We start from the raw sequence: 57,671 nt of genomic DNA, 5'->3' as shown, positions 1-57,671 counted from the left end.
TATTTTAATACTTTAGTTTTAAGCGCGATTCTCTCATTTAGAACGTCATTCACTTAAAACTAAACATGCTGCTCTATCGTTTTAGTCAGTTTGCGATCGTGGCATGTAGAGTTTTTAACTTGGCTTAGAATGGCGGCATTACAGGATTTTAGTATTATGGATATTCAAGAATTAAAAACATTGCTGGAAAATGAGTATACGTTCCAGGAATTACACGTGAAAGGTGAAGGCAGCCACTACGACGTTATTGCTGTCGCCGAGATGTTTGTCGGTATGAGCCGTGTAAAAAAACAACAAGCTATTTATGCGCCATTAAAAGAGCAAATTGCATCAAATAGTATTCATGCGTTAACCATCAAGGCATACACACCTGAAGAATGGATTCGCGAACGTAAATTTATATTACCTTCTTAGGCTGGATTAGAATGGATAAGTTTTTAATTAAAGGTCCTTGTCAGTTAAATGGCGATGTGACTATTTCGGGTGCTAAGAACGCGGCACTACCGATTCTATTTGCAACGTTACTAAGTGATGAAACTATCATTCTTAAGAATGTGCCAGAATTAAGAGATATTAAAACCACGTTACAGTTGTTACGTGAACTGGGTGCGCAAGCAGAGCGTAATGCAGAGGGTGATGTTGTTATCACTGCTGGTACGGTTAACTGTCAAAAAGCCCCATATGAATTAGTTAAAACCATGCGAGCATCAATTTTAGCGCTTGGTCCTTTAACGGCTAAATTCTCGACTGCAGATGTTTCTTTACCGGGTGGCTGTGCAATTGGCGCTCGCCCAGTGAATCTACACATTCATGGTTTAGAAATGATGCAAGCAAACATTAACGTTGAAGAAGGCTATATTAAAGCTCGCGTTGATGGCCGTTTAAAAGGCGCGCGTATCTTAATGGATATGGTTAGCGTAACGGGTACTGAAAACCTATTAATGGCAGCGGTCCTTGCTGAAGGTATCACGACTATTGAGAATGCAGCGAGAGAACCTGAAGTGGTTGATTTAGCTAATTTCTTAAATACGTTAGGTGCTAAAATCACTGGTATTGGTTCTGATGTCTTAACGATTGAAGGCGTTGAAGCCTTGCACGGTGGTACTTATGCAGTACAACCTGATCGTATTGAAACGGGTACTTTCCTTGTTGCTGCTGCAGTAACGGGTGGCAAGATCACATGTCATAAAACAGACCCTTCGTTACTGGATGCTGTATTGCTTAAGCTTGAAGAAGCCGGCGCTGCAATCACGACTGGCGATGATTGGATCACACTTGATATGCAAGGCCGCGAATTAAAAGCAGTAAATATCAAGACTGTACCTTACCCTGGTTTCCCAACGGATATGCAAGCGCAGTTCACGGTATTAAATACAGTGGCGAAAGGCACATCAACGATCATTGAAACGATTTTTGAAAACCGTTTCATGCACGTGCCTGAATTAGCGCGTATGGGTGCTGACATTGAGCTGGAAGGTAATACAGCAATTTGCCGTGATACTGATAGTTTGACTGGCGCACAAGTGATGGCAACGGACTTACGCGCATCTGCAAGTCTCGTTATCGCTGGTTTCCTTGCGACAGGCGAGACAACGGTTGAGCGTATTTATCACATCGATCGTGGCTATGAATTTATTGAAGATAAACTGCAAGGCTTAGGCGGTAACATTACCCGTATTGAAGGCTAATAGTTGTCGTATGAGTAAGTATTAATAACGTGTAATTAGTTATTATATATAAAAAGGCGCATTGATATGCGCCTTTTTTGTTGCTGTATTTTATAGTTAGTTCTCGTAATAAAAAAGCATACTCTAGTATGCCCCTGACCTTACAATTGAGGCCTTACGGTTGCGGTTGTAGTGCCTGCAGCTCACCTAGGGTCACCGAGATATCGAACTGCTTACCGTCACGTATAACGGTTAAGTTAATTTTTGCACCTGGACGCTGCTCAGCAACCGAATCCATTAACCAAATAACATTATCGATCTCGGTATCATTAAACTTGATCACCACATCGCCAGAGATAAGACCGGCTTTTTCAGCGGGTGAATCTGGTGCTGTATTCTGCACTACTATGCCCTGATTAGCTTTTAATCCGAGTAATTTAGCCATCACTGTATTGATCGATGTCCCTTCGATACCTAAGTAACCACGTATGACACGACCATTTGCAATCAAGGCATCCATAATTTTAACTGCCAGCGGGTAGGGTATTGCAAAGCTAATGCCCATGGTTTCAACATTTTCTGCAACCTGAAATGAAGCTGTGTTAATACCCACTAATTCACCTAAGCTATTCACTAGTGCGCCGCCTGAGTTACCTTCATTAATTGCAGCGTCAGTTTGTAAAAAATTTTGATGGCCTGTGGTACTCATGCCAATACGGCCTCTGGCACTGATAATCCCTTGAGTAATGGTTTGACCTAAATTATACGGGTTACCAATAGCAAGTACGACGTCACCAATGTTGGTTTGCTCGTGTTTACTTTGTGGGATGCTAGGTAAATTTTTGGCATCTATATTGAGTACCGCGAGATCGGTATAGCGGTCAAAACCGATTAACTCGGCAGTAAAGAAACGACCATCTTGCAGCGCGACAATGATCTGGTCGGCATCCGCGATAACGTGATAATTTGTCAGTAAGTAGCCTTTTTTATTCATGATCACACCAGACCCGAGACTTTGCGGGCGCAAGGTGGCTTTACTGTTAATCGTTGATTTTTGGTAGGTACGTGTATAGATATTAACAACAGATGGCGCAGCACGTTTTACCGCAGCAGAAAAACTCATTTGTTCATTAAGGCCTAATGAAAAGGGCTGGCTGAGTGCTAAACCTTGTTTGTTCTGTAATTGTGGCAACGCTAACAACAGTACCGCGGCGACCGCAATACCGAGGAGGATACTTTTTGAAACATATGACCACAAATTTTGCACTGAAATATCCCCACGTTACTCATTAAAAATAGCAACGTAGAGAATAGCATCTCTTTCTAAGATAATGTGAGAAAAAATATGCAAAGTGATGTAAGTCCTAGCGTAATACCAGGAATAAGTGTTGCTCACCACGTTGAATGTTAAGTGCCAGAGTGGTTTTATCTTTGCTCAGTAACTTACGTAATTGGGCTAGATTTTTAACTTGGTCTTTATTCACACCTATAATAATGTCGCCTTGTTTGAGTCCTGATGCTGCCGCGATTGAGCGTGCTTGTACGTCAGAAATCATCACGCCTTTATTTTTTTCAGTGCTAACCAAGGTTGCGCCTTCCAGACTCGGGTGTAAATTGCTGGCATTAGCAAGTTGGCTATCGGCTGGTTTGAGCGTTGCGTTAACGATAATTTGTTTACCGTCTCTGACAATGCCGAGAGTGATTTTTTTATTTGGCCCCAAAGTACCAATGCGTGCTCTGAGCTCACTGAAGCTACGAATTTGATTATTATTAACGCTGACAATAATATCACCAGCGACTAATCCAGCTTCCGCTGCGGCAGAATCTGGGGTGACTTGGTTAATGAAAGCGCCGTATTGCACATCAATATCAAATGCCTTGGCAAGATCAGCTGTCAACTCTTGTCCAGCTACGCCTAATAAACCACGACGTACTTCACCATGCTCAATAATTTGTTGCACTAGGTTGTTGGCCATATTGGCAGGGATCGCAAAACCAATCCCCACGTTACCGCCATTAGGGCCTAATATTGCGGTATTAATACCGATTAATTCACCTCGTAAGTCAACTAACGCGCCGCCAGAGTTACCACTATTAATCGCGGCATCGGTTTGAATGAAGTTTTCGAGGTTTTCTAATTGTAAACCAGTTCTGCCTAACGCACTGACAATACCGGATGTAACCGTTTGGCCTAAACCAAATGGATTACCAATTGCGATAGTGAAATCACCAACGCGTAACTTGTCTGAATCCGCGAATTTAATCGCCACTAAATTTTTAGCTTTAATTTGTAGTAAGGCAATATCACTGCCTTTATCAGCCCCGATAAGCTTGGCTTCATACTCATGGCCATCTTTGAGCATGACCTGGATCTTATCGGCATCAGCAATGACATGATTATTGGTAAGAATATAGCCTTTTTTAGCATCGATAATTACGCCAGAACCGAGCCCTTGAAATGGCTGTGCTTGTTGCTGAGAACCTGGACCATTAGGTCCAAAAAAATAGCGGAATGCTTCTGGGATCTGTTGTTGGGATACTTTAGTTCCCGAGACTGATATGTTGACGACAGCAGGTGTTACTTGCTCCAATATTGGCGCAAGACTTGGTAGTGGCTGACCTGCAACAGCGAACGGATGTGCAGCTGTTGCAGATAGACTTGTTAACCCCATTGCAGCGCTTAACGTCAAAGCAATAAGAGTTTTACACTGTAACTTCGATACCATAACAATTTAAGCCTTTTTAAATTATAAGTATAAACAGTTAGGTATAGGTCAAAGGTAAAAGTTCAAGTTATTTGTTTAGTAAGCCTGAACTGGTGCTTGAGTAATCTTTTGGTTGACCTTCAATAGGCTCTGCTGGATCAAGTACTTCTTTGGCCTGAAAAGGGATATCTTTGACGGCAACATTATCTAATAAATGCTTGGCGTTACTCGCCAAATGCTGCTGCATTTCTACGTAGCTATCTGATAATTTCATTAATAATGCTTCAGTGCTGTTGAAGTGCTCATTAACATCATGCTTGTATTGTTCGATCTCAGCTTCTTTGGCTAATAACTTACCCTTAAATTTCCCTGTTTGATCTTTTGTGTTGCTTACTTTCGCGATAGCAAAACCGATAACAATACCGATAACCAGACTAATTAGTATTTCAAGATAGGGCATATACACCTCGTTAAATGGAAATTTGAATTCTACTCAGTTAATTTTTATTCTACTAAGTCCAAGTATGGGACGCTTATTTCGATACTTTAATATAACGGCCTTAGTTTTAAAATAGTGTATTTCAAAAGAATACAACATGGTAGCATTGATTATTATTAATGCGTTGTGAACAAAGCGTTAAAAACAGTAAAGGATTAGCAATTAAAATGACCCCAATAGAGAAATATCGACAGGATTTAAAGCGCCCTGATTTTATGTTCGATGCAGCGCAAGAAAATGCAGTAATGGCATTACAGCGCCTGTTTGATGAATTGTTAGCGGTGCCTGAAGCACCTGTTAAACGTAGTTTTCTGAGTAAATTAAAAGCGTTCACTGCAAAGCCTGAGGCGATAGCGAGTAATCCAGTGAGAGGCATTTACTTTTGGGGGGGCGTAGGAAGAGGTAAGACCTATTTAGTGGATACTTTCTACGATTGTCTGCCATTTGAAAATAAAACCCGCATTCATTTTCACCGCTTTATGCATCGAGTGCATCAAGAGCTAAAAGGTTTAACGCAACAAAAAGATCCACTAAAAATTATAGCTAAGAAATTAGCCAGTGAAACACGCGTTATCTGCTTTGATGAGTTCTTTGTGTCGGATATCACCGATGCGATGATTTTAGGCACCTTATTTGAAGAGCTATTTGCACATCAGGTTATTCTTGTCGCGACATCGAATATTATTCCTGATGAGCTTTATCGTAATGGCTTGCAACGCGCGCGTTTTTTACCTGCTATTCATTTAATTAATCAAAACTGCGATATTATTAATGTCGACAGTGGGGTTGATTATCGCTTACGTACATTGGAGCAAGCTGAGATCTATCATTTCCCGCTAGACAATGCTGCGCAACAGAATTTAGACCAATACTTCCAACAGTTATCTTGTGAACCACGTAGCTATCATCAGCCTATCGATATTGAAAATCGTCAAATTACCACGCTAGCAGAAGCTGATAGTGTGTTGATGATTGATTTTGCTGAATTATGTGGAGGTCCTCGTAGCCAAGTTGATTATATGGAAATATCGCGTATCTACCACACGGTGCTGCTGGCGAATGTAAAGCAGATGGGGCCGTTAACAGGCGATATCGCGCGCCGTTTTATTGCCATGGTTGATGAGTTTTATGAACGTAACGTGACTTTAATTATGTCTGCTGAGCTAGAAATGTCAGCACTCTACACCACTGGCTTATTAGAGTTCGAGTTTCGCCGCTGTTTATCACGCTTACAAGAAATGCAATCCCATGAATATTTGGGCCGTGAGCATCTACCTTAAAGTGTATTTACAGGTAAATACTGCGCTATTTAGCACCAAGTAGGTAGTTTTTGTGCGCATTATTTAAATAAATACACTAATTAACGTATTTATTTATTGAGTTACTGTCAGTATATAGGCTATTGTTTCGGCGGACATGAACCGACAAGGTGACGTATATAGTGTTATTACGTCATTAAGTTCATGCAAAGGCTTGCTTCTAAATACGAGAAGTAAGTGATTATTAGAGCGTTAAATAGGCTTTTAGGTTAATGAATTACTCACCATATCAAGTGTTCGACAGGGAATATTGGGCTGAATTACGTGAGTCAGTACCACTGACCTTATCGGCACTCGAATTAAAGCAGTTACAAGGTATTAATGAACGCGTTTCGATTGAAGAAGTGTGTGACATTTACCTGCCATTATCACGTTTGCTTAATTTATATGTTACTAATCGTATTCAACGTCGCTTTGTGCGCGATCAGTTCTTAGGGCGTAAAGTCGGTAAGGTGCCTTATATTATCAGCCTTGCTGGTAGTGTCGCGGTCGGTAAAAGCACCACGGCTAGGATCTTACAAGCGTTATTGCAATGCTGGAGCGAGCACCCAAAGGTAGCCTTGATTACGACCGATGGTTTCCTCTACCCAAATGCACATCTAAAAGAACATGATTTGATGAAGCGTAAAGGCTTTCCGGAAAGTTATGATATTAACGCATTGGTTAAGTTTGTTGCTGATATAAAATCTGGTAATGCCCGTGTTACCGCACCTGTCTATTCTCATTTCTCTTATGATATCGAGCCGGATAAAGAAGTTGTTGTTGAGCAACCCGACATCGTTATCCTCGAAGGGTTAAATGTACTGCAGTCTGGACTCGAATATCCAAATGATCCGCATCGTGTGTTTGTATCTGATTTTGTCGACTTTTCTATTTATGTCGATGCAGACACTGAAAACTTAGAAAATTGGTACGTACAACGATTTTTACAATTACGTGAAAGTGCTTTTACTGATTCGAGCTCGTACTTCCACCATTATGCTAAATTAGATGAACAGGAAGCAAAAGACGTAGCATTGAACATTTGGCGTACAATTAACGGTAAAAATTTAGTAGAAAATATCTTACCCACACGAGAACGTGCTAACCTCATTCTAACTAAAGACCTAAATCATCAAGTTCATCAAGTTAAATTGCGGAAATAAGAGATATTCCAGCCGTTTTTTTGATACAATACTGATGTTTTTTGAGATAAATCTATATTTTTTTAAAATATAGGTGAAATTTCGCTCATTTCTCTTTATAATACGCGCTGCCCACGAACAAGGTGCTGTGGTGGTTCCTTGTCCTAATGACGCCATGTACTTATTCGAAGGGATGAGCAAGGTATATAGTTCATATATAGATAACTATATGTGATAGTTTAAACAAATTTTATTGGGTTCAATATAAATGAAAACTTTTGTTGCTACACCAAGCACGATCAAACGTGAATGGTTCGTTGTTGACGCTGAAGGTAAAACTTTAGGCCGTCTTGCGACTGAAATCGCTACTCGCTTACGCGGAAAGCATAAGCCTGAGTACACTCCTCACGCTGATACAGGTGATTACATCATCGTTGTAAACTGTGAAAAAATCGTTGTAACTGGTAACAAAGCGAAAGGTAAAATTTACTACTCGCATACAGGTTACATTGGCGGCATTAAATCAATTAGCTTCGAAAAGCTTATTGAAAAAGCTCCAGAGCGTGTTATCCAGTCTGCGGTTAAAGGTATGTTGCCAAAAGGTCCTCTAGGCCGTGCAATGTTCCGTAAGATGAAAGTATACGCAGGTCCAGAGCACAACAATGCTGCTCAACAACCACAAGTTCTAGACATCTAATTTACGGAATTTAAGCAAATGGCAGAAAATCAATACTACGGCACTGGTCGTCGTAAAAGTTCAACAGCTCGTGTATTCATGAAAGCTGGTACTGGTCAATTAACAATCAATAAACGTTCTTTAGAAGTTTATTTTGGTCGTGATACGGCTCGTATGGTTGTTCGTCAAGCACTAGAATTAGTTGAACTACAAGACAAATTCGACCTAAACATCACTGTTTCTGGTGGTGGTACTACTGGTCAAGCTGGCGCAATCCGTCACGGTATCACTCGCGCACTAATGGAATATGACGAAACTTTACGTCCTACTCTACGTGCAGCTGGTTTTGTTACTCGTGATGCTCGTCAAGTTGAACGTAAGAAAGTTGGTCTTAGAAAAGCACGTAAACGTCCACAGTTCTCAAAACGTTAATTCGTTTTTTGTGGTGCGCTTTATTGCGACGAAAGCCTGGCATATGCCAGGCTTTTTTTTGCCTTTTTTTTGTGTTTTATTTAATTGACACAGTTACAGCTTTGTTAAATAAGATGTTGTTTCTTGCAGGTATGACTGTTGCTAACCTAGAAACAGAGCGTCTTGCTCTATTTACTGGGTCATAAGCGACAGATATTGACTTAATCACTGAAAATCCATGATTAATGTCTCATTGTCCTTGTAAAAATGTAACCAATTAATTAAAATTCAACGGCATTTATGTAACTTTTTTAGCTAATAAAAAGTTATCTTTTTTGAAATGGTATTCACTGCAAGATAATAAAAATAATTTGCGCTGAGTCCGAATGGGAGAATAATTGGATGAGCAATGCGCCTGTTGATTCTGGTCGTCGTCGCTTTTTAACTGCTGCTACTTGTGTAGTGGGTGGTGTTGGAGCTGTCGGCGCAGCCGTACCTTTTATCAAATCTTGGAACCCGAGTGCTAAAGCTAAAGCAGCTGGCGCTCCGGTTGAAGTTGATATTAGTAAAATTGAACCTGGTCAGTTAATTCGAGTTGAATGGCGAGGTAAACCTGTATGGGTTGTATCACGTACAGAAAGCGTACTAAACGAACTTGAACAGCATGATGGTTCGTTACGCGATCCAGCATCAGAACAAGAACAACAACCAAGTTACGCACAAAACAAATACCGCTCGATTAAATCGGACTTATTTGTAGCTGTTGGTATTTGTACTCACTTAGGGTGCTCACCAACTTACCTGCCTGACAGCTTTGGCGAACAAGTCGAAGGTGTTTCTTCTGGTTTCTTCTGCCCATGTCATGGTTCTAAATTTGATATGGCTGGTCGTGTATTCCAAGGTGTACCTGCACCGTTGAATCTTGTTGTACCGCCACATTATTATGTGGATGCGACTACTATTCTAATTGGCGTAGATAAGGGAGCTGCCTAATGTCATTAGTCAAATGGATTGATGAACGTATCCCAATGACGGATACGTGGAATAAACATGCTGGCCAATATCCAGCGCCGAAGAACTTTAACTTCTGGTACTATTTTGGCATTCTAGCAACGATTGTCTTTGTTAACCAAATCCTAACGGGTATTTGGCTAACAATGAACTACAACCCATCGGGTGAAGGTGCATTTGCATCAATCGAATACATCATGCGTGATGTTGAATTTGGTTGGTTGCTGCGTTATATGCATTCAACAGGTGCGTCAGCATTTTTTGTTGTGGTTTATCTGCACATGTTCCGTGGTCTTATGTATGGTTCATACCAGAAACCACGTGAGTTATTGTGGATCTTTGGTTGCTTAATCTTCTTAGCGCTAATGGCTGAAGCTTTCATGGGTTACTTACTACCATGGGGTCAAATGTCATTCTGGGGTGCACAGGTTATTATTTCATTATTTGGTGCAATTCCAGTAATTGGTGATGACTTAACACTTTGGATCCGTGGTGATTACGTTATCTCTGGTGCAACACTAAACCGTTTCTTTGCATTGCATGTAATTGCTGTGCCATTAGTACTTGTGGTACTGGTATTCTTACATATCGTGGCATTGCATCACGTTGGTTCGAATAACCCTGACGGCATTGAAATCAAAGAAAATAAAGATGAAAATGGTTGGCCGAAAGATGGTATTCCATTCCACCCTTACTACACAGTGCATGATACTGTTGCTGTTGTTGTGATGATGATCTTATGTAGTATTGTGATCTTCTTCATGCCTGAAGGTGGTGGTTACTTCTTGGAAGCGCCAAACTTTGAAGCGGCGAATCCACTGAAAACGCCTGATCATATTGCCCCTGTTTGGTACTTTACACCATTCTACGCAATCCTACGTGCGGTACCTGATAAACTAGGTGGCGTGATCATGATGGGTCTTGCGATTGTAATGTTATTCTTAGTGCCTTGGTTAGATCGCGGTAAAGTGAAATCAATTCGCTACCGTAGTGTTTGGCACAAACTAAACTTAACGCAATTTGTTATTTGTTTCATAATCTTAGGTGTATTAGGCACATTGGCGCCAACACCCGGTCGTACAATCTTGTCGCAAATTACAACGTTAGGTTACTTTGGCTACTTCGCTCTACTGTGGTTATACAGTAAGAACGAAACCACTAAACCATTACCAAAAAGGGTGACAATGTAATGAAAAAATTATTTATCGCGTTACTTACCCTCGTGCCGATGGCTGCATTTGCAGCTGGCGGTGGCGCTCACTTAGATGACGCGAACTATGATTTAAGAGATAAAGCATCACTGCAAAATGGTGCTAAAATCTTCATGAATTATTGTTCTACTTGTCACTCGACACAATATCAGCGTTATTCACGTGTTGCTGACGATCTGGGTATCGATCGTGCTGTAATGTCTGAAAACTTGGTATTTACTGGCGTTAAAGTTGGTTCATTAATGAAAACGGCGATGCCAGCTGAAAGTGGTGCTAAATGGTTCGGTGCTCCACCACCTGACCTAACACTTGAAGCCCGTCTTCGTGGTGCAGATTGGGTTTATACTTATCTGCGTTCTTTCTATATCGACGAAACACGCCCATTTGGCGTGAATAATGTGGTGTTCCCAAGTGTAGGTATGCCGCATGTACTTGAAGAATTGCAAGGTACAGCACGTCTTTTAGAAATAAAACATAACGAAGAAGAGCTAGATTTGCCGGAAGGTGCTAGAATTGTTAAAGAAACCGCAGTTGTTGATGCCAATGGTGTTGCAACAGGTGAAATTCTGACTAGCTACCTAAGCCCCGATGGAAACGGTGAGTTATCAGCAGAAGAGTTTGATGAAGCTATGTTAGACTTAGTGAACTTCTTAGTTTACTCAGCAGAGCCAAATCAACTTGAACGTCAAGAAATGGGCTACTGGGTTATTGGATTTTTACTTATCTTACTTGTATTTTGTTGGTTCTTGAACCGTGAATACTGGCGTGATATCCACTAATCACTAAGATGTTGCCGCATTACTTGTAAAAGTTGCTGGTAAAAGAATTACGTACCGCCAATGCTAGTTTAGGCTACCATTGGCGTTTGTGTTTACAATTTATTGGAGGTGGCATGGCATTAGCTGCAAATAAACGTTCAGTTATGGTGTTGTATTCGGAGCCGACTGATCTATATAGTCATCAAGTTCGAATCGTTCTAGCTGAAAAAGGCGTAAGTGTTGATATTCATCAGGTTGACCGTAACAATCTACCTGAAGATTTAATCGATTTAAATCCTTACCAAACAGTACCGACATTAATCGATCGTGAATTAACATTATATAACTCACGTATCATTATGGAATATCTGGATGAGCGTTTCCCGCATCCACCATTGATGCCGGTTTACCCTGTGTCTCGTGGTAGCAGCCGTCTAATGATGCACCGTATCGAAAATGATTGGTATTCATTAGTAACTAAGATCATGAAAGGCTCTGTTGAAGAAGCTGCTGTAGCGCGTAAGCAACTACAAGAAGCATTAATGAGTATTAGCCCTATTTTTGCTGAATACCCATACTTCATGAGTGAAGAATTCAGCTTAGTAGATTGCTACATGGCACCGCTATTATGGCGTTTACCTGAATTAGGTATTGATCTTCCAGGCCAAGCTGCAAGTGAGTTAAAGAACTATATGCTACGAGTATTCGATCGTGAATCATTCCAAGCATCTTTAACTGAACAAGAACGCGAAATGAGAATGTTAATGTAATTTATGGATAAAATGACCCCAATTCGTCCCTACTTATTACGTAGTCACTATGAGTGGTTACTTGATAATGACTTAACACCGCATATTGTTGTTGATGCGCATATTGCTGGTGTTTACGTACCACAACAATTTGTCCAAGACGGCCAGATCGTATTGAACATTGCACCAAGTGCTGTGGTTGCTTTTGAGCTAAACAATACTGCATTGAGCTTTAATGCTCGCTTCGGTGGCGTACCGTTTGATGTTTATGTGCCAATCGCGGCGATTACAGCTATTTACGCACGTGAGAACGGCGCTGGTAGCATGTTTGAACCAGAACAAGCTTATATAGATCAAGCTGAGCAAGAGAGCGCTGAAGCGGCTGTTGAGCCTAGTGAAGAAAAAAGTACACCTGCGTTAGTTAGTGCGCCTGCGGTAAGCTCTGAAAACAAGAGTGAAGCAACAGAGCGTCCAAAGCCGGCGAAGGGTAAACCCGCTTTACGGGTCATTAAGTAACATAATACTTAATTAGCAAAGATATGCAGTACTTGGATGTGTCGACGGACATAATTCAGTACTGCATTTTTTTTACTCTGTTTTTAATTCTTTTTTATTTGAACTGTTATTTTTATGACGACTACTGATTTATTAATATAGATGTTACTTAACGATATTCGAATACTTTAATGACTTTATCAACCCCAACCACATAACGTGCCGCTTCAGCTAGCCTATCGCCTTCATCCTGAGTTACTTGGCCAATTAAAAACACTTCCGCATTCTCGGTAATGACTTTTACCCTCAACGGCTCAATATCTTTTAAATTGATGATACTGGTTTTTACTTTGGTGGTTAACCATGAGTCTTTACTTGCACGCTCAAATGAAATTGGTGGCCCTAAGCGGATCTGGTTATATACTTGCTCTACTGACGCTGTTTTAGCGGCAATCTCCACGATTGCAGTGCGCTGTTCTGCCGTTCTTACCTGACCAGATAATAAGACTTTGCTGCTATTCGTGAGAATATGTAGGTTATTGTTGAGTAATAGTTGTTTGTCACTCTCGTTAAGTCCTGCTGTGATATCGAGGGTAATCGTTTCATCATCAATTAATTGACTAAAACCGCCACTGTTACTACAGCCTTGGACAGCTGTAAGACTAAATAGCATGGCGCTAATCGTCAGGCAGCGTTTCAATTTATTGTTCAGTATCATGCCTACTCCTCGTGGCCTTGTTGTGGGAATAATGTCTGATCGATAAGGTCACACAGGCAATTAATGATCAGTGCGTGTACTTCTTGTATTCTTGGCTCTCGGCGCGATGGTACGCGTATCTCGGCATCATGCGGGCCTAATAACCCCGATATCTCACCACCGTCTTTACCTGTTAACGCGACGATAGTCATATTGCGTGTGAGTGCGGCTTCGATTGCAGTGATTACATTACGGCTGTGACCACCTGCAGAGATCACGACTAAGATATCACCATCATTACCTAATGCTCTAACCTGCTTTGAGTAAACCATGTCGAAACTGGTATCAGTGCCGATGGCTGTCATCAAGGTACAGTCAGGTGTCAGTGCTAGCGCTGGTAGACTTGGGCGTTCAGTTTCGTAACGATTTAGCAGCGATGCAGAGAAGTTTTGTGCCAAGCTTGCTGAGGCGCCATTACCACAAATTAAAATCTTGTTACCGTTTAATAAACACTGTGCCATCATCATGGCTGAATTTTGGATGTATTCAGGTAGTGCCTCGGCTGCGGCGATCTTGGTTTGAATACTTTCAGTAAAATTTTCTTTAATTAGCTCTAACATGGGTATCTACTCTAAAAAGCATTGGTTATCCATTGAATATTATCACTGGAACCTTCAATGGCAATCACATCGAAACGGCAAGGGGTATAGTTTTCATTTATTCCGTTGCGCACCATATAATATTGCGCTGTATAACGCAATTTTCGTTGTTTGGCGACCGGAATGGCAGAAATAGCACCGCCGTAACGGGTATATTGACGGTATTTTACCTCGACAAATACCAAGGTGGGTAATGCCGTCGAGGATTTTATGTCACAGCTTGCACCGTGTTGGCAAATGAGGTCTATCTCACCTTGCCGACAAGCGAAATTACGCGCCAAGATAATTAAACCTTGGCGCTGTAAAAAATCGGCGGCTATGCCTTCAAAATATTCTCCGCGTTTACGGGGCTGATTTTGTTTCAGGATCCGTTTCCTCAAGTTTTATCTTGCCTGAGCGGTATTTAGCCCAGCTAAACTCACGCTCAATAATGCCATCATCATTGATATAGAGAATACCCGTCTGACCCGCTAAACGTAAATTAGGGAAATTACGTAGTTGTAGCAGATTGGGGATTAATTTAAATGAATCGTAGCCCATCGCAAAAAGATTTTGTTGGATTTTCGACATATTTGGCCACAGTGCCAAAGTTTGTTGTTTTAGTTCGCGATCTGGATTCAACAACCAAGGCATATCACTGAAGATTAGGCCATTAAGATCACGACTCTGACTTTTAGAAAGGTTGTTACCATGGGTTCGTGAACTTGCATATACAGCAACTTGTGGTGCGTATGGGTTCTGGGTAGTAATGATGTAAGGAATTGCTAACATCGCCTCTGAAGGCGTGGCAATAATATAAATGGCATCTATATCACGGCGGCTACGAGTCGTTGATTTTATATCCGCACCAACGAGGTTTTTCATTAAGTTAATCCGTTGATTACTTGAAGTAACGGAAAATAACGAGGTAACGGTATTTTGCATATCACTGCGGCTTTTATATTTATAAGTCTCGCTGGTGCCTTCAGTGAGTAATGCCCATTGCTGCGCAAATTCTGCTGCTAAGCGATTACCAGTACGGTTATTTGGTGCTAGGACCAACGGCTGTTTGATACCATCGCGTTGCATTTTTTTTGCTGCAGCAATAGCTTCATCATTAGAGCTTAATGAGAAGTAATAGATGTTATCTGCTGCTGGTGCATCGACTAATTTATTCAGTGATACTAATGGTACGTCTTTAACAAGCGGTAATACTTTGCTTAAATTTGATTTTAATAACGGTCCAATAACAAAATCAGCCCCGTCTTCAATCGCTTGTAAGTAAAGCGTATCGGCGCTCGTTGTTGCGGTATCATAAAATTGTAATGCTATATCTTCAGCGCGCTTATCTTGGTAGTAAGCACTTAGCATACCATCTCGGATAGCCTTACCTGCAACCGCCCTGTTACCGGTTAAGGGCGCAAGCACTGCAATTTGACTCGGTGTGTAAGGTGTTGTTGCCATCGCTTTGACGAGTTCGATAGGAAATCCACTTAGGGCTGGATGCTGAGGGTAATCTTGCTTCCATATTTGCAAGCTTTCGATTAGCAGTTTTGGATCTGTGCGATGTTGTTGTGCGAGAGCTGCGAGTTGATACCAACCCGCTAATGTTGGGTTTTCAGTTTTAAAGCGTAATATTAATAGTTCAAGTTCTGAGTTTGGTACTACCGAAACAGATTCCCATAAACGGTTATTATTACTACTGTGTAATTCGCTATCGAGAAAGTCACTTAACGCAACGCGATATTCAACGGCTTTGGCGTTATTGTTGAGTAGTTCTGCAATCGTGGCGTTTAATAAATAAAAACGTTGCCAATGAGCTTGCTCACTTGTATCGAGTGTAGAACTAAAGGCCAGCGTGTCAGCTGCTTGCTGATAACGCTTTTCTAATAAGTAGGCTTCTGATTTTATCAATGCTACTTCAAATAACTGTTTTGTTGATAGTGGGTTACGTTCTACCGATACTAATATGTCTAGTGCTGGCTGAGTGTGCCCTTCGGCTATCAATGCGCGAGCAGCCAATAACTGCCACGAGATTGCTTGTGGTTTATTCGCTAATGCGATCTTATCAATGTAGTATTGTGCAGGCTGATCAATTTGTGTCAGTACGTCTGGTGCAACGATTGGTTGTGGTTTCGATGTTGCTTTTTCAGATGTTGTGGTACTTGAACACGCGCTGAGCAGTAAACTCAAGCTTAAAAACATAATCAAGCGGGAATAGCTGTGCTTAGATTCCATTGGTGTATTATCCTGCAAAAGAGATTTATAATACCCCTATACTAAAGCATCATCGCTTAACAAAAAACTACCCATGAGAATGAAATGTCTGAACAAGCAACTTTATTTATCGTTCCAACCCCGATTGGCAATCTTTCTGATATCACTGAGCGTGGTTTAGAGATATTAAGAAGTGTTGATTTGATTGCCGCAGAGGATACCCGTCATACTGGTAAGCTGTTGAGCCATTATCAAATTAAGACTAAAACATTTGCGTTACATGATCATAATGAACAGCAAAAAGCAGAATATTTAGTATCAAAATTACAATCTGGTATCAGTATCGCGCTGGTTTCAGATGCTGGTACACCGCTGATCAGTGATCCTGGTTATCATTTGGTTAATACCTGTCGTGCTAACGGCGTTAATGTCGTGCCATTACCTGGTGCCTGCGCGGCTGTTACTGCGATGAGTGGTTCAGGTTTACCGTCTGATCGTTTCTCGTTTGAAGGTTTTTTACCTTCGAAAGAAAAAGCCCGTAATGACAAGATCACGGAGTTGAAAGAAGAAACCCGTACTATGATCTTTTATGAATCACCGCGTCGTCTGCAATATACTTTAGATGCATTAACGGTGATTATGGGGCCTGAGCGTGAAGTGTGCGTTGCTCGCGAAATAACCAAAGCGTTTGAAAGTATTACCACTATGCCTGTCGGTGAACTTGCTGCCTGGGTTGCAGAAGACAGTAATCGCAGCCGTGGTGAGATTGTATTACTGGTTTCTGGTTATAAACCTACCGGACTAGAAATACCTGCTAAGGTGTTGAATACACTTAAATTATTAAACGAAGAATTGCCATTGAAAAAAGCGGCAGCGTTAACTGCGGAAATTCACGGCTGCAAAAAGAATGCTTTGTATAAATGGGGTTTAGAAAACTTCAATTAATCACTGGATTTTCTGCCTCAGATTTTGTATTATCCTCCGCCTTGGAGTTGGTCAGACAATCGCTGCTTTATGACTCGGTATTTATATCGAGGTTATAGAGGGGAGGAAAGTCCGGGCTCCAGAGGGCAGGGTGCCAGGTAACACCTGGGAGGCGCAAGCCTACGACAAGTGCAGCAGAGAGAAGACCGCCGATGGCTTTTTCGGAAGCACAGGTAAGGCTGAAAGGGTGCGGTAAGAGCGCACCGTGCGGCTAGTAATAGCTCGTAGCAGGGTAAACTCCACCCGGAGCAAGACCAAATAGGCTTTCTATAGGCGTGGCCCACGCTGAAAGCGGGTAGGTTGCTTGAGTCTGTGAGCGATTGCAGACCTAGAGGAATGATTGTCCACGACAAAACCCGGCTTATCGACCAACTCCAAGAACCTTTCTACTTATTACAGTGTAGTTAGGTTCTTGTTTTTCTTTCTTCGTATTACCTTCATTATATTTACACTCCCAAAACTAGACCTTTTACGCTACAATAACCTTTTTTAGCACCTGCTATTATTTAAAGTATTTTTAAGAGCTTTCATCGCCATGACACAAGAATTTGCACACGTATCCGTTTTACTTAACGAAACAGTCGCTGGACTCGATATAAAACCGGATGGTATTTACATTGACGGTACTTTTGGTCGCGGTGGTCACTCTCGCTTTATTTTATCGCAACTAGGTGAAAATGGTCGCTTGATCGCTATCGATCGTGACCCTGAAGCGATTGCTGTTGGTGAAGCCCTAAAATTAGAAGATCCACGTTTTGATATTGTTCACGGCCCGTTTTCTGGTATTGCTGAATATATGGAAAACAAAGAACTTACTGAACAAATTGATGGTGTATTGCTGGACCTTGGTGTGTCTTCACCACAGTTAGATGATGCATCGCGTGGTTTTAGTTTCTTACGTGATGGTCCGTTAGACATGCGTATGGATCCAACATCAGGTATCAGCGCTGCGAAATGGCTCGCGACGGCAGACTATGATGATATCGTTTGGGTATTAAAAGTATTCGGTGAAGAGAAATTTGCTCGTAAGATTGCCCGCGCGATTGTATTTGACCGTGACGGCACACCATTTGAAACAACATCACAGTTAGCCGGCTTAATTTGTCGTGTTGTGCCGAAATCAAAAAAAGAAACAAAGCATCCGGCTACGCGTTCGTTCCAGGCGATCCGTATCTATATCAACAGTGAATTAGAAGAAATTGAGCGTGCATTAGCAGGCGCATTAAAATGTTTGAAACCAGGTAGTGGCCGTTTATCGGTGATCAGTTTCCACTCATTAGAAGATCGCCTTGTTAAACAGTTCATTCGTAAACAAGCCCGTGGTAAAGAAGTGCCATATGGCTTACCTATCATGCAAGAAGAAATTGATAAAAGCCGTACGATGAAAGCGGTGGGTAAAATGCTAAAACCTTCAGAAGCTGAATTAGAGCTGAACCCACGCGCACGTAGTTCTGTACTACGCGTAGCTGAGAAGTTGTAATATGTTCGGCATTAAGTGGGATTTAGGTAAGGTAATCATGACTGACATCGGCCAGCACAAGCGCGTTGTTGGTTTATTGCTTGCCATCTTAATTTCCGCTTTTGCCGTGATCATGTTAACCCATGAGACGCGATTACAGACCAATAATAAAGAGCAGTTACTGAGCCAGCGAGACTTTGCTGATATTGAGTGGCGTAATTTATTACTCGAACAAAGTACGCTAGAAGAGCACAGTAAAATTGAATACACTGCAAAACATAAACTCGGTATGTATCGACCAAGTACAGCTGAAGAGCAATTGGTGACACAGCAGTGACAAATCGTAGTAATATTCCCAATGAAGAGCAAGAAAACTTTATCTTGTGGCGCTACCGCTTGGTGGTTGCTACTGTGATATTGATTTTTGCCTGCCTGCTAGCTCGAACCGCTTATATCCAAGTTATTAATCCAGAACACCTGCGTAAACAAGCCGATATGCGCTCACTTCGCGTCGCTTCACAGCAAGTACAACGCGGTATTATTACCGACCGTCATGGTGTGGAGTTAGCGGTTAGTGTGCCTGTCATGGCTATTCATGTTGATCCGCGTACTATTAAAAACAAAAATAGTTTTGATAAAAAACGCGCATGGCAAGCATTCGCAGAAATCCTCGATCTTAATCTTGTGGAGCTGAAAGCAAAAATTATGGCTTCCAATGGCCGTTTTATGTATATCAAACGCCAAATCAGTCCTTCTGTCGCCAAGTATGTTGATGAATTAAAGTTGGTCGGTGTGAGCCTTGCCCCCGAGTCTCGTCGTTTTTATCCTACGGGTGAAGTAAGTGCGCAGCTAGTTGGCATGACCAATATTGACGATAAAGGTATTGAAGGGGTGGAAAGGGCGTATAACGATTTCCTTACTGGTACCCAAGGTAAACGTATTGTTCGTAAAGATCGCCTCGGTAATGTAATTGAAGACATTTCCGTCATTCAACAGAGTGAACAAGCTAATAATATCCAGTTGAGTATCGATCAGCGAATTCAATCTTTAGCTTATCAACGCCTGAAAAAAGCGGTTAAATATAACGGTGCCGTGTCGGGCTCTCTAGTGATGATTGACGTAAAAACTGGGGAAATATTAGCGATGGTTAATAGCCCGTCGTTTAATCCGAATAATCGCAGTAAATATGACAGCTACAAATTAAAGAATCGCGCTATTACAGACAGTTATGAGCCTGGTTCGACAATTAAACCGCTGGTTATTGCCAGTGGCTTAGATAATGGCATTATTGCTGCGGACTCATTGGTTGATACTGCGCCTGGACGTATGCGCTTAGGCGGACGTTTAGTGCAAGATACACGTAATCGTGGCGATATGAAATTGGGTGATATTTTACGCTATTCATCCAATATGGGCGTGAGTAAAATTGCGTTGAAACTCGGCCATCAACGTCTTCTCGATACGTACTATCAGTTTGGCTTTGGTAATGTCAGTAGTTTGATCTTAAACGGTGAAAGCCGCGGTTATATGCCACGTCGTTCACGTTGGTCTGAGTTTGAAAATGCGACATTATCATTTGGTTATGGCATGCAGGCAACCACACTACAACTTGCTCATGCTTATGCCACGATTGGTTCTGGTGGATTATATCGTCCACTAACGATTAGAAAATTAGATACCATGCCACTTTCAGAGCGAGTTCTCTCTGAGCAACACGCAAAAGACTTGTTATCAATGATGGAAAGCGTGGTTGAAAAAGGGGGGACGGGTGATAAAGCCCGTATTGATGGTTATCGCGTCGCAGGTAAAACCGGTACCTCTCGTAAAGCGATAGCCGGCGGTTATGGTGATGATTATGTGGCTTTATTTGCTGGTGTCGCACCGGTGTCTAATCCGCGCTTTGCATTAGTTGTGGTGATTGATTCGCCGAGTGGTGATCGTTATTACGGCGGTGTGATTGCTGCGCCGGTATTTGCTGAAGTGATGGAAAGAACACTGCAAATGTTAAATGTAACCCCAGATGAAAAACAATCATTAACGATAACAGCAAAAAACTCTTAAAAATTATAGGGCGCTCAGGCGTTAAAGGTTATTTTCCGCAAAGGAGCGTTTGGTGCAAAGGATTGTGAAATGCCAAGGGTTTTAAATACTAAGGGTTTTGAAATGAATTCGTCATGTCGAGTATTATCTCTACACGCGTGGAATATTGATGTTGAATTAGCGGTTAACGCCTTAATCATTGATAGCCGAAAAGTGCAAACTGGTGATTGCTTTGTCGCAATTAATGGCCATGCGCTTGATGGTAGACGCTTTATCACTAATGCATTGGAAAGTGGCGCAATCGCGGTACTCAAAGATGCCGACTCTCAGGCTGAACACGGCCATATCGATTATATCGATAGCACGCCTATCATCTCATTTTTTGGTCTTAATCTGGCCTTGTCCGCATTAGCCGATAATTTTTATCAATCGCCTTCCCAGCAATTAAAACTGATCGGTGTTACTGGCACTAATGGTAAAAGTACCATTACCCAAATTATTGCTAATTGGGTGACTTTATTAGCCGGTAAAGCGGGCGTAATGGGCACGATTGGTAATGGTTTGTTTGCACAGTTAACTCAAGCAGAGAATACTACGGGCAGTGGTTTGGACGTGCAAGCTGAAATCGCTAGCCAATTACAGCAAGGGGCAGAGTTATGTGCGATGGAAGTCTCTTCTCATGGTTTGATCCAAGGGCGTGTTAGTGCGCTGGATTTTGATGTGGCATTATTTACCAATTTGACCCGTGACCATCTTGATTACCATGGTGATATGGATGCTTACGCTGATGCCAAAAAAATCTTATTCCAAGGCGCGGTAAAACATAAAATTCTTAATGTCGATGATACATACGGCAAAGCATGGGCAAAGCAATGGCCTGCAGCGATCCAGTTTTCTGTACAGCAAGATTTATCTGGCCATGCAGGGGCTTTTCTTTATTGTGATGATTTAACTTTTGATACCGGTGGTTTTAGCTGTGAGTTAAAAACCAGTTGGGGGGAAGGTAAATTACAGTGCGGATTAATTGGTGAATTCAATGCCTCTAATGTGGTCGCTGCCTGCGCGAGTTTATTAGCGCTTGGCTATGATTTTGATGCACTGTTACAGGTCGCCCCAAAACTGACCGCTGTTTGTGGCCGTATGGAGTTATTTAAGCAAGCTGGACAAGCGGCTTGTGTTGTTGATTATGCTCATACACCTGACGCATTAGAAAAAGCCCTGCAAGCATTACGCGTACATTGTGAAGGTAAACTTTGGTGTGTTTATGGTTGCGGCGGTGACCGAGATACAGGTAAACGCCCATTAATGGCAAAAGTGGCTGAACAATTTTCAGATTTTGCTGTCATTACTGATGATAATCCTCGCACTGAGTCTGCCTCTACGATCGTAACCGATATGCTTACTGGACTTGCTAAGCCTGATGCTGTGCAAGTTGTTCATGATCGCCGTGAAGCGATTCATTGGACGATGAGCCAAAGCAAACCGAATGATATTATCTTAGTTGCAGGTAAAGGCCATGAAGATTACCAAATTATCGGTGTGCATAAACACCATTATAGTGATCGTGAAACGATCATCGAAATGCTGGATAACCAACAATGATTAATTTAGCGTTAAGTGCCATTGCGGTGCAGCTTAATAGTAAGTTACAGGGGGATGATTGCGTTATCTCCGCCGTATCGACAGATACTCGTACTATTAAATCCGGCGATTTATTTGTCGCCTTAAGTGGTGATAATTTCGATGCGAATAGCTTTGTCGCTAAAGCGGTTGAGCAAGGTGCTATCGCTGCGATTGTAACGAAAAAACAAGCCGTCGATATTCCGCAAATCGTGGTGAAAGATAGCCGTATCGCCTTGGGGTTATTAGGCAAAATGGTACGAGAACAAGTTAACCCTAAAGTTGCAGCATTAACAGGCAGCAACGGTAAAACGACAACCAAAGAAATGCTCGCGGCTATTTTAAAACTTGTCGCGCCGACACTCGCGACGGCGGGTAATTTTAATAACGATATCGGTGTACCGCTAACGTTATTACGTTTACAGCCCGATGATCAATATGCAGTGATGGAGCTTGGTGCTAATCACAAAAAAGAAATTGCTTATACCACGGGATTGGTATTGCCTGAAGTGGTGTTAATCAATAATGTTGATGCAGCACATTTAGAAGGCTTTGGTGATTTACAAGGCGTTGCGTCTGCAAAAGGCGAGATCTTAGCGGGTGTGAAGCACTGTGGTATGGCCGTATTGAATCGTGATGATAAATTTTATCAATATTGGTTACGTAAAGTTGATGCGCAGCGTCACGTTAGCTTTTCAGTCGTTGACGACAGTGCTGATTATTTTGCTGCAGATATTACATTTGATGATGTCGGTAATCCAACATTTAAATTATGCACGCCAAATGGTGCATGTACGATCAGCTTGGCTGTTGCAGGGCGTCATAACGTAGCCAATGCATTAGCTGCAGCAGCAATGGCCAGTTGTTTCGGTATTGCTCTTGATACGATCAAACTCGGATTAGGCACGATGGAAAATGTGCAGGGGCGATTGAAAATATCCTCAATAGCGCCACGTGTTCGAGTGATTGATGATACTTATAACGCGAATATTGCCTCGGTTAAAGCTGCTGTTGATGTATTAACGCACTTCTCTTCAACTAATGTGTTGGTGATGGGTGACATGGGGGAACTGGGCTCAAGTACAGCAGATATGCATCAGCAAGTGGGTCATTATGCTCAGCAGCAGAAAGTTGATCATGTCTATACTTGCGGCGCGCTGAGCCGTGAAGCCGCATTGACGGCAGGTGATAGCGGGCGTGCTTTTTTAGCGCAACCTGAATTAGTGGATGCGCTGATTGAATTAATCACAACAGCACCGAAAACGCAGCTGTTTACCTTATTATTTAAAGGTTCTCGCAGTGCTAAAATGGAACAAGCTATTAGTTTGTTAGCCACTAAGCTCGCTGAGAACCCTACTATGTTAATCGAAAATACTATGTTAACTAAAAATACAACATTAGTTGAAAATACAATAAAGGAAAGAAAATGTTAGTTTGGTTGTTCGAATCTTTAAGTGAGCATTTCTCGCTATTTAGAGTTTTCTCGTATCTCACATTTCGTGCAATTATCACGATAATCACGTCGTTATTACTGACATTATGGATGGGCCCTAAGCTTATTCGCTATTTGCAAGACATGCAGATAGGTCAAATTGTACGTGATGATGGTCCTGAATCGCATTTCAGTAAACGCGGTACACCAACAATGGGTGGCGTGATGATCTTGATTGCCATCCTTGTATCAACGTTATTATGGGCAAGGTTAGACAATGCTTATGTTTGGGTCATGATGTTTGTATTTGTTGCCTTTGGCGCGATTGGTTTTGTTGATGATTATCGTAAAGTGATCCGCAAAGATACTGATGGTTTGATTGCGCGTTGGAAATACTTCTGGCAATCAGCCGTTGCGATTGCAATTGCGGTTTACCTGTATGCGACAGCTGGCTCTGCCGCTGAAACAACCTTAGTTGTTCCGTTCTTTAAAGAATATATGCCAGAGTTGGGTCTGCTATTTATTGTATTAACTTACTTCGTTATCGTCGGTAGCAGTAATGCGGTTAACCTCACCGACGGCTTAGATGGCTTAGCGATCTTACCAACGGTATTAGTCGCAGGCGCATTCATGCTGGTCGCTTACTTAACCAGTAATGTTAAGTTTGCAGAATACCTATTTATTCCTTACATCCCTCAAGCTAGTGAATTAGTCATTGTTTGTGCAGCGATGGTCGGCGCTGGACTCGGGTTCTTATGGTTCAATACTTATCCTGCGCAAGTATTTATGGGCGATGTTGGTTCATTAGCTTTAGGTGCTGGTCTAGGCACGATGGCGGTATTGGTTCGCCAAGAGTTTATGCTCGTGATTATGGGCGGTGTTTTTGTAATGGAAACGGTATCCGTTATTTTACAAGTTGGTTCATATAAATTACGTGGTCAACGCATCTTTAGAATGGCGCCAATTCACCACCATTATGAATTAAAAGGTTGGCCTGAACCACGTGTGATTGTGCGTTTTTGGATCATCACGATTATATTAGTACTCATTGGTTTAGCTACGCTGAAGGTTCGCTAATGACACAATTATCTGAGCAAAATATGGCATCTTCTATTGTTATTGTTGGCCTAGGCCAAACCGGTCTGTCTTGTGTTCACTATTTTCTAAAACAAGGTATTGTCCCTGTTGTGGTTGATAGTCGTGACGCGCCTCCGGGGCAAGATGAACTGCCCGCTCAGGTAACATTGTACAAGGGGGGCTTACACCCTGACATCTTATTACAAGCTAAACAGTTAGTTGTTAGTCCTGGAATAGCCATTGCTACACCTGCTATTGCAGCGGCGCAGCAAAATGGCGTGGAAGTGATTGGCGATATTGAACTGTTTGTGAGAGCGGCTAAGGCGCCGATCATTGCAATCACTGGTTCTAATGGTAAATCGACGGTGACGACGCTGGTAGGTGAAATGGCCAATGCTGCTGGTGTGAAAACTGCAATTGGCGGTAATATTGGTATCCCAGCATTAGACCTATTGGATGTAGCAGACCCTTATCAGCTCTATGTATTAGAACTGTCTAGTTTTCAGTTAGAGACAACGCATAGCTTACAAGCCGTTGCCGCGACAGTGCTTAATGTGAGTGATGATCATCTCGACCGTTATCCTGATTTTGAGGCTTATCGTCAGGCTAAACTGTCTATTTATCAACATGCGCAAACCATAGTTACCAATCGTGATGATGCATTAACGGTTTGTGCTCAGCAAAGTAATGCTGACGATGTAATCAAACAGTGCTTTGGTGAAGATGCAGCAGATTATGGTTTGATCCAACAAGATGGCTCAACGTGGTTGGCCTATCAAGGTGAAGGTATTATCAGCGCGGATGATCTGCAGATTACAGGTATACACAATTTAATGAATGCCTTGTCTGCGATTGCCCTGCTTGATGCTGCTGGTGTGGATAGAATTAAAACCTTACCGGGATTAAAGCAATTTACTGGTTTGGCACATCGCTGCGAATTTATTCGTGAATTAAATGGTGTCAAATGGATCAATGATACTAAGGCAACCAATGTTGGCGCGACACTTGCGGCGCTTGATGGTTTGAAAAGTAGTGTCAAAGGTCGTCTATATTTGATCGCCGGTGGTGATGGTAAGGGAGCTGATTTTAGCCCTTTAGTCCCGGCATTACGTGATGATATCGCGCTCACCTATTGCTTTGGTAAAGACGGTGCACGTTTTAGTGCCTTAGCCGAGAATACCAAATTGGTTGGCGATTTAGATAACGCGATTGCAGAAATTAGTCAATTAGTACAACCAGGTGATTGGGTATTGTTATCTCCAGCCTGCGCCAGTATTGATATGTATGTAAATTTTATGGCGCGAGGCGATCATTTTAGAGCGCTAGTTAAGGCATTATAATGGAATTTCTGACACGGACGAAGGCCTACTTATTAGGTGCTGAAGAACAAAAAACCGCCGCTTATGATCGCCAACTCTTATTATTAGCCATCGTGTTAATGATTGTGGGTCTGGTGATGGTTGCGTCGGCGTCGTTACCAGAAGGTATTGCTTTGGGTAACGACCCATTTATGTTTGTGAAGAAACACTTAATCTTTTTAACGATCTCTCTGTGTGCGGCAATCTGTGTATTGAACGTGCCGATCGCGTTTTTTGAACGTAATAGTGTGCGTTTCTTGTTCGTTGCTATCGCATTATTAGTTCTGGTATTAGTGATTGGTCGCACGGTGAATGGTAGTACTCGTTGGTTATCATTGGGGCCGTTAAATATGCAGCCCGCCGAATTTGCTAAATTTGCTTTATTTACCTATTTTTCCGGTTATTTGGTTCGTCAAAAAAGTTTATTGCAAGAGAGCTATAAAGGCTTCGTTAATGGCTTATTAGTTATTGCGGTTATTTCTGCATTGCTGCTTGTTCAGCCTGATTTTGGTTCTGTTATGGTTATTTTAACCACCAGTGTTGCGCTGTTATTTATCGGTGGTGCAAAATTAGTTCACTTCATGGCATTATGTGTTGTGGCTATTTTACTGGGTGTATTAGCAGTGATATTATCGCCGTATCGAATGCGCCGAGTAACCTCTTTCCTTGACCCCTGGAATGATCCGTTTGGTAGTGGCTATCAGCTAACCCAATCGTTAATGGCATTTGGCCGTGGTAGCTTTAGCGGTGAAGGCTTGGGTAACTCGATTCAGAAATTAGAATATTTACCTGAAGCACATACCGATTTTGTATTTGCTATCCTAGCTGAAGAGTTAGGCTTCCTGGGTGTATTTATCGTCTTGATGTTGCAAATGCTATTGGTCTTTAAAGCGTTGCAAATAGGCCGCCGTAGTTTAGAGGCTGATCAATCTTTCGCAGGGTTCTTGGCGATTAGTGTCGGTGTTTGGTTCTGTTTTCAAACCTTGGTAAATGTCGGTGCCGCATCGGGATTATTGCCAACTAAAGGTTTAACTTTACCCTTAGTCAGTTATGGTGGTTCTAGTTTGTTAGTCATGAGTTGTGCGGTGGCAGTATTATTGCGGATTGATTATGAATATCGCGCACAAAAAGTGCCGATATCAAATTCAACAATGGTAAACGCAGCAGCAAGTGAATGACAATAGTTGCGCCAATTATGGCAGTATAGTTACCATATAGTTAAAGCAATCATGACGACATTTATGTCGGTAATCGTGGCTTAAATCTCATTAAAAATGAAAGAACATATTATGACAAAACGTTTATTAGTGATGGCCGGTGGTACTGGCGGTCACGTATTTCCTGGTATTGCGGTAGCGAAACATTTAGAGCAAAAAGGCTGGGCGATCCATTGGATTGGTACTGCTGACCGTATGGAAGCTGATTTAGTACCACTGCATGGTTTTGATATTTCGTTTATTGATATTTCCGGTGTGCGTGGTAACGGGCTTAAGCGTTTATGCGCAGCGCCGTTTCGGATTTTGAAGTCAGTACTGCAAGCGCGTAAAGTGATGCAAGACTTTAAACCTGATGTGGTATTAGGCATGGGCGGTTTTGCCAGTGGACCGGGCGGCGTTGCTGCTTGGTTACAAGGTATTCCTGTGGTTTTGCATGAGCAAAATGCCGCAGCGGGTTTGACTAATCGCTTATTAGCTAAAATAGCTAAGCGGGTATTAATGGCATTTCCTGGTGCGTTTACACAAGGTCAATTAGTTGGTAACCCGGTGCGTGAAGATGTGCTTGCATTGCATCAGCAAGTGCGAGTTAAACAAGATAAACTGACGGTATTAGTGGTTGGTGGTAGCTTGGGGGCGAAAGTATTAAATGATACTTTACCTGCTGCGCTGGCATTATTACCGCAAGATAAGATTTGCGTGCGTCACCAAGTGGGTAAAAACAATACAGCTAAAGTGAGCAGTGCTTATCAAGCTGCTGGTGTGAGCGCTGAAATTTTAATAGCTGATTTTATTGATGATATGGCGCAAGCTTATGCACAAGCAGATGTGGTAGTCTGCCGCGCTGGCGCGTTAACGGTTTCTGAAGTTGCTGTTGCTGGACTCCCTGCTATTTTTATTCCATTACCGCATGCGGTGGATGATCATCAGACTAAAAATGCCCAATCATTAGTGGCTGCGGGTGGTGCTGTGTTGATACCACAACCGCAATTTAATGCTGCCGATTTGGCCAAATTATTACAGCAGTGGATTGATGATGAATCGCGCCTTGTGGCGATGTCAGAGGCGGCAAAAACCGCTGCTATTCTAGATGCTACTGAACAGGTCGCAATGGCCTGTTCAGCGTTAAGTGAAGAGAGATAAATAATGCCTGAACAAAAGATCGCACAACTCAGAACTATGGTGCCGGAGATGCGCCGTGTGAAAACTATCCATTTTGTTGGTATTGGTGGCGCAGGCATGGGCGGTATCGCCGAAGTATTAGCTAACGAAGGTTACCAGATTACTGGTTCTGATCTAGCGCCAAATCCAGTGACTGAACGCTTGGTTAAATTAGGTGCCAAGATTAACTTCGAACACACAGCTGAAAATGTATTGAATGCTAGTGTTGTCGTGGTCTCTACCGCGATTGATTTAAGCAATCCAGAAATTATTGCAGCACATGAAAATCGTATTCCAGTGATTAAACGTGCGGAGATGCTTGCGGAATTAATGCGTTTTCGTCATGGTATCGCTATTTCTGGGACGCACGGTAAAACGTCGACGACGGCCTTAGTGACAGGCATTTATCATGAAGCCGGTTTAGATCCTACCTATGTTAATGGTGGCCTAGTTAAGAGTACTGGCACTAATGCTGGTTTAGGAACTAGCCGTTATTTGATTGCGGAAGCGGATGAAAGCGATGCGTCATTCTTATTATTACAGCCGATGGTTGCTGTGGTGACGAATATTGAAGCTGACCATATGGATACTTATGGCGGTGACTTTGCAAAGTTAGAAAAAACCTTTATTGATTTTCTCCATAATTTACCATTTTATGGCCTTGCGGTAATGTGTGCTGACGATGCCGTTATTCAAAAGTTGATCCCTGATGTGGGTCGTCAGGTGGTCACTTACGGTTTTTCTGAGCATGCCGATGTACGCATTGTTGATTATGTGCAGCAAGGTCATCAGAGTCACTTCACTATTTGTCGTAAAGATCGTGAAGACTTACGTGTAAGCTTAAATTCGCCAGGACAACATAATGCTTTGAATGCTGCCGCAGCTGTTGCTGTTGCGACTGAAGATGGCATTGCTGATAGCGCAATTGTAACTGCACTCGCTAATTTTGCTGGTACTGGTCGCCGTTTTGATCATCTCGGTGAATTTGATTCAGGTGCTGGTAATGTGATGTTGGTAGATGATTATGGTCATCACCCAACCGAGGTTGATGTTACTATTACCGCAGCGCGTGCTGGTTGGCCGGAAAAACGTTTAGTATCGATATTCCAGCCGCACCGTTATACCCGTACGCGTGATTTATACGAAGATTTTGCTAACGTCTTATCAAAAGTTGATTTGTTGTTATTATTGGAAGTATACCCTGCTGGCGAAGAACCCATTCCGGGTGCTGATAGCCGTTCACTTTGTCGCAGCATTCGACAACGAGGTAATATCGAGCCGATTTTTGTAGCAAGCCCTGACGAATTACCAGCGATTCTCGCTGAGCATTTGCAAGAAGGTGATTTAGTGTTGACTCAAGGTGCTGGTAATGTCGGTACACTGGCTAAAGACCTCGCTGCAATGGCAATGGATGTGGATACGATGAAACAATGGAAGAAGTAATCATGAGCGCAACAAGTACTAAGAAAGTAGCTGTATTATTTGGTGGTAATTCTGCGGAACGTGAAGTATCACTTAAATCTGGCGCAGCTGTGACTGCTGGTTTACAACGTGCAGGTGTTGATGCGCATGCATTAGATACTGCGGAATACGATGTTAACCAACTTAAGGGTGATGGTTTCACCCATGCATTTATCGCCTTACACGGTCGTGGTGGCGAAGATGGCGTAATGCAGGGCGCGTTAGAACAGCTTGCGATTCCGTATACAGGTAGTCGTGTATTAGGTGCCGCATTAGCAATGGATAAGATCCGTACTAAACAAATATGGCAGGCACAAGGTCTACCCACGGCGCTTTATCGTATTGTTACGCCAACAGATTTTAGTACTGACATTGCCAGTAATATTATTGCTGAACTCGGCTCTCCGGTTATCATTAAACCGGCGAAAGAAGGTTCGAGTATTGGTATGGCGAAAGTACATAACGTGGCGGAATTAGCAACCGCGGTAACGGCTGCTTTTGAATATGATAACGAGATCCTTATCGAACAATGGATTGAAGGACCTGAGTTTACTATCGCCATTCTTGGTGACGAAGTATTACCGGTTATTCAGCTTAAAACGCCTAATACGTTTTATGATTACCAAGCTAAGTATCAATCTAATTCGACGGAATACTTGTGTCCTGCACCGATTACGGATGTCCAGCGTTTACAATTACAAGCTTATGCATTGCAAGCATTTCATGCGGTTGCCGCTGAAGGTTGGGGCCGTGTTGATGCGATGCTTGATGCGCAAGGTCAGTTCCAGTTATTAGAAGTGAATACAGTACCAGGGATGACCGAAAAAAGCTTAGTGCCTATGGCTGCAAATGCAGCAGGTTATGATTTTGAAAGTTTAGTGTCTAAGGTATTAGCGCTTGCGCATTGATCGATGTATTAAGCGACGTATTTAATTATGACTACTGCCACGATAACACCGGAAACTGAAGTGCAAGAGGATCATATCTATGCACTGACGGAGCTTGAGATTCAAGCGGATGAATCCTGCGCTGAAGAATTTGGCCCGTCACGTTTGCAACGTGGCTTAGGTTTGCTTTTCTTCTTTATGGTGATAGTGTTTTTCAGTTGGATGTTTAGCAGTATGGAATCTTATCTGACAGATGCGAGTAAAATGCCTATGTCAGCATTGATTATTCAAGGTGAGCGTGAGTACGTTAGTGATGATGATATTCGAACTGTATTGTTACAAAAACCAGCGATAGAAAATTATTTTTCAGTTAATGTCGATGATATCCAAGAAAAAATCGAATCATTACCTTGGGTTTATCATGCATCGGTACGTAAAAGTTGGCCTGATTTATTACGCGTGTATATTCAAGAACAACCAGTTGTTGCGGTCTGGAATGATAGTCAATTATTAAATGAAGATGGGATTGTATTCGATGCTGATGTTAATATGGCACCAATATCATTAGTGAAACTTTATAGCCCTAATGATAGAATTAAACAGACGCTGGCTAAATACAATGAATTCAATGGATTACTGCAGCTTAACAACTATCAGATAATAACAATGACAATGAATTTACGTAATGCAATAACGGTTGTATTAAGTAATGGTATTATGTTGCGCTTGGGGCGAGAGGATGCAATATCTCGTATTCAGCGTTATATCGACTATGTCGCAGTATTGGATAAAGAAAAAATAGCCTATATAGATTTACGTTACGATACAGGTTTCTCAGTTGGCTGGAAAAATGACAATAAAGAGTAGTGATAATGACTAAGTCGATGGAACGAAAATTAATTGTAGGTTTAGATGTCGGCACATCAAAAATAGCCGTTGTTGTGGGTGAATTATTACCTGATGGCGAACTAAATATTATCGGTTTAGGCGAAAGCGTATCGCGCGGCATGGATAAAGGCGGCGTTAACGATCTTGAGTCTGTCGTCAAAGCGGTACAGCGTGCATTGCAAGACGCAGAATTGATGGCTGATATGAAAATATCGTCAGTCTATCTAAGTATTTCGGGTAAACACATTAGCAGCCAAGATGAAATTGGCATGGTGGCGATTTCAGAAGATGAAGTCACACAAGATGATGTAGATAATGTGATCTATACTGCAAGGTCAGTGCGAATTCGTGACGAACATCGAATTTTACATGTGATCCCGCAGGAATATGCTATTGATTATCAAGAGCGCATTAAAAACCCTGTTGGTTTATCAGGCGTTCGCATGAAAGCCAAGGTACATTTGATCACGTGTCACAATGACATGGCAAAAAATATTGTAAAATGTGCTGAGCGCTGTGGCTTACAGGTCGATAAACTCATTTTTTCTGCCTTAGCGTCAAGCTACGCTGTAGTCACTGATGATGAAAAAGAGCTCGGTGTATGTGTGGTGGATATCGGTGGTGGTACTATTGATATCGCGGTATTTTATGATGGTTCGTTACGCCATACATCAGTATTTTCTTATGCGGGTAATGCAGTTACTAGCGACATCGCATATGCATTTGGTACACCACCTGCAGATGCCGAAAATATTAAAGTTAAGTTCGGTTGTGCACATGCAAGTTTACTACAGCGTGATGATACCATCGAAGTCGCGAGTGTTGGCGGTCGACCATCGCGCACTTTACAACGACAAACACTTGCAGAAGTGATAGAACCTCGATATTCTGAGCTATTCGGAATGGTTGAAGCTGAATTAAAAACTGTTTTAGAGTCATTAAAACTGGAAAAATTAGCTGCAGGGATCGTCCTTACTGGTGGCGCTGCACAAATTGAAGGTTTGGTTGAATGTGCCGAAGGCGTATTTAACTCTCAAGTTAGAATCGGTAGCCCTTTAAATATTAATGGATTAACTGAATATGTAAATACACCAGTGTACTCAACAGCGGTTGGCTTACTTCAGTTTGGTAAAGAACAACAGTTCGAACCAACAACAGAAGTAGTCATAGAGAAGAATAATTGTAATCAGCTACTTAAAAAAATAATGAGCTGGTTCAAAGGCGGGTTTTAAACCCCAATAAGATTTTTTGGAGAAATTACCATGTTTGAATTACTAGATGATAGTAACGATGAAGCTGTCATTAAAGTCATTGGTGTCGGTGGTGGCGGCGGTAACGCAGTTGACCATATGGTCAGTGAAACAATTGAAGGTGTTGAATTCATTGTGATTAATACGGATGCACAGGCATTACGTAATTCAGCCGCTGGATCTGTTATTCAAATCGGTAACACAATAACAAAAGGCTTAGGTGCGGGTGCAAATCCTCAGGTAGGTCGTGAAGCTGCAATGGAAGATCGCGATGCAATCCGGGAGCACCTACAAGGTTCAGATATGATCTTTATTGCTGCCGGTATGGGCGGTGGTACAGGTACTGGTGCAGCGCCTGTTGTCGCTGAAATTGCAAGAGAGTTAGGCATCTTAACGGTAGCGGTAGTGACTAAACCTTTCTCTTTTGAAGGCAAACGTCGCCTGACTTACGCGCAAGCGGGTATTGATGCATTAAGTGAGCAAGTTGATTCTTTAATCACTATTCCTAACGACAAACTACTGAAAGTATTAGGTCGTGGTGTAAGTTTATTAGATGCGTTTAAAGCAGCAAATAATGTCTTACTCGGTGCAGTACAAGGTATTGCAGAGTTAATTACCCGTCCTGGTCTGATCAACGTGGATTTCGCCGATGTGCGCACTGTGATGAGCGAAATGGGTACTGCGATGATGGGTACTGGTGTGGCATCTGGTGAAGATCGTGCTGAAGAAGCAGCGGAAGCCGCTATCTCAAGTCCATTACTGGATGATGTCGATTTAGCGGGCGCACGCGGTATTCTAGTAAATATTACAGCTGGTCTAGATATCAACATTGAAGAATTCGAAACAGTGGGTAACTCAGTTAAAGCGTTTGCATCTGACAATGCAACGGTTGTTGTGGGTGCGGTAATCGACCCTGAAATGACAGATGAATTACGTGTAACGGTTGTTGTGACTGGTATTGGTGCTGAAAACAAACCTGATATTACGTTAGTACCAACACCGGTGAAAAAAGTAGAAGAAGCGAAAGTTGAACCTGCGAAAATTGAAGAAACAGCTAAAGCGACAGTGATTGCTGCCGATAGTAAAGTTGATGTGCAGAATGTTGCACAGCAAGTAGCAGTTGGTGAAAGCAATACGACTACGGCAACCAAAAGCGAACCGGACTATCTTGATATTCCCGCGTTCTTGCGTCGCCAAGCTGACTAATACTTTACGGTATAGTTGCTAGAATATGATTCAGTCTGATGGGTTATTTTTAGCCTAAAGATTGAATTGTATAAGCTGTGTTTGGAACGGTGATTTTGCATTTGAACTGTGGCTGTGGTAAATTGCTCGGCCTCGCGTTGGAGTGTGGGATTTAAATAGGGTGACATTAATGATTAAACAAAGAACATTAAAACAAGCTGTACGTGGGACCGGCATCGGTCTACATTCTGGCAACAAGGTTACCCTAAATCTTCGTCCAGCAGCAGCGAATACCGGTATTATCTATCGCCGTATCGATCTCGACCCTGTGGTTGATTTTAAAGCAGCAGCAGACATGGTAAAAGATACGATGTTGTGTACTTGCCTTATTAGCGAAGATGGTCACCGTATTTCTACAGTCGAACATATTAATGCGGCGTTGGCTGGCCTTGGCATCGATAACATTATTATCGAGGTTGATGCAGCTGAAATTCCAATTATGGATGGCAGTGCTAGTCCTTTTATTTTCTTGCTGCAAAGCGCGGGAATTGAAGAACTTAACTGTGCTAAGAAATTTATTAAAATCAAGCAACCTATCCGTGTTGAAGATGGCGATAAATGGGCTGAATTCTTACCGTCGAATCATGGTTTTATCATGGATTTACGTATTGAGTTTGACCATCCGGTATTTGAAGGCCAAAATCAGCATATTCGCGCAGATTTTTCCGGCGATTGGTTCCATCAAGAAATCAGTCGTGCACGTACTTTTGGTTTCATGAAAGATATTGAATATCTACAATCACAAAACCTCGCACTAGGCGGTAGCTTAGATAATGCGATTGTGGTTGATGAATTCCGTATTCTAAATGATGACGGTTTACGTTATGACGATGAGTTCGTTAAACATAAAGTACTTGATGCTGTTGGTGACCTGTACTTATCAGGCCATTCAATTTTAGGTGAGTTTAGAGCATTCAAAACTGGCCACGGCATGAATAACTTATTATTAAGAGCATTACTTGCTAATCAAGAAGCGTGGGAATTTACCACGGTAGATGAAGCTCAAGATGCACCAATTCGTTGGTTAGAGCCAAATTTAACGCTAGCGTTATAACCTAAAAGACTGGCGTTATAATCTAAACAAATAGGTTTAGTATCTCGGAACTGATATTACAAATCAGCGCTAAGATAAATACAGATAGAATTGTGGCATCAAATTGTTTATATTTAGTGCCACACATTCATCAGTTAAAATAAGATTATGAGCGTTACAGTTACTTACTCGAATAGTAAAAACAGCTATTCTAAATTATTTAATCTCTACTTCTTCATATTTGCCTTAATTGCTGTCATTGCAGTTTCGATTGCGTCTTCTTGGTTTCTCTATTCAAATTATTCTTCTCAAGCCATTCAGCTTAAAATTGCCAAAACGCAGCAAAAATATCAACAACAAGCCGATCAAGTCCTTGCGCTACGTCAAGAAACAGATTTGAAAATAGCCGTGTTTGCGAGTAAAGTTGGCATGATGCAAGCGGAAGTTAACCGTTTGAGTTTATTAGGTGATGAATTGGCTAAAGATGCCAGTTTGACGCGTGGTGAATTTGATTTTATGCTAAAGCCTGCTATTGGTGGTCCTGTGGATACCGATACAAGTTATGCTGTTGATTTACAAACCTTGCTTGAAGAGATGGATTTACTGTCATTAGAAGTAAATAATCGCTCACAACAGCTTTCACTACTTGAAACTATGCTATTGAATCACAATATAACAGATGAGGCTGTGTTATCTGGTCGACCTGTTATTGAACGAGGTTCTTGGTTATCGTCCCATTATGGTGTGCGTAAAGACCCTTTTACAGGGCGAGCAACCATGCATAAGTGCGTTGATTTTGCAGGCGATAATGGCATGAAGATTATTGCTACGGGCGCAGGTGTTGTCACTTGGTCCGGCAGACGTTCAGGTTATGGACTGTTAATCGAAATAAATCACGGAAATGGTCTGTCGTCACGTTACGCCCACTCTAAAGAGTTAATTGCCAAAGAAGGTGATGTAGTAGGTAAAGGGCAAACTATTGCTATTATGGGAAGTTCAGGGCGCTCTACTGGACCTCATGTGCACTACGAAGTGCTAAAATCGGGACGACAAGTCGATCCTAAACGCTATGTTTATCGCTAAAATGCTTTAAATTTCAAATAGATTCACAATAACTTTTGGTCATAAAATGTTAACTAATATAATTACAAAAATAGTCGGTAGCCGCAATGACCGCATTTTAAAAAAATTGCACAAAGTTGTAAAACAAGTTAATCAATTAGAAACAGATTTTGAAGTATTATCAGATGAAGAACTAAAAGCCAAAACGGTTGATTTTCAACAACGTTTCGCTGCTGGTGAATCACTTGATAGCATGTTAGCGGAAGCATTTGCGGTTGTACGTGAAGGTTCTAAGCGTGTATTTGGCATGCGTCACTTCGATGTACAGTTATTAGGTGGTATGGTTTTAAATAATAACCAGATCGCGGAAATGCGTACGGGTGAAGGTAAAACACTAACGGCGACACTACCTGCTTATTTAAATGCTTTAACAGGTAAAGGCGTACATATTATTACGGTGAATGATTACCTTGCTGCACGTGATGCGGAATGGAATCGTGAACTATTTGAATTCCTAGGGCTAACTGTTGGCTTGAACGTGTCTGGCATGGATAACATGGCTAAACGTGAAGCATATGCAGCGGATGTCACTTACGGAACCAATAATGAATTTGGTTTTGATTATCTGCGTGACAATATGGCGTTCGAACCACAACAGCGTGTAATGCGCCCGCTATACTATGCGGTAATCGATGAAGTGGATTCAATCCTAATTGATGAAGCGCGTACTCCGCTGATTATCTCTGGCCCTGCCGATGATAGCTCTGAATTGTACACTAAAATTAATACCATCATTCCTTTGCTAGAACAGCAAGAGCAGGAAGATACTGAAGAATATACTGGTGATGGTCATTACACGGTTGACGAAAAGAACAAGCAAGTATTATTGACTGAAAATGGTCAAATTAAAGTTGAAGAGATGCTCAAAGAGCGTGGCTTATTAAGCGAAGAAGATTCTTTATTCTCAGCCGGTAATATTTCATTATTACATCACATCAATGCGGCATTACGTGCGCATACATTGTTTGAAAAAGATGTTGATTATATTGTCAGTGATGACGGCGAGATTGTTATTGTTGATGAGCACACTGGCCGTACTATGCCTGGTCGTCGCTGGTCTGAAGGTCTACATCAAGCGGTAGAAGCCCGTGAAGGTGTAAACATTCAAAACGAAAACCAAACATTAGCATCAATTACCTTCCAGAATTATTTCCGCATGTACGAAAAACTGTCAGGCATGACGGGTACTGCTGATACTGAAGCTTTCGAGTTCCAATCGATCTACAGTCTAGAAACAGTTGTTTTACCGACGAATAAACCAATGGCACGTAAAGACTTTGGTGATCTTGTTTACCTGACTGCGGATGAAAAACACGTTGCGATCATTGAAGATATTAAAGATTGCGTGAAGAGACAACAGCCTGTCTTGGTTGGTACGGTATCGATTGAGAGTTCTGAATTACTGTCGAACCTACTGAAAAAAGACAAAATTAAACATAACGTATTGAATGCTAAGTTCCACGAACGTGAAGCTGAAATTGTAGCTGATGCGGGTCGTTCTGGTGCGGTCACTATCGCAACCAATATGGCCGGTCGTGGTACTGATATCGTGTTAGGTGGTAATTGGCAGACTGAAGTTGATAAACTGAAGAAACCAACCGAAGCGCAAATTGCACATATCAAATCAGAATGGCAAGTACGTCACGATGCAGTACTGACTGCAGGTGGTCTACATATCATCGGTACTGAACGTCATGAATCTCGTCGTATTGATAACCAATTACGTGGTCGTTCTGGTCGTCAGGGTGATGCTGGTTCAACGCGTTTCTATCTATCAATGGCCGATCCGCTTATGCGTATTTTCACATCAGACCGTATTACTGGCATGATGAAGAAATTAGGCATGGAAGAAGGCGAAGCGATTGAGCATAAATGGGTTACACGCGCGATCGAAAATGCACAACGTAAAGTTGAAGGCCGTAACTTTGATATTCGTAAATCATTACTTGAATTCGATGATGTTGCCAATGACCAACGTAAAGTGGTTTATGAGCAACGTAACGAGTTAATGGAAGCGGAAGATATCAGTGAAACGATGATCGCGATCCGTGAAGACGTGCTTAATGCAGTTATGGATGCTTACATTCCACCACAGTCATTACATGAAATGTGGGATATCACCGGTCTAGAACAACGTTTACGTGCAGACTTCATGCTTGAATTACCTATCCAGCAGTGGTTAGATGATGATAATAAATTGTATGAAGAACAGATCCGCGAACGTATTATGACGCAAGCTAACGAAGCTTACACAGCGAAAGAAGATGCTGTGGGTGCACAAGTTATTCGCCAATTTGAAAAAGCTGTGATGTTACAAACACTAGACGGTTTATGGAAAGAGCACTTAGCGGCGATGGACCATTTACGTCAAGGTATTCATTTACGCGGTTATGCTCAGAAAAACCCGAAACAAGAATATAAGCGTGAGTCGTTTGAACTGTTTACTGAAATGTTAGAGAACCTAAAATCAGATGTGGTTGGTGTGATCTCTAAAGTGCAGGTGCAAGCACCTGAAGATGTTGAAGCAGTTGAAGCGCATCGTCGTCGTGGTGAATCATTACCGCAAAATATGAGCCATGCAACAGCTGAAAATCAATTGGCTGACGAATCGGCAGTTGATGAAGCTGAAACGTTTGTGCGCCAAGGTCAGAAAGTAGGTCGTAACGATCCGTGTCCTTGTGGTTCAGGTGCTAAATTCAAACAGTGTCATGGTAAATTAAGCTAATAACGCTAACTAACCGATACTATGATTGAAATAAAAAGCGCTAAAGCAGCAATGTTTTAGCGCTTTTTGTTAACTGCCATTTAATGATCTAAATTTTAAGAGAACAAATCATGAAAATAGTCCATGTTGCAGCTGGTATCATCGTTCGTGATCAGCAAGTATTTATCAGTAAGCGTAGCTCAGAGCAGCACCAAGGTAACAAGTGGGAGTTTCCAGGTGGTAAGGTGGAATCTGGAGAATCAGTGCTTGAAGCGCTAACCAGAGAGCTTAAAGAAGAGGTAAATCTTGATGTACTTAATGCCGATGTATTTCACCAGCTAGAATTTGATTATGGTGACAAAATAGTGCAATTGGATTTTTATCTTGTGGATGACTTTGTAGGTGTGGGTAAAGGTCTTGAAGGGCAGCAAACTGCGTGGGTTAATATCAATGCACTAGCTGACTATCAGTTCCCTGAAGCGAATCAAGTGATTGTTGAGATGTTAATGGCTCAGTTTTCCTAAGCCATCCATCGATTATATTTTTAACTTATGCCACTAATCGAACTCGTAACCTTTAGGTTGGAGTTCTTGTGGTGAAACATCTTCACCCGGGATCGCACGCTCTTCACTTGCCCATTCGCCAAGATCAATCAGTTTGCAACGGTCACTGCAAAATGGGCGAAATTCATTAGTAGCTACCCATTCAACGGGCTTTTGACAGGTTGGGCAATTTACTTGCATGGTATATCCTAAATAAGCAGTGCTTGAAAGTGGCTAGTCTGCCATGGCTGCTGTCGCTAATTCAAGAAATTTCTGATGTAACACAGCTGCATCTTTGATGACTTGTTGACGGTCGTTATTCACAATGACTGAATCAGCTGCTGCGAGGCGTTGTTTACGTGTTGCTTGTGATTGTAATATGGCAGAGGCTTGTTGTGCTGAGACGTTATCACGCGCAACCGTTCGTTCTATCTGAACTTGTTCTGCGACATCAACAACCAGTACGTGATCGCATAATGTTGTCAGGTTGTTTTCAACTAACAGTGGCACCACGAGTAAAGTATATGGTGAATCACTTGCAGCGAGTTGTGCTAATAATTCAGCGCGGATAAGCGGGTGTAATAACGCATTTAACCATTGTTTATTAGCATTATCAGAAAATATTTTCTCACGTAATAATCCGCGATTTAAACTGCCATCATCCAATAATATACTCGAACCAAAGTGTGCGCTGATTTGTGCTAAGCCATCACTACCAATGGCGACCACTTCTCTTGCGACAATATCGGCATCGACTACATTAATGCCTTCGCTAGCAATAATATCGGCGACAGTGGTTTTGCCTGATGCGATCCCGCCGGTTAATCCAACAACATACATAGCGGCTGACCTTAATAGATAAAGTTAATTAAATAGAAATCAACAATTTGATCGCCCCAAATAAGGTACAACCAACCGGCAATGGCTAAGTAAGGGCCAAATGGGATTGGGTTGCCTTGGGTATGTTTCTTTAAGGCAATCTGGGTAATACCTATGATAGCTCCTGCAAAAGAAGACAGCAGTACGATAGCTAAAATTGATTGCCAGCCGAACCAAGCACCAAATGCAGCTAATAGTTTGAAATCACCATAGCCCATGCCTTCTTTACCGGTTAGCAGTTTAAAACCCCAGTAAACAGACCACAATGATAGGTAGCCAACAATTGCACCTATGATGGCATCCGATGGTGTTACCCAAGCATAATTAACGTTTAGAAATAATCCTAACCATACTAGTGGTAAGGTCATTTGATCGGGTAATAGCATCTTATCAATGTCGATAAAAGTCAGTGCCACTAAGGTCCACGTTAAGATCAACGCGCCAGCTAATTGGATGCCATAAGGGATATATAAAGCCACGACAAGTGAGAGTAAGCCGGTTAATAATTCAATGCTTGGGTAGCGGGCTGAAATTGGATTAGCACAACTGCTGCATTTCCCTCTTAATATTAGCCAACTAATCACTGGAATATTTTCTAATGCGGTAATTTTATGACCACACTTAGGGCAAGCTGAGCGGGGTAATAATAAGTTAAATTTAGTTGTTTCAGATGCAGACTTAATTTCAGCTGTTTTACATTCATCGCTAAAATAAACAGTACACTCTTCTTTCCATTCACTTTCCATCATAATTGGTAAGCGGTAAATGACGACATTCAAGAAACTACCGACGAGTAGACCGAGAAGGGCAACCGTTAACCATAATAGCCAAGGTGTGAGTTGAAAGAGTAGCGCTAAGTCTTGCATTTTAATTACCTGTACAGATCAGATGAAGAGATAAATATTAATTGAAATAAGATGATAGCAAACTCGCCACTGAAAAGCTGTTAAAGCGACAAGCAATGCATGCGTTGTGACAATCAATTACATAATACTGCCCATTTCAAAGATAGGTAGATACATCGCAATAACAAGACCGCCAATGACAACACCTAGTACTACCATTATCATGGGTTCGATTAAGCTAGTAAGTCCATCAACGGCATCATCAACTTGCTGCTCATAAATGTGCGCGACTTTGGCTAACATATCGTCGAGGGAACCTGACTCTTCGCCTATCATCACCATTTGCGTCACCATATCAGGAAATAGGTTGGTTGAGCGCATCGCGATGTGCATCTGTAACCCGGCGATAACTTCATTACGCATTTCCATTACCCCATTTTTGTAGACAATATTACCGGATGCACCCGCTGCAGAAGTCAATGAATCTACAAGGGGGATACCAGCGGCAAAGGTCGTTGATAGGGTTCTGGCGAAACGAGCCATTGCCCCCTTATGCATAATGGGCCCGATAGCTGGTACCTTGAGAATAGTACGTTCGCTGATGTGTTTGACTTTTATCGAGCGTTTGTTGGCTTTAAGGTAAATATAAGGTAATCCGAATAATATACTAACCACTAAGTACCAAAATTGACTGACAAAATCAGAAATCGATAACACAAAGAGGGTAAAAGGCGGCAGCTCGGCGCCAAAGCTAGCGAAGATATCTTTGAATTGCGGGATGACATACAGCAATAAAATAAGCGTGACGACAACAGCAACCGCAACGATCATGACGGGATAGAGCATGGCTTTTTTAATTTTAGATTTGAGCGCCTCGGCTTTTTCTTTGTAGGTGGCAATGCGATCATAAATACTGTCCAATGAACCGGACTGTTCACCAGCGCTGATCAAATCACAATATAAATCATCAAAATAAAGCGGGTGTTTACGTAAGGTATCTGACAGTGTCGTACCTGTTGCGACTTCGGCTGCAACCTCTCCGATTAACGATCGCATGGCCGGGTTGTCATGGCTACGCGCTATAATTTCTAAACTTTGTACTAAAGGTACACCAGCATTAAGCATAGTGGCTATTTGCCTAGAAATGACGGCAATATCCATGGCTTTAATTTTTTTACTTGTCGCCGAAAATAATCCTGTTGATTTGCGTTTGGCTTTTAACACATTGACGCCCTGACGGCGAAGCTCAACTTTTAGATTGCTTATGCTTTCAGCCTGCATTTCACCACTGACTTTTTTACCTTTGCGGTTAACGCCTTGCCAGGTATATGGATAGCGTTTTTTTACGGCTGATGGAGTGCGATTACGGGTTGTTTTAGTTGCTGTGACCATGATGCTATCCTTAGCGAATGGTATGCTGAATATTTTAATGACTGGTGATACGTTCAACTTCAAGTAAGCTGGTTACACCGTCGATCACTTTTTGTAATGCTGATTGGCGTAAAGTATCCATACCTTCTTGCTGGGCTTGCGTACTCAGTTCCAGCGAGTTACTGCCCGTTAAGATCATTCTCGCGATCTTATCTGACATCGGCATGACTTCGTAGATCCCTACGCGACCTTTATAGCCTTTGGTACATTGCTTACAGCCGATGGCTTTAAAAGAAGTGATACCGTGATTAATTTGTTGCTGATTAAAGCCAAGCTTAGCTAATTCAATTGCAGGGATCTCTTCTGGTTTTTTACATTCATTGCAAAGTCTACGCCCTAGGCGCTGAGCGATGATCAAACTCACCGATGAGCCAATATTATAAGCGGGTACGCCCATATTAGATAATCGCGTTAGTGTCTCTGCAGCTGAATTGGTATGCAGTGTTGATAATACTAAGTGTCCGGTTTGCGCTGCTTTGATCGCAATCTCTGCCGTTTCAATATCACGGATCTCACCGACCATGACGACATCAGGATCTTGGCGTAAGAATGATCGTAATGCGGTGGGGAAAGTTAACCCCGCTTTAAGGTTGATCTGAACTTGATTGATACCAGAGAGATTGATTTCAATAGGATCCTCGGCTGTGGATATGTTGCGTTCAATGGTATTAAGGATATTAAGCCCGCTGTACAAGGAAACTGTTTTACCACTACCAGTGGGGCCGGTGATCAAGATCATGCCTTGTGGCTTTTGTAATGCCGTGAGGTAAAGGGCTTTTTGTTTATCGTCATAACCAAGAATATCGATATTGAGACTGGCTTGGTTAGAATCGAGGATCCGCATTACTACTTTTTCCCCCCACATAGTTGGTAAGGTACTCACACGCAGATCGACGGATTTGTTTTTTGATAATTTTAATTTGATACGGCCATCTTGCGGGATCCTGCGCTCGGCAATATCGAGTTGTGCCATGACTTTTAACCGGGCTGAAAAACGCATGGCTAAGTTTACCGGTGGTGATACCATTTCATGTAAGATCCCGTCGATACGAAAGCGTACGCGGTATTTAAATTCATAGGGTTCAAAGTGAATATCCGAGGCACCTTTTTTGATCGCATCCAATAGGATCTTATTCACGAATTTAACAATCGGCGCGTCATCTGCACTGTCTTTATTATCTTGCTCTAATCGTGATTCGCTATGATCAACTTCCAGATCATCGATATCGGTATCATTCAGATCGCCAAGTGCATCGATATCATTCTCTAATACGCTTTCTAAGGCTTTTTGTAATTGCAGTTCATCAACCAACAATACTTCGGTATGTAAACTAAAGCTAAAGGCAAACTCTTCTAATGCGCTCACATTAGTCGGATCTGACATGGCCAGATATAAAGTTTGTCCTTGTACATAAATCGGCAGAGCATGGTGTTTTTCGATGAGTTTTTCATTGAGTAGGTTGGTGGGGATCTCTTCGAGTTTAAAGGTCTCTAAATCGAGTAACGGTACACCATATTCACGTTCGAGTAATTTTGCTAATACCTGACTGCCAATGATATTACTGTCGACAAGCAGGGTTGTGAAGGCTTTACCCTCCAGTTTTGCGCTTTGTAGCAGCGATGGGATCTCTTCTACTGCGAGGTATGCATGTGCGACCAGGCTGTGAGCCAGGCCGCTCGCGTTATGCTTGTGTTGCATTAGGGCTTAGCAATAGCCTAATGTGACGCAAGTACCTGAAGCCGCTCGAGTCCATTCAACTCGTCCGTTAGCCATTGTTCCTGCTAATATATAAGTCGCATCGTCTAGTTCTGACTCACCTGTAGCCTGAATTGTTGCTACATTACCGCTCAAAGTCACTGATACATCATTAACAATAGCTGTATTATATGCACCTGAAACTGCTGTTGTAGCTTGGGTTGCACAGTTAGTGACTGAACCACTTGTTTGGTAGCATATTTCAACAGCGGTTTTAGCTGGACCTGTAGCTGCAATTACTTCTGAGAACTGGGCTCGTTGGGTATATTTTTGATATGCAGGCATACCGACTGCAGCCAAAATTGCCACTATCGCCACTACGATCATTAACTCTATTAACGTAAAACCTTGTTGTTGTGTTTTCTGTTGTACTCTCATTTTTTATATCCTTATAAAAATTACCAAATAGTCCTTTAATCATCAAATGGTATGAGACATCTGATGAGTTGGATTTATTTAAACGCTTATTTAACATCCTGTATACATAAATTTAACGATCGAGATCAAGTTATAAGACAATTAGTCACTGTAATCACTTGATTTATTGACATAAAAAATTATTGCACTAAGGGTTTTTAAGTGTAAATACGGTGATTAGCAGACTATTTATAGATGAATGACTGAATTGCGGGTAGGAGATAGGTATTAATATTATTTGCCGATATCGGCTTGGTTATTTATTTAAAATGTAAAAAGCACTACCGTAAAATGGCAGTGCTTTGTATTTTAGCATTACTTTAGAGTTAGTCTTTAGAATTAACTGCTAGCTAAATCCTATCGATTACTTAATAAAACGCATCGATAGGTCTGTTGCTTGTACATGTTTAGTTAGCGCGCCAACCGAGATGAAATCAACACCGGTAGCAGCAAAGCTCGCTAATGTATCAATCGTTACATTACCTGATACTTCTAATTTTGCTTTACCTTGGTTTAATTCAACCGCTGCACGCATCATCGGAATATCGAAGTTATCTAACATCACAATATCAGCGCCAGCATCTAATGCTTGTTTTAGTTCTGCTAAACTTTCTGTTTCAACTTCAACTGGTTTACCTGGTTGTAGCTCTTTAGCTTTAGCAATCGCGTTTTTAATACCACCACAGGCCATGATGTGGTTTTCTTTAATCAGGTAAGCATCGAACAAACCGATACGGTGATTTTTACCGCCGCCACATGTTACTGCGTATTTCTGTGCAAAACGTAAGCCAGGGATTGTTTTACGGGTATCAAGTAATTGACATTTAGTGCCTGCTAACTTATCGACATATTCTTTTGTTAATGTTGAAACGCCCGATAATGTTTGCACAAAGTTTAGTGCATTTCGCTCGCCTGTGAGTAATGTACGAGCTGGGCCTTCTAACGTGAATAGCGTTTGATCAGCAGCGACTAAATCACCGTCTGCGACAAACCAAGTCACTGTTACCGTATCACCAAGCTGGTGGAACACTTCATCAACCCAGGCTTTACCACAAAATACCGCTTGGTCACGGCTGATCACTTTCGCCTTCGCTTGTGTTTCTGCTGCGATTAGATTTGCGGTGATATCACCTTCTGCCACACTTTGACCACCAAGGTCTTCAGCTAATGCAGTACTTACTGCGCGGCGTATTTCTTGTTGTAACATAATAATTCCTAGGTCGATTAAAAACTAATATTCACTTAACGTGAGGGTTTTGCCTTGCTGGACTAATTTAACTTGTTTTAATGCATTCATACCGAGCAGAATAGTATCACCTTGCATATAGGGATTAATATTCGCACTGAGATCGTAAAGTGTTAATTCACCAACCGATAAACTATCTAGGCGGGTTGAGAATACTTCAATGACACCATTCGCAGTATTGACTGATTGACTATAGCCAGCGGTTAAGCCGATCTGTTCGGCGACGTTTGCCGGTATTGAAACCTGCGTCGCGCCAGTGTCGAGTAAAAATTTTACCTGATAACCATTTATATAACCATTAGTAACATAGTGTCCGGCACGATTTTGTTGCAGCATTACCACAGCATTGCCATTTTGTTGATAACTTTCTGGCGTACGATTGGGGTTTTGTTGATTCGATAAATAATTATTGAAGAATAGCGTCATGACAATTAACCCACTTATCCAGGCGATATAAGTCATGGCTTTGGCAATTTTTTGATTTCCATCCATTGTCTTTCTCCATTGTCTTTTTTCAGTATAAACAGGTTTATTTATTGGCTGTTCATTTTACTGATCCCGCTCTGTATTTTACAGACTCAGGGCTGTATTTTACGGACGTAGCTATGTTATTGCTAACGATATCATTGTAAAGTGAAGTAATTATAAGTAGTAGTCTTGAATAGCATTAAATTCGATTATAGTCAGAAGGTATGAATACAGTGGTAAATAGACAAGCAGATTCAGGAATATTGGCGAGTGCTGATTTTTTATCATCGCCACATTTTGATGACCGCCCAAGCGACGTAGATATCGATTTACTCGTGATCCATTGCATTAGTTTACCCCCAGAGCAATATGGCGCTGATTATGTCGAAGACTTTTTTCTAGGCAAGTTAGATTGTAGTCTACACCCTTATTTTCAAAAATTAATCTCGGTAAGGGTATCTGCGCACTTATACATCCGTCGAGATGGCCGTTTGATCCAATTTGTTCCCTTAGCTAAACGCGCTTGGCATGCCGGACTCTCTGAATTTGCAGGGCAATCCCGTTGTAACGATTTTTCGATTGGTATCGAGCTTGAGGGGGATGTTAATCATCCATATACGGCGGCACAGTATCAATGCCTGACAAACGTGACCCGAGACATACAAACCCGTTATCCATTAATCACTCAAGCACGTATTACTGGTCACAGTGATATCGCCCCGAACCGTAAAGATGATCCCGGTCCGTATTTTGACTGGCAACATTATTTCGCATGTTTAAATTCGAAGGACAATTAATATGGCATTAATATCTCTGCTGCTGGCACTGCTGATTGAGCGAGTTGTGCATTTGAGCGCTAAACTGCAGCTCGATAATGTGCTGCAGCGTTATCTGTTCCCGTTACTTCCTTCGTTTATCAATGGTGGTCTGCTTGGTACGTTAGTGATCATCGCATTACCAGCCATCTTGATGTACAGCTTATTGGATGCGCTGGCAGGCCTTTATTATGGCATTTTTACCATCATCACTTGGTTGCTATTATTATTGATGAGCTTTGGTGGTAGTGACTATCGCCGTGATTATCGCCAATACCTTAAGGCATTAAGTCGTAATGACTTAGAAGCTAAAGGTATGTATGCAAATTGTTTAGATGTAAATAGTGAACGTTTTTGTGCGACGCTACTGACCCAAGCCGTTGCTCAGCAGCTAGTTTGGCTTAATTACCGTTTTTATTTTGCGGTGATTTTTTACTTTGTGGTTGCAGGGCCTATTGGTTTAACCCTATATGTCGTTGTGCGTAGTTACCATAAGTATATTGTTCAACATCATCGCAAGCGATTAAAGCGTACTGGTATTCATCGGATTATGCGAATTGTGGATTGGTTACCGGCACGTTTAACAATGCTTGGTTTTGCGTTGGTGGCGGAAGAGCAGGCTGCCTTACCACAGAGTCTACGTAGTTGGCGTGATCTATCTACACCGGAGTTTGATTTATTAGGCAAGGTTGTATACCTCGCGAGTAAAGCCAATGTAGAAACAGATCAATGTTATGACTATACCTGCTATTTAGTGCAGCTAGCGAAACGCAATATTACCTTCTTTGTGACAATCATTTCCCTCCTTACCATTAACGGTACTATTATTTAATACAGATTAATACGAGTGCAATCCGTATCGAATTATTATCTAACCACGACCGAGTGATTCGTTAAGCATCATCTAGTGTAGTGAAATCATCTGATTTTTGATAAAGCATAGACTGTAATGGTCTATGCTTTATTGTGCTCAAACATCCTCTTAAGTGGTAAGACCAATATGACAAGGTTATCACTTTGGGGGTAGTTTGTTGCAGTTTAACGCTTAGCGTTCAGTCATTTAAACTGGCTTAAAGAGCAATTACCCTATTAATCTGCTTGGTTTATCTATTTATTTAGATGGATTAATACTGACTATTTTGATTTAAACAGCATTAATACGAACAAAAATGTCTATTTTTAATGACAATCGAACGTGGTTTTGGTAAATTGTCATGACTTAATATTAAATTGGTCTTACCAATTTACCACTGGTCATTTTGAGGTTCACATGGTCTATCGAAAAATTCAGCCGCCGAAGTTGTCAGATGCAATTGCAGAACAACTAGAGCAGATGATTTTGGAAGGTAGTTTAGAATCCGGCCAGCGCTTACCTTCAGAGCGTGATTTAGCCCTGCAGTTAGAGGTTTCTCGCCCAACTGTACGTGATGCAATTCTACGTTTGGAAAGCAAAGGTTTATTGGAACGTCGTCAAGGGCGTGGTACATGGGTGAAGAAGGTCATGGACCAAACACTGATGGAACCGCTGTTTCAATTATTGACGACACACCCTGAAGCGCAATTAGATCTGCTTGAATTTCGTCATGCCTTAGAAGGTATTTCAGCTTATTACGCCGCGTTACGTGGTACTGAAACCGATTTTCAGCAATTACGCGTTGCGCTTGATGCAGTTACTGCATCGGAGTTAGCGCAAGACCCGCAGTTACAAGCACAAGCGGTGAGTGCGTTTAATATTGCGGTTACTGCGGCATCACATAATATTGTGTTGTTGCATCTTCTGCGTGGTTTAAATCCATTGTTAGAAGATAATATTTGTCAAAATTTTAGGTTGTTGGAAAAGCGTCAAGGTGTGGTTGAACAAATTAGCCAACATCGCGGTGATATGCTCACTGCAATTCTTAACCGACAACCAGAAACAGCCAGAGAAGCATGTCATGCCCATCTGGCTTATATCGAGCAAGCATTGCTAGATATTGGGCGTGAAGATAGCCGCATTAACCGTGCGTCACGCCGTATAAAACAAGCTAAATAGTGTTACTAATGAATATTCTTAAACATCAAGATGCTTAAGAATATTTCTTTAATATTGTAGAGATCTAATTAGTAAGGAATCTCATATGTCCGACATCTTAAAGCATGATGTAGACCCAATCGAAACTACCGAATGGCTAGAATCAATCGAATCAGTAATTCGTGAAGAAGGTCTTGAACGTGCACAGTATTTACTAGAAAAAGTAATTGCAAAAGCACATCAAGACGGCGTTGCACTAGGTAAAGGCGGCATCACTACGGATTACATCAATACTATCCGTACTGAAGACCAACCTGTATACCCAGGTGACGAGAAATTAGAGCGTCGTATTCGTTCGATTATCCGCTGGAATGCTTTAATGATCGTACTACGTGCATCTAAGAAAGACTTAGAGTTAGGTGGCCACATGGCTTCTTTCCAGTCTTCTGCTGCACTTTACGATGTATGTTTCAACCACTTCTTCCGTGCTCCAACGGAAAAAGACGGTGGCGATTTAGTTTATTACCAAGGTCATATTTCTCCTGGTATTTACGCTCGTTCATTTGTTGAAGGTCGTTTAACTGAAGATCAACTAAACAACTTCCGTCAAGAAGTTGATGGTAAAGGTATCCCGTCATACCCACATCCTAAGTTGATGCCTGAATATTGGCAGTTCCCTACAGTATCTATGGGTCTTGGTCCATTCTCAGCTATCTATCAAGCGCGTTTCTTGAAATACCTAGATGGCCGTGGTCTAAAGCAGACTGAAGATCAAACTGTATACGCTTTCCTAGGTGATGGCGAAATGGATGAACCAGAATCACGCGGCGCATTATCATTTGCTGCACGTGAAGGTTTAGACAACTTAGTATTTGTTGTTAACTGTAACTTACAACGCCTAGATGGCCCAGTAATGGGTAACGGTAAAATCATCCAAGAACTAGAAAGCTTATTTAAAGGCGCTGGTTGGAATGTGATTAAAGTTGTTTGGGGCGAAGAGTGGGATGAACTTCTTGCTAAAGACACGTCTGGTAAACTACTACAGTTAATGAATGAAACTGTTGATGGTGATTACCAAACGTTGAAAGCTAAAGGCGGCGCTTACGTACGCGAGCACTTCTTTAACCGTTACCCTGAAACTGCTGAATTAGTTAAAGACATGACTGATGATGAAATCTACGCACTTAAGCGTGGCGGTCACTCATCAAGCAAGCTTTACGCTGCATATGCAAAAGCAAAAGCAACTGTTGGTAAGCCTACTGTAATCCTAGCTAAAACTGTTAAAGGTTACGGCATGGGTGAAGCAGCTGAAGGTAAAAACATCGCGCACGGCGTGAAAAAAATGAAATCGGATACGCTTAAGCAGTTCCGTGATCGTTTCGATGTACCTGTATCAGATGATCAATTGTTAGAACTGCCGTATGTTAAAATCGAAGAAGGTACGCCTGAACACGAATACATGCATGCGCGTCGTAAAGAATTAAACGGTTACTTACCACAGCGTCAAGAAAACTTCTCTGGAAAATTAGACATCCCAACAGTTGAAGATTTCGGCGTGCTACTTGGTGAGCAAAAGCGTGAAATCTCTACAACGATGGCTTATGTTCGTGCTCTAAATGTGCTGCTTAAGCATAAAGGCATTGGCAAAAACATCGTACCAATTATCGCCGATGAAGCGCGTACATTTGGTATGGAAGGTTTATTCCGTCAAGTTGGTATTTACAACCCTAAGGGTCAAGCATACACACCTCAAGATCGCGAAATTGTTTCTTACTATAAAGAAGAAACTAGCGGCCAAGTACTTCAAGAAGGTATTAATGAGTTAGGTGCTATGTCTTCATGGGTTGCAGCGGCTACATCATACAGTACGAATGACGTACCGATGATCCCACTGTATATCTACTATTCAATGTTTGGTTTCCAACGTATTGGTGACTCTGCATGGATGGCTGGCGATCAAATGGCTCGTGGTTTCCTATTAGGTGCTACAGCAGGTCGTACAACACTAAACGGTGAAGGTCTTCAACATGAAGATGGTCACAGCTTAGTACAAGCAGGCCTTATCCCGAACTGTGTGTCTTATGACCCAACATTCGCGTATGAAGTTGCTGTTGTATTACAAGATGGTTTACGTCGTATGTACGGCGAGCAAGAAAACGTTTTCTATTACATCACATTGATGAACGAAAACTACGCTCATCACGCAATGCCAGAAGGCGTTGAAGATGGTATCCGTAAGGGTATGTATAAGTTAGAAACTTATACTGGCGAAACTGCTAAAGTTCAATTACTAAGTTCAGGTACTATCATGATGCAAGTGCGCGAAGCGGCTCGTATCTTAAGTGAAGACTATGGTATTGGTTCTGACGTATTCTCTGTAACTTCATTCAATGAAATTGCACGTGAAGGTCAAGACGTTGAACGTTACAACATGCTACACCCTGAAGCAGAGCAAAAAGTACCGTATATCACTACACTAATGAGTGATGCACCCGCTATTGCCGCGACAGATTATATCAAAAACTATGCAGAACAAGCGCGTGCATACGTGCCGACTTCATACAAAGTTCTTGGTACAGACGGTTTTGGTCGTTCAGACAGCCGTGCAAACTTACGTCGTCACTTCGAAGTTAACGCGCAATACGTAGTTGTTGCTGCATTATCTGAATTAGTTAAGAAAGGCGATCTAGAAAATCAAGTTGTTGTTGATGCAATTGCAAAATATAACATCGACGCTGATAAATTAAACCCTCTATACGCATAAGGTATAAAAAATGAGTATTGAAATTTTCGTTCCAGACATTGGTGATGATGAAGTAGAAGTAACTGAGATTTCCGTTCAAATCGGCGATACAGTTGCAGAAGAAGATACTTTGCTTGCTGTTGAGGGTGACAAAGCGTCTATGGAAGTTCCTGCACCACAAGCTGGTGTAGTACAAGAAATCCGTGTAAATGTTGGTGACAGTGTTAAAACTGGTTCATTAATCTTTATCTTCGCTGCTGAAGCTGGTGCTGCTGCACCAGTTGCTGAAGTTGTAGCTGACGCTCCTGCTGTTGAAGCTGCTCCAGTTGCTGCCGCTGCTGCGCAAGTATTAGAAGTTAACATTCCTGACATCGGCGACGATGAAGTGGAAGTAACTGAGATTTCAGTTAAAGTTGGCGATACTGTTGCTGAAGAAGACACGTTAATGGCTGTTGAAGGCGATAAAGCTTCAATGGAAGTTCCTGCACCATTCGCTGGTGTTGTGAAAGAAATTAAAGCAGCTGTTGGCGATAAAGTAACAACTGGTTCTTTCATCATGACGTTTGAAGTTGCTGGCGCGGCACCTGTTGCTGCTCCTGTTGTAACTGAAGCGACTGCACCTGCTGCACCTGTTGTAGCTAACGCAGAAGCACCGAAAGCTGCTCCAGCTGCAAAAGCACCTGAAGTAACTGGTTTCGTTGAAAATGACGCTTACCACCATGCTTCACCAGTAGTTCGTCGTCTAGCACGCGAATTCGGTGTTAACTTAGATAAAGTTGGCGCAACAGGTCGCAAAGGTCGTATTGCAAAAGAAGACGTACAAACTTACGTTAAAAATGCAGTTAAACGTTTAGAGTCTGGCGCTACTGGCGGCAATGGTTCTGGTATGGACGTTCTAGCATGGCCGAAAGTTGATTTCGCTAAATTTGGTGAAATCGAAGTAGTTAAGATGACTCGCATCCAGAAAATTTCTGGTCCGAATCTGCACCGTAACTGGGTTAAAATCCCACACGTTACACAGTTCGACGAAGCAGACATCACTGAACTAGAAGCGTTCCGTAAAGTTGAGAACAACAAACTTGTTAAGCAAGATAAAGGCTTCAAGATTTCTCCTCTTATCTTCATCGTTAAAGCAGTAGCTAAAGCGTTAGCTGATTATCCGAAGTTCAATACTTCAATCGGCGAAGATGGCGAAAGCATCATTCAGAAGAAATACATCAACGTTGGTGTTGCTGTTGATACACCAAACGGTCTAGTTGTTCCGGTTATCCGTAACGTTGACCAGAAAGGTATTTACGAGCTTTGCCAAGATCTTGCTGTTATCTCTAAGAAAGCACGTTCTGGTAAACTGACTTCTTCTGACATGCAAGGCGGTTGTTTCACAATTTCTAGCCTTGGCGGTATCGGTGGTACTCAATTTACACCTATCGTTAATGCACCTGAAGTTGCAATTTTAGGTGTATCACGTTCTGAAATTAAACCTAAGTGGGATGGCAAAGACTTTGCTCCTCGTCTTATGTTACCAATGGCACTTTCATATGATCACCGTGTGATCGATGGTGCTGACGGTGCTCGTTTTGTTACAGCATTAAACGGATATCTTTCAGATCTTCGTCAACTAGTACTTTAATTTTAGTTAAGCAAACGCTTAATTTTAATCGAGTAATAGTTTTAGTATTTAATTAAAGAGAAGTTTCGGTATTTAATCAGAAGAGTTATCGCATTTTTGCAATGTTTTAACTCTTTTTACTTCTCATTTATTTAACATATATGTAAAATTATCTGGATTCGAACATCATTACTCAGAAGCTTTAAATTGTGCCTCTGAGTGAGGTAACCGCCATTCCAGATAATTAAATGACAACGAGGTCATAATGAGTAATGAAGTTAAAGCTCAAGTAGTAGTACTTGGCGCTGGTCCTGCGGGCTACTCTGCTGCATTCCGTGCTGCAGATTTAGGTTTAGAAACTGTAATCATCGAACGTTACAACACCCTAGGTGGTGTTTGTCTTAACGTTGGTTGTATCCCTTCAAAAGCTTTACTACACGTAGCTAAAGTAATCGAAGAAGCAAAATCATTAGCAGATCACGGTATCGTGTTCGGCGCACCACAAACTGACATCACTAAAATCCGTTCATGGAAAGAAAAAGTTGTTGGTCAATTAACAGGTGGTCTTGGCGGTATGGCTAAGATGCGTAAAGTTAAAGTGGTTGAAGGTTTAGCACAATTTACTGGCGCTAACACTATCGAAGCAACAGACCGTGACGGTAACGTTACAACTGTTACCTTTGATAATGCAATCATTGCAGCGGGTTCTCGCCCAGTTAAACTACCATTCATCCCGCATGAAGATCCACGCGTTTGGGATTCAACTGATGCACTAGAACTTAAAGAAGTTCCTGGTAAATTACTTGTTCTTGGTGGTGGTATTATCGGTCTAGAAATGGGTACTGTGTACTCTGCACTAGGTTCTGATATTGACGTTGTTGAGTTTGCAGATCAATTAGTGCCTGCAGCGGATAAAGACATCGTTAAAATTTATGCTAAAGCAGTTAAAAACAAATTTAACGTAATGCTAAGCACAAAAGTAACGGCTGTTGACGCGAAAGAAGACGGCTTATACGTTACATTTGAAGGCAAAAAAGCGCCTGCTGAACCAGTACGTTATGACGCTGTGCTTGTTGCTGTTGGTCGTGTACCAAACGGTCTTGGCTTAAATGCTGAGAAAGCGGGTATTAATGTAACTGAACGTGGCTTTATTGAAACAAATAAAACCATGAGCACGAACGTTCCACACATCTTTGCAATCGGCGATATCGTTGGTCAACCTATGTTGGCGCATAAAGGTGTGCATGAAGGTCACGTTGCTGCAGAAAACATTGCTGGCAAGAAACACTTCTTCGATCCTAAAGTTATTCCATCAATTGCTTACACTGAACCAGAAATGGCGTGGGCAGGTCTAACTGAGAAAGAAGCGAAAGAGCAAGGCGTAAACTACGAAGCTGCTGTATTCCCTTGGGCTGCATCAGGTCGTGCGATTGCTTCTGACGCATCTAACGGTATGACTAAGTTATTATTCAACAAAGACACTAACCGTATCATCGGTGGTGCTATGGTTGGTACTAACGCTGGTGAATTACTAGGTGAAGTTTGTCTAGCAATTGAAATGGGTTGTGATGCAGAAGATATCGCATTAACAATTCATGCGCACCCAACGTTACACGAATCAGTTGGTATGGCTGCAGAAATTTATGAAGGTTCTATTACAGATCTTCCTAATGCAAAAGCGGTAAAAAGAAAATAATTTAGCGAGTTAATCGTTAACTTTTTATTGTCATAACGAAAAGCGACCTTAGGGTCGCTTTTTTTATGTCTGTTATTTCTGTTCTAGCCAACAAAATGCTTGTTCGCTTTTTTTATGTCTGTTATTTCTGTTCTAGCCAACAAAATGCTTGTTCGGTTATTTTATGTCATTGGTATTAGGCATTTTAAAACAGAAGTTGCTAATATAGTTGGGTATATAGATACATTTTATTGAATATAACGTGTTGTTCCCAGTGGATGGGATGGATTAATTTTTAGGAGCGTCATTAAACTATGTTTCAGGTTAAACGGATTTTTGGTTCTTCATTTACAATGATGAATGGGTTACTTCTCGCTTTCATTAGTCTTCATTTAAGCACTGCTACAGCCGCAGATGGTATTTCTACCTCAACTCCAACTACTGTTTCTGTGAGTGAAAAAACACGTCCCCAAATTGGCCTTGCCTTAAGTGGCGGTGGTGCGAAAGGTGCTGCGCATTTAGGGGTGATTAAGTATTTAGAAAAACACAATATCCCTGTTGATTATGTTTCTGGTACCAGTATGGGGTCATTTATTGGTGGTATGTATGCCATGGGCCGTTCAACGGCAGAAATAGAGCTGATATTAGCCGAATATGACTGGAGCCAAGGTTATAACGATGATGTGCCGCGCGAGAAGCTGTCGATACGTGAGAAGCAGCGTCAGGATATATTTCAAATTCAGACTGACATCGGTTTCGATGGTACCAGTATTGAATTTCCGTCTGGCTTTGTTCAAGGCCAAGGCATGGCAAAATTATTACGATTATCTACCAATAGCCTACCTTATGTGAATCATTTTGATTTACTGCCGATCCCTTATCGCGCCATTGCCACTAATGTCGAAACCATGCGTGAAGTGGTATTAGAGCGTGGCGATTTATCTAAAGTGATGCAGGCTAGCATGTCTATTCCTGGTGCTTTGACGCCAGTATTGATTGATGGGCAGCACCTTGTTGACGGTGGTATGGTGAATAATTTACCTATTGGTGTATTAAAAGATATGGGCGCAGACATCATTATTGCGGTTGATATTGGCTCACAACTTTATAGCCAAGAAGAGATCACCAGTGCCTTTCTTATCTTTGATCAGCTATCAAGCTCAATGACACGTACCAGTGCTAACGAACAGATCCTTAAATTAACTGAGCGCGATATTCTCTTGAGTCCTGATATTGATGGCATTGGTACGGCTGATTTTGATTTAATGCCTGACGCGGTAGATCGAGGTGAAAAAGCGGCGGGTTATGCCAGTGCCAAGTTAACAGCATTATCACTATCAGATGCCGATTATGCTGTATACCAACAGCAAAAAGCGATTAAAAAGCAGCAACTAGCTCAAATTGATATGATTGACATCAATAGCATTAATATTAATACCGATACCCGCCTGAGCCCAAGAGTGATCGAAAACAAGTTAAATATAAAAAAAGGGGATAAGGTCTCGGTCGCAGAATTAGAGCAGAAAATTGATGAACTCTATGCATTAAACCTGTTTCAAAAAATAGATTACAGCATCACCGATAAAAATGGCGTACATGATTTACAGGTTAATGTGGTAGAGAAAAGTTGGGGGCCGGGCTATGTGGATTTTAAATTCAACATTCAACAATCAACAACCAGTGATGATAGCCAGCAAATCGGTTTACAATATATTTTGAGTGATTTGAATCGACTGGGTGGGGAATGGCGTACTGAATTAGTGTATGGTTCGGACTCAAATATCAGTACTGAATTTTACTCTCCAATTGATTATAACCAATACTTTTTCTTTAAAACCGGCATACGTTTAGAAAACTATGAAAGTAAGCTCTATTTAGGCTCTGCGAATGATCCGGGGCTTACGCCGATTACTTCTACTTTTGAATATTTTCCAGTTAAAACAGAGCAAGTTGGCGTATATGCTGAATTAGGTGTTATCCCGTTTGAGTGGATGCAGATTGCGGTTGGTAGCTATTATCAGTCCGGTACTGCGGAAATCATTGGAACCACTATTGATAGCGATTTTGATAGCCAAGGCTGGTATGTAAAAACCCGTTTGGATTCGTTTGATAATATTTCGTT

The 57,671-nt window shown here is 41.7% G+C and carries 52 protein-coding genes and 1 other RNA gene (1 of these 53 only partly in view); 38 read left to right on the top strand and 15 right to left on the bottom strand.

Translation table 11 applies throughout. The features are described from left to right. Positions 1–156 precede the first annotated feature (156 nt). Both JFU56_RS15310 and murA read left to right on the top strand, forming a co-directional pair. A complete protein-coding gene (locus JFU56_RS15310) occupies positions 157–414 on the top strand; it encodes a BolA family protein (RefSeq protein ID WP_198438152.1) in 258 nt (85 codons plus the stop codon). Between the two features lie 11 nt (positions 415–425). Further along, complete coding sequence (gene murA, locus JFU56_RS15305; RefSeq protein WP_198438151.1) at positions 426–1,688, top strand: UDP-N-acetylglucosamine 1-carboxyvinyltransferase; 1,263 nt, start codon at positions 426–428, stop codon at positions 1,686–1,688. A 154-nt stretch (positions 1,689–1,842) separates the two neighbouring features. On the opposite strand, the gene degS is transcribed toward murA, so the two are convergent. The 3 genes from degS to JFU56_RS15290 form a co-directional block, all read right to left on the bottom strand. Beyond that, entirely contained in the window at positions 1,843–2,934 is a 1,092-nt protein-coding gene (degS, locus tag JFU56_RS15300; RefSeq protein ID WP_198438150.1) for an outer membrane-stress sensor serine endopeptidase DegS, read from the bottom strand. Positions 2,935–3,031: 97 nt separating this feature from the next. Then, positions 3,032–4,393 (bottom strand): Do family serine endopeptidase, encoded by a 1,362-nt coding sequence (locus JFU56_RS15295; RefSeq protein WP_198438149.1) that lies wholly within the window; start codon positions 4,391–4,393, stop codon positions 3,032–3,034. Between the two features lie 67 nt (positions 4,394–4,460). Then, complete coding sequence (locus JFU56_RS15290) at positions 4,461–4,832, bottom strand: YhcB family protein (protein ID WP_198438148.1); 372 nt, start codon at positions 4,830–4,832, stop codon at positions 4,461–4,463. A 206-nt stretch (positions 4,833–5,038) separates the two neighbouring features. On the opposite strand from JFU56_RS15290, the gene zapE reads away from it, so the two are divergent. The 9 genes from zapE to sspB all read left to right on the top strand — a co-directional run bounded on the left by zapE (position 5,039) and on the right by sspB (position 12,646). Beyond that, positions 5,039–6,151, top strand: a complete 1,113-nt coding sequence (gene zapE, locus JFU56_RS15285) for a cell division protein ZapE (RefSeq protein ID WP_198438147.1) — start codon at positions 5,039–5,041, stop codon at positions 6,149–6,151. A gap of 251 nt (positions 6,152–6,402) precedes the next feature. Next, on the top strand, positions 6,403–7,335 hold the full coding sequence (coaA, locus tag JFU56_RS15280) for a type I pantothenate kinase (RefSeq protein ID WP_198438146.1): 933 nt from the start codon (positions 6,403–6,405) through the stop codon (positions 7,333–7,335). A 247-nt stretch (positions 7,336–7,582) separates the two neighbouring features. Beyond that, positions 7,583–8,011, top strand: coding sequence for a 50S ribosomal protein L13 (rplM, locus tag JFU56_RS15275; protein WP_198438145.1), 429 nt, complete (start codon positions 7,583–7,585; stop codon positions 8,009–8,011). An 18-nt stretch (positions 8,012–8,029) separates the two neighbouring features. Beyond that, a complete protein-coding gene (gene rpsI / locus JFU56_RS15270; RefSeq protein WP_198438144.1) occupies positions 8,030–8,422 on the top strand; it encodes a 30S ribosomal protein S9 in 393 nt (130 codons plus the stop codon). A gap of 381 nt (positions 8,423–8,803) precedes the next feature. Continuing rightward, the gene (petA, locus tag JFU56_RS15265) at positions 8,804–9,394 is read left to right on the top strand and encodes a ubiquinol-cytochrome c reductase iron-sulfur subunit (RefSeq protein WP_198438143.1); all 591 of its coding nucleotides are present in this window, start codon (positions 8,804–8,806) and stop codon (positions 9,392–9,394) included. After that, positions 9,394–10,602, top strand: a complete 1,209-nt coding sequence (locus tag JFU56_RS15260; RefSeq protein WP_198438142.1) for a cytochrome bc complex cytochrome b subunit — start codon at positions 9,394–9,396, stop codon at positions 10,600–10,602. Before petA ends, JFU56_RS15260 begins: the two co-directional genes overlap by 1 nt. Next, entirely contained in the window at positions 10,602–11,402 is an 801-nt protein-coding gene (locus tag JFU56_RS15255) for a cytochrome c1 (RefSeq protein WP_198438141.1), read from the top strand. The genes JFU56_RS15260 and JFU56_RS15255 overlap by 1 nt, the downstream gene beginning before the upstream one ends. A 113-nt stretch (positions 11,403–11,515) precedes the next feature. Continuing rightward, positions 11,516–12,151, top strand: coding sequence for a stringent starvation protein SspA (gene sspA / locus JFU56_RS15250; protein ID WP_006032937.1), 636 nt, complete (start codon positions 11,516–11,518; stop codon positions 12,149–12,151). Between the two features lie 3 nt (positions 12,152–12,154). Then, positions 12,155–12,646, top strand: coding sequence for a ClpXP protease specificity-enhancing factor (gene sspB / locus JFU56_RS15245; protein ID WP_198438140.1), 492 nt, complete (start codon positions 12,155–12,157; stop codon positions 12,644–12,646). 148 nt (positions 12,647–12,794) lie between these two features. On the opposite strand, the gene JFU56_RS15240 is transcribed toward sspB, so the two are convergent. Genes JFU56_RS15240 through JFU56_RS15225 form a run of 4 tightly spaced genes read right to left on the bottom strand, consistent with a single transcriptional unit; the run spans position 12,795 to position 16,198 of the window. Then, a complete protein-coding gene (locus tag JFU56_RS15240; protein WP_198438139.1) occupies positions 12,795–13,343 on the bottom strand; it encodes a BON domain-containing protein in 549 nt (182 codons plus the stop codon). 2 nt (positions 13,344–13,345) lie between these two features. Further along, positions 13,346–13,942 (bottom strand): SIS domain-containing protein, encoded by a 597-nt coding sequence (locus tag JFU56_RS15235; RefSeq protein ID WP_019442623.1) that lies wholly within the window; start codon positions 13,940–13,942, stop codon positions 13,346–13,348. A gap of 11 nt (positions 13,943–13,953) precedes the next feature. Continuing rightward, positions 13,954–14,361, bottom strand: coding sequence for a YraN family protein (locus tag JFU56_RS15230; protein WP_198438138.1), 408 nt, complete (start codon positions 14,359–14,361; stop codon positions 13,954–13,956). Continuing rightward, on the bottom strand, positions 14,324–16,198 hold the full coding sequence (locus JFU56_RS15225; RefSeq protein WP_198438137.1) for a penicillin-binding protein activator: 1,875 nt from the start codon (positions 16,196–16,198) through the stop codon (positions 14,324–14,326). Before JFU56_RS15225 ends, JFU56_RS15230 begins: the two co-directional genes overlap by 38 nt. An 84-nt stretch (positions 16,199–16,282) precedes the next feature. On the opposite strand from JFU56_RS15225, the gene rsmI reads away from it, so the two are divergent. From rsmI to mutT, 20 genes are all read left to right on the top strand, one after another. Then, entirely contained in the window at positions 16,283–17,122 is an 840-nt protein-coding gene (gene rsmI / locus JFU56_RS15220; RefSeq protein WP_198438136.1) for a 16S rRNA (cytidine(1402)-2'-O)-methyltransferase, read from the top strand. A 43-nt stretch (positions 17,123–17,165) separates the two neighbouring features. Beyond that, positions 17,166–17,541: RNase P RNA component class A (gene rnpB, locus JFU56_RS15215), an RNA gene on the top strand. Positions 17,542–17,696: 155 nt separating this feature from the next. After that, the gene (rsmH, locus tag JFU56_RS15210) at positions 17,697–18,641 is read left to right on the top strand and encodes a 16S rRNA (cytosine(1402)-N(4))-methyltransferase RsmH (protein ID WP_019442619.1); all 945 of its coding nucleotides are present in this window, start codon (positions 17,697–17,699) and stop codon (positions 18,639–18,641) included. A gap of 37 nt (positions 18,642–18,678) precedes the next feature. Beyond that, positions 18,679–18,957, top strand: coding sequence for a cell division protein FtsL (gene ftsL, locus JFU56_RS15205; protein ID WP_242065974.1), 279 nt, complete (start codon positions 18,679–18,681; stop codon positions 18,955–18,957). Beyond that, positions 18,954–20,681, top strand: coding sequence for a penicillin-binding transpeptidase domain-containing protein (locus JFU56_RS15200; RefSeq protein WP_198438134.1), 1,728 nt, complete (start codon positions 18,954–18,956; stop codon positions 20,679–20,681). Before ftsL ends, JFU56_RS15200 begins: the two co-directional genes overlap by 4 nt. A 102-nt stretch (positions 20,682–20,783) precedes the next feature. After that, entirely contained in the window at positions 20,784–22,262 is a 1,479-nt protein-coding gene (murE, locus tag JFU56_RS15195; protein WP_242065973.1) for a UDP-N-acetylmuramoyl-L-alanyl-D-glutamate--2,6-diaminopimelate ligase, read from the top strand. Continuing rightward, on the top strand, positions 22,259–23,713 hold the full coding sequence (murF, locus tag JFU56_RS15190; RefSeq protein WP_198438132.1) for a UDP-N-acetylmuramoyl-tripeptide--D-alanyl-D-alanine ligase: 1,455 nt from the start codon (positions 22,259–22,261) through the stop codon (positions 23,711–23,713). Before murE ends, murF begins: the two co-directional genes overlap by 4 nt. Then, entirely contained in the window at positions 23,707–24,789 is a 1,083-nt protein-coding gene (gene mraY / locus JFU56_RS15185; RefSeq protein WP_198438131.1) for a phospho-N-acetylmuramoyl-pentapeptide-transferase, read from the top strand. Before murF ends, mraY begins: the two co-directional genes overlap by 7 nt. Then, positions 24,789–26,129 carry a UDP-N-acetylmuramoyl-L-alanine--D-glutamate ligase gene (murD, locus tag JFU56_RS15180; RefSeq protein ID WP_198438130.1) on the top strand — a complete coding sequence of 447 codons (1,341 nt, stop codon included), beginning with the start codon at positions 24,789–24,791 and terminating at the stop codon, positions 26,127–26,129. Before mraY ends, murD begins: the two co-directional genes overlap by 1 nt. Continuing rightward, complete coding sequence (ftsW, locus tag JFU56_RS15175) at positions 26,129–27,325, top strand: cell division protein FtsW (RefSeq protein WP_198438129.1); 1,197 nt, start codon at positions 26,129–26,131, stop codon at positions 27,323–27,325. The genes murD and ftsW overlap by 1 nt, the downstream gene beginning before the upstream one ends. A gap of 111 nt (positions 27,326–27,436) precedes the next feature. Continuing rightward, complete coding sequence (murG, locus tag JFU56_RS15170) at positions 27,437–28,504, top strand: undecaprenyldiphospho-muramoylpentapeptide beta-N-acetylglucosaminyltransferase (RefSeq protein WP_198438128.1); 1,068 nt, start codon at positions 27,437–27,439, stop codon at positions 28,502–28,504. Continuing rightward, positions 28,505–29,965: a UDP-N-acetylmuramate--L-alanine ligase gene (gene murC / locus JFU56_RS15165; RefSeq protein WP_198438202.1), complete on the top strand. Its 1,461-nt coding sequence runs from the start codon at positions 28,505–28,507 to the stop codon at positions 29,963–29,965. Beyond that, positions 29,953–30,891: a D-alanine--D-alanine ligase gene (locus JFU56_RS15160; protein ID WP_198438127.1), complete on the top strand. Its 939-nt coding sequence runs from the start codon at positions 29,953–29,955 to the stop codon at positions 30,889–30,891. Before murC ends, JFU56_RS15160 begins: the two co-directional genes overlap by 13 nt. 27 nt (positions 30,892–30,918) lie before the next feature. Beyond that, positions 30,919–31,737 (top strand): cell division protein FtsQ/DivIB, encoded by an 819-nt coding sequence (locus JFU56_RS15155; protein WP_198438126.1) that lies wholly within the window; start codon positions 30,919–30,921, stop codon positions 31,735–31,737. Between the two features lie 5 nt (positions 31,738–31,742). Further along, the gene (gene ftsA, locus JFU56_RS15150; RefSeq protein WP_198438125.1) at positions 31,743–32,990 is read left to right on the top strand and encodes a cell division protein FtsA; all 1,248 of its coding nucleotides are present in this window, start codon (positions 31,743–31,745) and stop codon (positions 32,988–32,990) included. Between the two features lie 30 nt (positions 32,991–33,020). After that, entirely contained in the window at positions 33,021–34,214 is a 1,194-nt protein-coding gene (ftsZ, locus tag JFU56_RS15145) for a cell division protein FtsZ (RefSeq protein ID WP_198438124.1), read from the top strand. Between the two features lie 169 nt (positions 34,215–34,383). Further along, complete coding sequence (gene lpxC / locus JFU56_RS15140; protein ID WP_019442605.1) at positions 34,384–35,307, top strand: UDP-3-O-acyl-N-acetylglucosamine deacetylase; 924 nt, start codon at positions 34,384–34,386, stop codon at positions 35,305–35,307. Between the two features lie 147 nt (positions 35,308–35,454). Next, entirely contained in the window at positions 35,455–36,369 is a 915-nt protein-coding gene (locus tag JFU56_RS15135) for a M23 family metallopeptidase (RefSeq protein WP_198438123.1), read from the top strand. A 46-nt stretch (positions 36,370–36,415) separates the two neighbouring features. Continuing rightward, positions 36,416–39,133 (top strand): preprotein translocase subunit SecA, encoded by a 2,718-nt coding sequence (secA, locus tag JFU56_RS15130; RefSeq protein WP_198438122.1) that lies wholly within the window; start codon positions 36,416–36,418, stop codon positions 39,131–39,133. A gap of 110 nt (positions 39,134–39,243) precedes the next feature. Beyond that, complete coding sequence (gene mutT / locus JFU56_RS15125) at positions 39,244–39,636, top strand: 8-oxo-dGTP diphosphatase MutT (RefSeq protein ID WP_198438121.1); 393 nt, start codon at positions 39,244–39,246, stop codon at positions 39,634–39,636. Positions 39,637–39,669: 33 nt separating this feature from the next. Here mutT and yacG read toward each other — a convergent pair whose 3' ends face one another. The 8 genes from yacG to JFU56_RS15085 form a co-directional block, all read right to left on the bottom strand. Next, positions 39,670–39,855 carry a DNA gyrase inhibitor YacG gene (yacG, locus tag JFU56_RS15120; RefSeq protein ID WP_198438120.1) on the bottom strand — a complete coding sequence of 62 codons (186 nt, stop codon included), beginning with the start codon at positions 39,853–39,855 and terminating at the stop codon, positions 39,670–39,672. Positions 39,856–39,888: 33 nt separating this feature from the next. After that, positions 39,889–40,494, bottom strand: coding sequence for a dephospho-CoA kinase (gene coaE / locus JFU56_RS15115; RefSeq protein WP_198438119.1), 606 nt, complete (start codon positions 40,492–40,494; stop codon positions 39,889–39,891). A gap of 11 nt (positions 40,495–40,505) precedes the next feature. Next, positions 40,506–41,399, bottom strand: coding sequence for an A24 family peptidase (locus tag JFU56_RS15110; RefSeq protein ID WP_198438118.1), 894 nt, complete (start codon positions 41,397–41,399; stop codon positions 40,506–40,508). 117 nt (positions 41,400–41,516) lie between these two features. Continuing rightward, positions 41,517–42,770 (bottom strand): type II secretion system F family protein, encoded by a 1,254-nt coding sequence (locus JFU56_RS15105; RefSeq protein WP_198438117.1) that lies wholly within the window; start codon positions 42,768–42,770, stop codon positions 41,517–41,519. A 34-nt stretch (positions 42,771–42,804) separates the two neighbouring features. Beyond that, positions 42,805–44,508 (bottom strand): type IV-A pilus assembly ATPase PilB, encoded by a 1,704-nt coding sequence (gene pilB / locus JFU56_RS15100; protein WP_198438116.1) that lies wholly within the window; start codon positions 44,506–44,508, stop codon positions 42,805–42,807. Between the two features lie 6 nt (positions 44,509–44,514). Further along, positions 44,515–44,943, bottom strand: a complete 429-nt coding sequence (locus JFU56_RS15095) for a prepilin-type N-terminal cleavage/methylation domain-containing protein (RefSeq protein WP_198438115.1) — start codon at positions 44,941–44,943, stop codon at positions 44,515–44,517. 403 nt (positions 44,944–45,346) lie between these two features. Continuing rightward, entirely contained in the window at positions 45,347–46,189 is an 843-nt protein-coding gene (gene nadC, locus JFU56_RS15090) for a carboxylating nicotinate-nucleotide diphosphorylase (RefSeq protein ID WP_198438114.1), read from the bottom strand. Positions 46,190–46,213: 24 nt separating this feature from the next. Then, positions 46,214–46,720, bottom strand: coding sequence for a TIGR02281 family clan AA aspartic protease (locus tag JFU56_RS15085; RefSeq protein WP_198438113.1), 507 nt, complete (start codon positions 46,718–46,720; stop codon positions 46,214–46,216). A 209-nt stretch (positions 46,721–46,929) separates the two neighbouring features. Here JFU56_RS15085 and ampD point away from each other — a divergent pair, with 209 nt between their 5' ends. The 7 genes from ampD to JFU56_RS15050 form a co-directional block, all read left to right on the top strand. Next, positions 46,930–47,493: a 1,6-anhydro-N-acetylmuramyl-L-alanine amidase AmpD gene (ampD, locus tag JFU56_RS15080; RefSeq protein ID WP_198438112.1), complete on the top strand. Its 564-nt coding sequence runs from the start codon at positions 46,930–46,932 to the stop codon at positions 47,491–47,493. A gap of 1 nt (position 47,494) precedes the next feature. Then, positions 47,495–48,343, top strand: coding sequence for a regulatory signaling modulator protein AmpE (gene ampE / locus JFU56_RS15075; protein WP_198438111.1), 849 nt, complete (start codon positions 47,495–47,497; stop codon positions 48,341–48,343). Positions 48,344–48,781: 438 nt separating this feature from the next. Continuing rightward, entirely contained in the window at positions 48,782–49,543 is a 762-nt protein-coding gene (gene pdhR, locus JFU56_RS15070) for a pyruvate dehydrogenase complex transcriptional repressor PdhR (RefSeq protein ID WP_019442591.1), read from the top strand. An 85-nt stretch (positions 49,544–49,628) separates the two neighbouring features. Further along, entirely contained in the window at positions 49,629–52,286 is a 2,658-nt protein-coding gene (gene aceE / locus JFU56_RS15065) for a pyruvate dehydrogenase (acetyl-transferring), homodimeric type (RefSeq protein ID WP_198438110.1), read from the top strand. Between the two features lie 10 nt (positions 52,287–52,296). Beyond that, a complete protein-coding gene (gene aceF, locus JFU56_RS15060) occupies positions 52,297–53,895 on the top strand; it encodes a pyruvate dehydrogenase complex dihydrolipoyllysine-residue acetyltransferase (RefSeq protein WP_198438109.1) in 1,599 nt (532 codons plus the stop codon). Positions 53,896–54,139: 244 nt separating this feature from the next. Next, positions 54,140–55,570 carry a dihydrolipoyl dehydrogenase gene (gene lpdA / locus JFU56_RS15055; RefSeq protein ID WP_198438108.1) on the top strand — a complete coding sequence of 477 codons (1,431 nt, stop codon included), beginning with the start codon at positions 54,140–54,142 and terminating at the stop codon, positions 55,568–55,570. A 293-nt stretch (positions 55,571–55,863) separates the two neighbouring features. Further along, positions 55,864–57,671, top strand: the 5' portion of a protein-coding gene (locus JFU56_RS15050; protein WP_198438107.1) for a patatin-like phospholipase family protein. The gene runs 511 nt beyond the window's last position; only the first 1,808 of its 2,319 coding nucleotides appear in the window; the start codon lies at positions 55,864–55,866; its stop codon lies off the right edge, out of view.

The sequence above is a fragment of the Moritella sp. F3 genome (assembly GCF_015082335.1).
GTDB lineage: Bacteria > Pseudomonadota > Gammaproteobacteria > Enterobacterales > Moritellaceae > Moritella.
Note: the sequence above shows the minus strand (reverse complement) of the source record. Positions and strands in the feature narration are given on the sequence as shown.

Coding starts and splice junctions, on each gene's coding strand:
- JFU56_RS15310 (WP_198438152.1), top strand. CDS start 157: ATGGATATTCAAGAATTAAAAACATTGCTGGAAAATGAGTATACGTTC.
- murA (WP_198438151.1), top strand. CDS start 426: ATGGATAAGTTTTTAATTAAAGGTCCTTGTCAGTTAAATGGCGATGTG.
- JFU56_RS15295 (WP_198438149.1), bottom strand. CDS start 4,393: ATGGTATCGAAGTTACAGTGTAAAACTCTTATTGCTTTGACGTTAAGC.
- JFU56_RS15290 (WP_198438148.1), bottom strand. CDS start 4,832: ATGCCCTATCTTGAAATACTAATTAGTCTGGTTATCGGTATTGTTATC.
- zapE (WP_198438147.1), top strand. CDS start 5,039: ATGACCCCAATAGAGAAATATCGACAGGATTTAAAGCGCCCTGATTTT.
- coaA (WP_198438146.1), top strand. CDS start 6,403: ATGAATTACTCACCATATCAAGTGTTCGACAGGGAATATTGGGCTGAA.
- rplM (WP_198438145.1), top strand. CDS start 7,583: ATGAAAACTTTTGTTGCTACACCAAGCACGATCAAACGTGAATGGTTC.
- rpsI (WP_198438144.1), top strand. CDS start 8,030: ATGGCAGAAAATCAATACTACGGCACTGGTCGTCGTAAAAGTTCAACA.
- petA (WP_198438143.1), top strand. CDS start 8,804: ATGAGCAATGCGCCTGTTGATTCTGGTCGTCGTCGCTTTTTAACTGCT.
- JFU56_RS15260 (WP_198438142.1), top strand. CDS start 9,394: ATGTCATTAGTCAAATGGATTGATGAACGTATCCCAATGACGGATACG.
- JFU56_RS15255 (WP_198438141.1), top strand. CDS start 10,602: ATGAAAAAATTATTTATCGCGTTACTTACCCTCGTGCCGATGGCTGCA.
- sspA (WP_006032937.1), top strand. CDS start 11,516: ATGGCATTAGCTGCAAATAAACGTTCAGTTATGGTGTTGTATTCGGAG.
- sspB (WP_198438140.1), top strand. CDS start 12,155: ATGGATAAAATGACCCCAATTCGTCCCTACTTATTACGTAGTCACTAT.
- JFU56_RS15240 (WP_198438139.1), bottom strand. CDS start 13,343: ATGATACTGAACAATAAATTGAAACGCTGCCTGACGATTAGCGCCATG.
- JFU56_RS15235 (WP_019442623.1), bottom strand. CDS start 13,942: ATGTTAGAGCTAATTAAAGAAAATTTTACTGAAAGTATTCAAACCAAG.
- JFU56_RS15225 (WP_198438137.1), bottom strand. CDS start 16,198: ATGGAATCTAAGCACAGCTATTCCCGCTTGATTATGTTTTTAAGCTTG.
- rsmI (WP_198438136.1), top strand. CDS start 16,283: ATGTCTGAACAAGCAACTTTATTTATCGTTCCAACCCCGATTGGCAAT.
- rsmH (WP_019442619.1), top strand. CDS start 17,697: ATGACACAAGAATTTGCACACGTATCCGTTTTACTTAACGAAACAGTC.
- ftsL (WP_242065974.1), top strand. CDS start 18,679: ATGACTGACATCGGCCAGCACAAGCGCGTTGTTGGTTTATTGCTTGCC.
- murE (WP_242065973.1), top strand. CDS start 20,784: ATGAATTCGTCATGTCGAGTATTATCTCTACACGCGTGGAATATTGAT.
- murF (WP_198438132.1), top strand. CDS start 22,259: ATGATTAATTTAGCGTTAAGTGCCATTGCGGTGCAGCTTAATAGTAAG.
- mraY (WP_198438131.1), top strand. CDS start 23,707: ATGTTAGTTTGGTTGTTCGAATCTTTAAGTGAGCATTTCTCGCTATTT.
- murD (WP_198438130.1), top strand. CDS start 24,789: ATGACACAATTATCTGAGCAAAATATGGCATCTTCTATTGTTATTGTT.
- ftsW (WP_198438129.1), top strand. CDS start 26,129: ATGGAATTTCTGACACGGACGAAGGCCTACTTATTAGGTGCTGAAGAA.
- murG (WP_198438128.1), top strand. CDS start 27,437: ATGACAAAACGTTTATTAGTGATGGCCGGTGGTACTGGCGGTCACGTA.
- JFU56_RS15160 (WP_198438127.1), top strand. CDS start 29,953: ATGGAAGAAGTAATCATGAGCGCAACAAGTACTAAGAAAGTAGCTGTA.
- JFU56_RS15155 (WP_198438126.1), top strand. CDS start 30,919: ATGACTACTGCCACGATAACACCGGAAACTGAAGTGCAAGAGGATCAT.
- ftsA (WP_198438125.1), top strand. CDS start 31,743: ATGACTAAGTCGATGGAACGAAAATTAATTGTAGGTTTAGATGTCGGC.
- ftsZ (WP_198438124.1), top strand. CDS start 33,021: ATGTTTGAATTACTAGATGATAGTAACGATGAAGCTGTCATTAAAGTC.
- lpxC (WP_019442605.1), top strand. CDS start 34,384: ATGATTAAACAAAGAACATTAAAACAAGCTGTACGTGGGACCGGCATC.
- JFU56_RS15135 (WP_198438123.1), top strand. CDS start 35,455: ATGAGCGTTACAGTTACTTACTCGAATAGTAAAAACAGCTATTCTAAA.
- secA (WP_198438122.1), top strand. CDS start 36,416: ATGTTAACTAATATAATTACAAAAATAGTCGGTAGCCGCAATGACCGC.
- mutT (WP_198438121.1), top strand. CDS start 39,244: ATGAAAATAGTCCATGTTGCAGCTGGTATCATCGTTCGTGATCAGCAA.
- yacG (WP_198438120.1), bottom strand. CDS start 39,855: ATGCAAGTAAATTGCCCAACCTGTCAAAAGCCCGTTGAATGGGTAGCT.
- coaE (WP_198438119.1), bottom strand. CDS start 40,494: ATGTATGTTGTTGGATTAACCGGCGGGATCGCATCAGGCAAAACCACT.
- JFU56_RS15110 (WP_198438118.1), bottom strand. CDS start 41,399: ATGCAAGACTTAGCGCTACTCTTTCAACTCACACCTTGGCTATTATGG.
- JFU56_RS15105 (WP_198438117.1), bottom strand. CDS start 42,770: ATGGTCACAGCAACTAAAACAACCCGTAATCGCACTCCATCAGCCGTA.
- pilB (WP_198438116.1), bottom strand. CDS start 44,508: ATGCAACACAAGCATAACGCGAGCGGCCTGGCTCACAGCCTGGTCGCA.
- JFU56_RS15095 (WP_198438115.1), bottom strand. CDS start 44,943: ATGAGAGTACAACAGAAAACACAACAACAAGGTTTTACGTTAATAGAG.
- nadC (WP_198438114.1), bottom strand. CDS start 46,189: ATGTTACAACAAGAAATACGCCGCGCAGTAAGTACTGCATTAGCTGAA.
- JFU56_RS15085 (WP_198438113.1), bottom strand. CDS start 46,720: ATGGATGGAAATCAAAAAATTGCCAAAGCCATGACTTATATCGCCTGG.
- ampE (WP_198438111.1), top strand. CDS start 47,495: ATGGCATTAATATCTCTGCTGCTGGCACTGCTGATTGAGCGAGTTGTG.
- pdhR (WP_019442591.1), top strand. CDS start 48,782: ATGGTCTATCGAAAAATTCAGCCGCCGAAGTTGTCAGATGCAATTGCA.
- aceE (WP_198438110.1), top strand. CDS start 49,629: ATGTCCGACATCTTAAAGCATGATGTAGACCCAATCGAAACTACCGAA.
- aceF (WP_198438109.1), top strand. CDS start 52,297: ATGAGTATTGAAATTTTCGTTCCAGACATTGGTGATGATGAAGTAGAA.
- lpdA (WP_198438108.1), top strand. CDS start 54,140: ATGAGTAATGAAGTTAAAGCTCAAGTAGTAGTACTTGGCGCTGGTCCT.